The 57,671-nt window shown below is 60.7% G+C and carries 50 protein-coding genes and 4 pseudogenes (2 of these 54 cut by a window edge); 24 read left to right on the forward strand and 30 right to left on the reverse strand.

The annotated features are described in order from the left end of the window. Positions 1 to 1,579, forward strand: partial view of a non-ribosomal peptide synthetase gene (locus M1B34_RS25465; RefSeq protein ID WP_268266569.1) — the end only. It extends 3,059 nt beyond the left edge of the window; 1,579 of the gene's 4,638 nt are visible here — the last part of the coding sequence; the start codon falls outside the window, past its left edge; its stop codon occupies positions 1,577 to 1,579. A gap of 30 nt (positions 1,580 to 1,609) precedes the next feature. On the opposite strand, the gene M1B34_RS25470 is transcribed toward M1B34_RS25465, so the two are convergent. The 6 genes from M1B34_RS25470 to M1B34_RS25495 form a co-directional block, all read right to left on the reverse strand. Next, entirely contained in the window at positions 1,610 to 1,921 is a 312-nt protein-coding gene (locus tag M1B34_RS25470; protein ID WP_268266570.1) for a DUF3325 family protein, read from the reverse strand. Then, positions 1,914 to 3,449 carry a PepSY-associated TM helix domain-containing protein gene (locus M1B34_RS25475; RefSeq protein WP_268266571.1) on the reverse strand — a complete coding sequence of 512 codons (1,536 nt, stop codon included), beginning with the start codon at positions 3,447 to 3,449 and terminating at the stop codon, positions 1,914 to 1,916. The genes M1B34_RS25470 and M1B34_RS25475 overlap by 8 nt, the downstream gene beginning before the upstream one ends. Next, positions 3,449 to 3,691 carry a hypothetical protein gene (locus M1B34_RS25480; protein WP_268266572.1) on the reverse strand — a complete coding sequence of 81 codons (243 nt, stop codon included), beginning with the start codon at positions 3,689 to 3,691 and terminating at the stop codon, positions 3,449 to 3,451. The genes M1B34_RS25475 and M1B34_RS25480 overlap by 1 nt, the downstream gene beginning before the upstream one ends. A 154-nt stretch (positions 3,692 to 3,845) precedes the next feature. After that, entirely contained in the window at positions 3,846 to 6,005 is a 2,160-nt protein-coding gene (locus tag M1B34_RS25485; protein WP_268266573.1) for a TonB-dependent siderophore receptor, read from the reverse strand. 174 nt (positions 6,006 to 6,179) lie between these two features. Then, entirely contained in the window at positions 6,180 to 7,844 is a 1,665-nt protein-coding gene (locus tag M1B34_RS25490; protein ID WP_268266574.1) for a cyclic peptide export ABC transporter, read from the reverse strand. Between the two features lie 40 nt (positions 7,845 to 7,884). Beyond that, positions 7,885 to 11,160 (reverse strand): non-ribosomal peptide synthetase, encoded by a 3,276-nt coding sequence (locus M1B34_RS25495; RefSeq protein ID WP_268266575.1) that lies wholly within the window; start codon positions 11,158 to 11,160, stop codon positions 7,885 to 7,887. A gap of 345 nt (positions 11,161 to 11,505) precedes the next feature. Between M1B34_RS25495 and M1B34_RS25500 the strand changes: the two genes are divergently transcribed. Next, positions 11,506 to 12,708, forward strand: coding sequence for a GGDEF domain-containing protein (locus M1B34_RS25500; protein WP_268266576.1), 1,203 nt, complete (start codon positions 11,506 to 11,508; stop codon positions 12,706 to 12,708). 53 nt (positions 12,709 to 12,761) lie between these two features. Here M1B34_RS25500 and M1B34_RS25505 read toward each other — a convergent pair. Together M1B34_RS25505 and M1B34_RS25510 are read right to left on the reverse strand one after the other, a co-directional pair. Beyond that, a pseudogene (locus M1B34_RS25505) lies at positions 12,762 to 13,126 on the reverse strand (avidin-fold protein). Positions 13,127 to 13,223: 97 nt separating this feature from the next. Continuing rightward, complete coding sequence (locus M1B34_RS25510; RefSeq protein WP_123334086.1) at positions 13,224 to 14,132, reverse strand: LysR family transcriptional regulator; 909 nt, start codon at positions 14,130 to 14,132, stop codon at positions 13,224 to 13,226. A 105-nt stretch (positions 14,133 to 14,237) separates the two neighbouring features. Between M1B34_RS25510 and epsC the strand changes: the two genes are divergently transcribed. The 8 genes and pseudogenes from epsC (at position 14,238) to M1B34_RS25550 (ending at position 22,606) form a co-directional block, all read left to right on the forward strand. Beyond that, positions 14,238 to 15,002, forward strand: coding sequence for a serine O-acetyltransferase EpsC (epsC, locus tag M1B34_RS25515; RefSeq protein ID WP_268266577.1), 765 nt, complete (start codon positions 14,238 to 14,240; stop codon positions 15,000 to 15,002). 15 nt (positions 15,003 to 15,017) lie between these two features. After that, a complete protein-coding gene (locus tag M1B34_RS25520; RefSeq protein ID WP_268266578.1) occupies positions 15,018 to 15,908 on the forward strand; it encodes a VOC family protein in 891 nt (296 codons plus the stop codon). A gap of 14 nt (positions 15,909 to 15,922) precedes the next feature. Next, positions 15,923 to 16,813: an NAD(P)-dependent oxidoreductase gene (locus M1B34_RS25525; RefSeq protein ID WP_268262345.1), complete on the forward strand. Its 891-nt coding sequence runs from the start codon at positions 15,923 to 15,925 to the stop codon at positions 16,811 to 16,813. A gap of 3 nt (positions 16,814 to 16,816) precedes the next feature. Next, positions 16,817 to 18,333, forward strand: a pseudogene (locus M1B34_RS25530) (aldehyde dehydrogenase family protein). A gap of 5 nt (positions 18,334 to 18,338) precedes the next feature. Beyond that, positions 18,339 to 19,496, forward strand: a complete 1,158-nt coding sequence (locus tag M1B34_RS25535) for a M20 aminoacylase family protein (RefSeq protein ID WP_268266579.1) — start codon at positions 18,339 to 18,341, stop codon at positions 19,494 to 19,496. A gap of 232 nt (positions 19,497 to 19,728) precedes the next feature. Beyond that, positions 19,729 to 20,769 carry an amino acid ABC transporter substrate-binding protein gene (locus tag M1B34_RS25540; protein WP_268262343.1) on the forward strand — a complete coding sequence of 347 codons (1,041 nt, stop codon included), beginning with the start codon at positions 19,729 to 19,731 and terminating at the stop codon, positions 20,767 to 20,769. 494 nt (positions 20,770 to 21,263) lie between these two features. Then, entirely contained in the window at positions 21,264 to 21,956 is a 693-nt protein-coding gene (locus M1B34_RS25545; protein WP_123334101.1) for a 3-oxoacid CoA-transferase subunit A, read from the forward strand. Between the two features lie 8 nt (positions 21,957 to 21,964). After that, entirely contained in the window at positions 21,965 to 22,606 is a 642-nt protein-coding gene (locus M1B34_RS25550; RefSeq protein ID WP_268266580.1) for a 3-oxoacid CoA-transferase subunit B, read from the forward strand. A 140-nt stretch (positions 22,607 to 22,746) separates the two neighbouring features. On the opposite strand, the gene M1B34_RS25555 is transcribed toward M1B34_RS25550, so the two are convergent. The 7 genes from M1B34_RS25555 to M1B34_RS25585 form a co-directional block, all read right to left on the reverse strand. Further along, positions 22,747 to 24,558, reverse strand: coding sequence for an ABC transporter ATP-binding protein (locus M1B34_RS25555; RefSeq protein WP_268266609.1), 1,812 nt, complete (start codon positions 24,556 to 24,558; stop codon positions 22,747 to 22,749). Positions 24,559 to 24,753: 195 nt separating this feature from the next. Then, on the reverse strand, positions 24,754 to 25,299 hold the full coding sequence (locus tag M1B34_RS25560; RefSeq protein WP_268266581.1) for a cytochrome b: 546 nt from the start codon (positions 25,297 to 25,299) through the stop codon (positions 24,754 to 24,756). 97 nt (positions 25,300 to 25,396) lie between these two features. Then, a complete protein-coding gene (locus M1B34_RS25565) occupies positions 25,397 to 25,594 on the reverse strand; it encodes a hypothetical protein (protein WP_268266582.1) in 198 nt (65 codons plus the stop codon). Between the two features lie 140 nt (positions 25,595 to 25,734). Then, on the reverse strand, positions 25,735 to 26,511 hold the full coding sequence (locus M1B34_RS25570; RefSeq protein ID WP_268266583.1) for a sugar phosphate isomerase/epimerase family protein: 777 nt from the start codon (positions 26,509 to 26,511) through the stop codon (positions 25,735 to 25,737). Then, positions 26,508 to 27,743, reverse strand: a complete 1,236-nt coding sequence (locus M1B34_RS25575; RefSeq protein ID WP_268266584.1) for a nucleoside permease — start codon at positions 27,741 to 27,743, stop codon at positions 26,508 to 26,510. Before M1B34_RS25575 ends, M1B34_RS25570 begins: the two co-directional genes overlap by 4 nt. A gap of 42 nt (positions 27,744 to 27,785) precedes the next feature. Continuing rightward, positions 27,786 to 28,889, reverse strand: coding sequence for a sugar phosphate isomerase/epimerase family protein (locus tag M1B34_RS25580; protein ID WP_268266585.1), 1,104 nt, complete (start codon positions 28,887 to 28,889; stop codon positions 27,786 to 27,788). Next, complete coding sequence (locus M1B34_RS25585; RefSeq protein WP_268266586.1) at positions 28,886 to 30,052, reverse strand: Gfo/Idh/MocA family protein; 1,167 nt, start codon at positions 30,050 to 30,052, stop codon at positions 28,886 to 28,888. Before M1B34_RS25585 ends, M1B34_RS25580 begins: the two co-directional genes overlap by 4 nt. Before the next feature lie 187 nt (positions 30,053 to 30,239). Here M1B34_RS25585 and M1B34_RS25590 point away from each other — a divergent pair, with 187 nt between their 5' ends. After that, on the forward strand, positions 30,240 to 31,238 hold the full coding sequence (locus M1B34_RS25590) for a LacI family DNA-binding transcriptional regulator (RefSeq protein WP_268266587.1): 999 nt from the start codon (positions 30,240 to 30,242) through the stop codon (positions 31,236 to 31,238). A 30-nt stretch (positions 31,239 to 31,268) separates the two neighbouring features. Here M1B34_RS25590 and M1B34_RS25595 read toward each other — a convergent pair whose 3' ends face one another. The 3 genes from M1B34_RS25595 to M1B34_RS25605 form a co-directional block, all read right to left on the reverse strand. Next, positions 31,269 to 31,895, reverse strand: coding sequence for a glutathione S-transferase family protein (locus M1B34_RS25595; protein WP_268262332.1), 627 nt, complete (start codon positions 31,893 to 31,895; stop codon positions 31,269 to 31,271). Between the two features lie 71 nt (positions 31,896 to 31,966). After that, a complete protein-coding gene (locus tag M1B34_RS25600; protein ID WP_268262331.1) occupies positions 31,967 to 32,644 on the reverse strand; it encodes a type 1 glutamine amidotransferase domain-containing protein in 678 nt (225 codons plus the stop codon). Between the two features lie 93 nt (positions 32,645 to 32,737). Next, a complete protein-coding gene (locus M1B34_RS25605; protein ID WP_268266588.1) occupies positions 32,738 to 34,156 on the reverse strand; it encodes a coniferyl aldehyde dehydrogenase in 1,419 nt (472 codons plus the stop codon). Between the two features lie 170 nt (positions 34,157 to 34,326). Here M1B34_RS25605 and M1B34_RS25610 point away from each other — a divergent pair, with 170 nt between their 5' ends. After that, entirely contained in the window at positions 34,327 to 35,241 is a 915-nt protein-coding gene (locus M1B34_RS25610) for a LysR family transcriptional regulator (RefSeq protein WP_268262329.1), read from the forward strand. A 118-nt stretch (positions 35,242 to 35,359) separates the two neighbouring features. On the opposite strand, the gene M1B34_RS25615 is transcribed toward M1B34_RS25610, so the two are convergent. The 6 genes and pseudogenes from M1B34_RS25615 to salA all read right to left on the reverse strand — a co-directional run bounded on the left by M1B34_RS25615 (position 35,360) and on the right by salA (position 42,099). After that, positions 35,360 to 35,914 carry a cytochrome b gene (locus tag M1B34_RS25615; protein ID WP_123334144.1) on the reverse strand — a complete coding sequence of 185 codons (555 nt, stop codon included), beginning with the start codon at positions 35,912 to 35,914 and terminating at the stop codon, positions 35,360 to 35,362. 165 nt (positions 35,915 to 36,079) lie between these two features. Further along, the gene (locus tag M1B34_RS25620) at positions 36,080 to 36,925 is read right to left on the reverse strand and encodes a SphA family protein (protein WP_268262399.1); all 846 of its coding nucleotides are present in this window, start codon (positions 36,923 to 36,925) and stop codon (positions 36,080 to 36,082) included. Positions 36,926 to 37,125: 200 nt separating this feature from the next. Further along, entirely contained in the window at positions 37,126 to 38,577 is a 1,452-nt protein-coding gene (locus M1B34_RS25625) for an aldehyde dehydrogenase (protein WP_268266589.1), read from the reverse strand. Positions 38,578 to 38,605: 28 nt separating this feature from the next. Next, a pseudogene (locus tag M1B34_RS25630) lies at positions 38,606 to 39,755 on the reverse strand (NAD(P)-dependent alcohol dehydrogenase). 42 nt (positions 39,756 to 39,797) lie between these two features. Then, on the reverse strand, positions 39,798 to 40,736 hold the full coding sequence (catA, locus tag M1B34_RS25635) for a catechol 1,2-dioxygenase (protein ID WP_268266590.1): 939 nt from the start codon (positions 40,734 to 40,736) through the stop codon (positions 39,798 to 39,800). Positions 40,737 to 40,815: 79 nt separating this feature from the next. Continuing rightward, complete coding sequence (gene salA, locus M1B34_RS25640; protein ID WP_268266591.1) at positions 40,816 to 42,099, reverse strand: salicylate 1-monooxygenase; 1,284 nt, start codon at positions 42,097 to 42,099, stop codon at positions 40,816 to 40,818. Positions 42,100 to 42,246: 147 nt separating this feature from the next. Between salA and M1B34_RS25645 the strand changes: the two genes are divergently transcribed. Further along, positions 42,247 to 43,146, forward strand: coding sequence for a LysR family transcriptional regulator (locus M1B34_RS25645; protein ID WP_268266592.1), 900 nt, complete (start codon positions 42,247 to 42,249; stop codon positions 43,144 to 43,146). Between the two features lie 42 nt (positions 43,147 to 43,188). Here M1B34_RS25645 and M1B34_RS25650 read toward each other — a convergent pair whose 3' ends face one another. Beyond that, on the reverse strand, positions 43,189 to 44,091 hold the full coding sequence (locus M1B34_RS25650) for a LysR family transcriptional regulator (protein ID WP_268266593.1): 903 nt from the start codon (positions 44,089 to 44,091) through the stop codon (positions 43,189 to 43,191). Positions 44,092 to 44,255: 164 nt separating this feature from the next. Here M1B34_RS25650 and M1B34_RS25655 point away from each other — a divergent pair, with 164 nt between their 5' ends. The 4 genes from M1B34_RS25655 to M1B34_RS25670 all read left to right on the forward strand — a co-directional run bounded on the left by M1B34_RS25655 (position 44,256) and on the right by M1B34_RS25670 (position 47,042). After that, on the forward strand, positions 44,256 to 44,453 hold the full coding sequence (locus M1B34_RS25655) for a tautomerase family protein (protein ID WP_185039267.1): 198 nt from the start codon (positions 44,256 to 44,258) through the stop codon (positions 44,451 to 44,453). An 83-nt stretch (positions 44,454 to 44,536) separates the two neighbouring features. After that, the gene (locus M1B34_RS25660) at positions 44,537 to 44,890 is read left to right on the forward strand and encodes a putative quinol monooxygenase (protein ID WP_123334162.1); all 354 of its coding nucleotides are present in this window, start codon (positions 44,537 to 44,539) and stop codon (positions 44,888 to 44,890) included. A 71-nt stretch (positions 44,891 to 44,961) separates the two neighbouring features. After that, positions 44,962 to 45,576: a nitroreductase family protein gene (locus M1B34_RS25665; protein ID WP_123334163.1), complete on the forward strand. Its 615-nt coding sequence runs from the start codon at positions 44,962 to 44,964 to the stop codon at positions 45,574 to 45,576. Between the two features lie 95 nt (positions 45,577 to 45,671). Then, positions 45,672 to 47,042: an MFS transporter gene (locus M1B34_RS25670; protein WP_268266594.1), complete on the forward strand. Its 1,371-nt coding sequence runs from the start codon at positions 45,672 to 45,674 to the stop codon at positions 47,040 to 47,042. A 259-nt stretch (positions 47,043 to 47,301) separates the two neighbouring features. Here the strand turns inward: M1B34_RS25670 and M1B34_RS25675 are convergent, their stop codons facing one another. Together M1B34_RS25675 and M1B34_RS25680 are read right to left on the reverse strand one after the other, a co-directional pair. Next, positions 47,302 to 48,096, reverse strand: a complete 795-nt coding sequence (locus M1B34_RS25675; RefSeq protein WP_268266595.1) for an SDR family NAD(P)-dependent oxidoreductase — start codon at positions 48,094 to 48,096, stop codon at positions 47,302 to 47,304. Between the two features lie 139 nt (positions 48,097 to 48,235). Further along, complete coding sequence (locus tag M1B34_RS25680) at positions 48,236 to 49,144, reverse strand: LysR family transcriptional regulator (protein WP_268266596.1); 909 nt, start codon at positions 49,142 to 49,144, stop codon at positions 48,236 to 48,238. A gap of 252 nt (positions 49,145 to 49,396) precedes the next feature. Here M1B34_RS25680 and M1B34_RS25685 point away from each other — a divergent pair, with 252 nt between their 5' ends. After that, on the forward strand, positions 49,397 to 50,350 hold the full coding sequence (locus M1B34_RS25685; RefSeq protein WP_123334171.1) for an alpha/beta fold hydrolase: 954 nt from the start codon (positions 49,397 to 49,399) through the stop codon (positions 50,348 to 50,350). A 146-nt stretch (positions 50,351 to 50,496) separates the two neighbouring features. Here the strand turns inward: M1B34_RS25685 and M1B34_RS25690 are convergent, their stop codons facing one another. Next, the gene (locus tag M1B34_RS25690; RefSeq protein ID WP_268266597.1) at positions 50,497 to 51,396 is read right to left on the reverse strand and encodes a LysR family transcriptional regulator; all 900 of its coding nucleotides are present in this window, start codon (positions 51,394 to 51,396) and stop codon (positions 50,497 to 50,499) included. Positions 51,397 to 51,505: 109 nt separating this feature from the next. Here M1B34_RS25690 and M1B34_RS25695 point away from each other — a divergent pair. From M1B34_RS25695 to gfa, 6 genes and pseudogenes are all read left to right on the forward strand, one after another. Next, positions 51,506 to 52,133 (forward strand): annotated as a pseudogene (locus M1B34_RS25695) (NADPH-dependent F420 reductase). A 20-nt stretch (positions 52,134 to 52,153) separates the two neighbouring features. Next, positions 52,154 to 52,996 (forward strand): DODA-type extradiol aromatic ring-opening family dioxygenase, encoded by an 843-nt coding sequence (locus M1B34_RS25705; RefSeq protein WP_123334177.1) that lies wholly within the window; start codon positions 52,154 to 52,156, stop codon positions 52,994 to 52,996. After that, positions 52,989 to 53,660: an alpha/beta hydrolase gene (locus M1B34_RS25710; RefSeq protein ID WP_123334179.1), complete on the forward strand. Its 672-nt coding sequence runs from the start codon at positions 52,989 to 52,991 to the stop codon at positions 53,658 to 53,660. Before M1B34_RS25705 ends, M1B34_RS25710 begins: the two co-directional genes overlap by 8 nt. Positions 53,661 to 53,676: 16 nt before the next feature. Beyond that, a complete protein-coding gene (locus M1B34_RS25715) occupies positions 53,677 to 54,078 on the forward strand; it encodes a DoxX family protein (RefSeq protein ID WP_123334181.1) in 402 nt (133 codons plus the stop codon). Between the two features lie 564 nt (positions 54,079 to 54,642). Further along, positions 54,643 to 55,752, forward strand: a complete 1,110-nt coding sequence (locus M1B34_RS25720) for an S-(hydroxymethyl)glutathione dehydrogenase/class III alcohol dehydrogenase (RefSeq protein ID WP_268266600.1) — start codon at positions 54,643 to 54,645, stop codon at positions 55,750 to 55,752. 66 nt (positions 55,753 to 55,818) lie between these two features. Continuing rightward, positions 55,819 to 56,397 carry an S-(hydroxymethyl)glutathione synthase gene (gene gfa / locus M1B34_RS25725; RefSeq protein ID WP_123334185.1) on the forward strand — a complete coding sequence of 193 codons (579 nt, stop codon included), beginning with the start codon at positions 55,819 to 55,821 and terminating at the stop codon, positions 56,395 to 56,397. Between the two features lie 147 nt (positions 56,398 to 56,544). Here gfa and M1B34_RS25730 read toward each other — a convergent pair whose 3' ends face one another. Both M1B34_RS25730 and M1B34_RS25735 read right to left on the reverse strand, forming a co-directional pair. Next, on the reverse strand, positions 56,545 to 57,180 hold the full coding sequence (locus M1B34_RS25730) for a hypothetical protein (protein WP_425273543.1): 636 nt from the start codon (positions 57,178 to 57,180) through the stop codon (positions 56,545 to 56,547). Further along, positions 57,180 to 57,671: the 3' portion of a hypothetical protein gene (locus tag M1B34_RS25735; RefSeq protein WP_123334189.1), read on the reverse strand. The gene runs 207 nt beyond the window's last position; the window shows 492 of its 699 coding nt (coding positions 208-699); its start codon lies off the right edge, out of view — the gene reads right to left on this strand; its stop codon occupies positions 57,180 to 57,182. Before M1B34_RS25735 ends, M1B34_RS25730 begins: the two co-directional genes overlap by 1 nt.

Consider the following 57,671-nt stretch of genomic DNA (forward strand, 5'->3'; position numbering starts at 1 on the left):
GTCCTATGCTCAGGAACGACTCTGGCTGTTCGATCGACTGCACCCGGGCAGCACCACGTACAACGTGCCCGAATCGGTGCGCCTGCACGGCGACCTGGACCTGTCGGCGCTGGAGCGCAGCTTCACCGCGCTGCTGCAGCGTCATGAGGGGCTGCGCACCACCTTCACCCTGGAACATGCACAGCCCGTGCAGCGCATCAGCCCGGCGCAGCACTTCACCCTGTCGCTGATTGACCTGAGCCTGCTTAGCGACGGCGAGCGTCAGCAACGCCTGCTCAGCGAGCTGCAGGCCCAGGCAGCGCACCGTTTCGACCTGGAGCATGGGCCATTGATCCGCGCCGGCGTGGTTCGCCTCTCGGCCCAGGAGCACGTGCTGTGGCTGACCTTGCACCACATCGTCTTCGACGGTTGGTCGATGCGCGTGTTCACCCGTGAACTGACCCAGCTCTATTCGGCATTCAGCAAGGGCCAGCCCTCTCCGCTGAGCGAGCCACAACTGCATTACCCGGATTTTGCGCAATGGCAACGTCGCGAACTCAACCACAGCGTCCTCAAGCCGCAACTGGACTTCTGGCTGCAGCACCTGGGCGCCGATCGAACCCTGTTGCAGTTGCCCTGCATGTTGCCGCGCCCGGCGCTGCCCAGCCATCGGGGCGGCGAGCACAGCTTTGAGCTGGGTCAGGACATGACGCACGCCCTGCACACCTACAGCCGGGAACAGGGTGCGACCCTGTTCATGACCCTGCTGGCGGCGTTCAACGTATTGCTGGCCGGTCATAGCGCCCAGCAGGCCGTACGCATTGGTATTCCTATCGCCAACCGGCATCACCAGGAACTGGAGGGGCTGATTGGCTTCTTCGTCAACACCCTGGCCTTGCGCACAGACATGACAGGGAACCCAGGGTTCAAGCAGGTGCTGGAGCAGGTCCGCACTCACTTGCTGAACGCCCATGCCAATCAAGACCTGCCGTTCGAACAGCTGTTGCAGGCGCTACCCAACTCACAACAACACAGCGCACCGCTGGTCCAGGTGATGTTCGACCTGCATCGGGAACGCAGCCTGACCTCTTCCGAGTTCGGTGAGCTGACGATTGCACCGATGAACGAAGACACAGGCAAACGCAGCACGCTGTTTGATCTGATGCTAGACGTCAGTGAGCGTGAACAAGGGCTGATCGCCACCTTCACCTACAGCACCGACGTGTTCGAACACGCCAGTATCGTGGCCTTGGGCGAGGACTTGCGTGCCCTGCTCGACACGGTCTTGAACCAGACAGCACCGTCTTTCGACACCCTGGTGCAACAGCTCACGCCAATGAGCCGGCCGCGCCTCGACACGCGCCCGGACAGCCGAGCACAGGTGATGCAGGCCCTGCAAGAAGTACTGGGGCAGACGGTGCTCGACGATCAGGCCAACTTCTTCGAAGCCGGTGGCAGCTCACTCAAGGCAGTCCTACTGTGCGCACACCTCCAGGCGTTGTGGGGCACAAAAATCCCCGCTCACCTGGTGTTCCTCAACCCGTTGCTGGCCGACCTGACAAGCGTCTTGAGTCGCTACAGCAACGCCACGCAGGCGTAAGGCAAAGGCCCCGGGGCACTACCCGGGGCCTTAACGCCTGAACATCAAACCTAACCTGTGCAGCCAGGTCGCACGCCAGCACAGCAGCAACGCCACGCTAGCGCCGCAGGGCACTAGCGCCAGGCACCAGAACACGGTGCCCATCGCCAAACCCTGGCCGGCCTGGCTCACCAATAGCGCCAATATCAACACCAGCACTGCGCTTCCGCGTAACCCCCGCACACCAGGGAACGCCACCGAGCCCATCACCCGGCGCCAATGGCTGGCCTGGCTCAACGCCAAAGTGCTCAGCCCCATCCCCAGCAAGCCAAGCACCAGTAGATTCAGCAGCGCATCAGCCATCGTTGAGCGCCCTCTGCACCCTGTGCACCCGCAAACGCCAGCCCCACAAGCCGGCAAGCAGCGCGCACAGCATCAACACCAGATCGACCCCCGCCACCGCCCACAGACCCTGGTTCATCGCCTGCCAAGGATGTTCGCCCGTACTCCAGGCATTGGAGAGCACCGCCAGCAGGGCCAAGGCGCTGATCAGCAACAAGTGCGTTGCCCAGGGCGCCCGCGATTGCCCCGAGCGCCAGATAGCCAATAGGGCATGTACGGCCGCCAGTAACCAGGCCCCGTAAAATGCCCTGACCTCCCACTGGGCTCGGTCAATCAAGTCGACCGGCAACCATCGATTGACCACCAGCATGGCCAGGGTGGCCAATGGCATTCCAGTGATCAGCACGCTGCTGAATAGCGTCATCGACGCCACACCCCATTCCCCCGCAGCGTGCTGCAGGCGGCGCTTCTCCAGCCAGTACAACAGGCCACTGCCGAGCATCACGCAACCGCTCAAGCCAGCAAAGAAGTACAAGGCGCGCAACCACGGCTGCTGAAAATGCGTCACGTGCAACCCCGCCAGAAACTTGAAAGTCGCGGCAGCGGCAGGCAATCGGGATTCATGCAACATCCGGGCGCTGGCGCCATCGAAGTACAGGGTTTGCCCATCCTGGCTTATGCGATCAGCCAAAGAGCGACTGATCTCAACGTAAGCGTTGGCATCCCCAGGGTGCCAGACCCGGACAAACGCCGGCTCGCCACTGCCCCAGTGCAATCGGGCTTGCGCCATCATCTGGTCCAGCGAGGCCAATGACCCAGGGGTGCCCGACGCCGGGCGACGGAAGGCCGCATCCGCCTCCTGGCCGAACTGACCGGCCCGGTCCTGATACACCGCCAGGATGCCGGCAGGCAGGTACAGCGGAAACAGGATCAGCAGCCCGGACAACAAAATGACCACGTGAAAAGGCAGGGCAAACACGCCGGTCAGGTTGTGCATGTCCAGCAGGCGCCTGGGCGACTTATCGGCCCGCAGCGTGAAAAGGTCCTGAAACAGACGCGCATGGATGCACACGCCGGCAATCAACGCGATGACTCCCAGCATGGCGGCAAAACCAAGCAGGCGCGCACCGATGTTCCAGAAATTGATATTGAGGGTGTAATGCAATCGGTAGAAAAAATCGCCACCGCGGCTTCCGGCTTCGGGTAACACGCGGTCTTCTCCTGGTGCCAGAAAACCACTGAAACCCTGACGATCCTGGGTCCAGGCTTGGAATCGCAGCACGGGACGGCGCTCATCGGGCAGTTCCACGTACCACTGCATCAGCGGTTTGCCCTCGGTCAAGCGGGCAACATGAGGAACCACTCGCTGATCCAGTGACAGGGGTGTATCAACCGGTACCAGGCGAATGTGCGGCAGCATCCAACTGTCCAGCTCACGGTCATAAACCGCCAGGCTACCCATGAAAAATGCAATCAGCAGCAGCCCGGAAAAACCGATGCCGATAGATCGGTGCATCCACAGAAGCGCTTGCCGAACACTGGTGAACATCAGGCGTCTCCCGCCAGGAAACGAGTGCTTGCCCACATCAGCAGCGATGCGCTAGCCACCAGCAAGCCGTTGCGCGTTGTACGGGCAGCGCTGAACAGCCACAACACCAGCCATGGAAAAAGCACAAAACTGGCGATCGAACTGGTCAGCACCGCTTCACTGGGCTGCACGCGCCAGTGCACCAGGCACAACGCCAGAAAGCCGTTAAGCCCCCAACAAGCCAGGTAACTGAGCACTAGCACCAGCACCAGCCACGCGCTGCGTCGCGGGCCCAGGTTTCTCCCTGTCTGTTTTGACGCCGCTTGTCTCACCTCGCCTCCCTGATCGCTGGCCTTGTGGCCGACTCAAAAAAAACCGGCATACCAAAGTATGCGGGTGAGTGACAGGCTATCGCAATTAGAACTTGGCACGCAGTGTCATGGACACAGCACGGGGGTCACCGAAGATATTCCCATCCTGGAAGGTGTTGATGCGCTGGAAGTACTTCTTGTCGGCCAAGTTGGTACCGATCAGGTCAGCAGAGAGGTTTTGCGTGATCTGATAGCCAATGCCCGCATCGTACAAGGCATACCCGCCCTGACGAAGTTTGGTGCCGTTCATGCCGATGCCGGGAACATCCAGTTTGTTGTAGGTCTCGCTGACGATGCTGACGCCACCCTGGACGCTCCACTTCTCCAGCTCGCCGGGCAGTTTGTACAGGCTCCACACCCGCAACATGTTTTTCGGCAGGTAGGTCTGCAACTGCTCGTTGGCGCTGTCATAGCGTTTGTAGGTATGGGTGAAGTTCGCGGTGAGGAACCAATCGGGCGTCATCTGCCCACTCAGCTCAGCTTCGAACCCGCGGGTGCGAGCCTTGCCGCTGGCAACCACGGCACGAGAGCTCGGATCGTTCATATCCGGAATCGCGCGGTTCTCTTCTTCGATCTGGAACGCGGCCAGCGAGGCGTTCAACGCACCGTCGAGGAATTCGCCCTTGATCCCCAGCTCGTGCTGCTTGCCTTCCAGGGGTTTGATGATGTTGTTGTTGATGTCCAGGTTGCTGACGGCCTGCGGCTGGAAGACCCCGGAATAGTTGGCGTACAGCGAGTAGTTATCGTTGAGGTCGTAGATCAGCCCGTAAAACGGAGTGAATTTCTGCGACACGCTATCGCCATTCTTTTCCGACGGCGAGCCGGCCTCAGGCTGATGCTGGCTGCGGTGCATCTCAAGCCAGGTCACTCGCCCGCCAAGGACCAGCGTCAGCGGGTCGGCAAGGCTCAAGCGCACGTTGCTGTAAACCGCTTTTGCGCGGGTGTTGGCAACGCTGGTCGGCAACTTGTCCGAATCCGGGAAGGCCGGGTAGGCAAAGTCAGGCTGCGGGTCGTTGAGGTCGACATCCCCCAGGAAACTGGAGAAATAACCGCCGTTCGACGCGAACTCGGAACGTGAATAGTTGGCGCCCACCAACACCTTGTGTTCACGCCCAAGGAAGTTGAACGGGCCGTCGACGTACAGGTCGGCCTCGTCCTGTTTCTCCCGGTAATCAAACATGATCGAGTTCATCGACACCAGGTTATCTGCAGGGTCGATGCCCCCGCCGTTGCGCGCGTATGCCTGGGTCAAGTCGTAGTTGTTGTCAGCGTGTCTTAGGGACAACTTGGTTTTCCAGCCATCCCCCAACTGGTGCTCGATCTCGGTGAAAACAGCGGTGCTCCAGAAATAATCACGGTTCCAGTCTTCACCGTAAAAATTCTTGCGCGATGCATTCGGCAGCGACATCGCGGCCTCACCGGCTGCGTTGGTGTAGCGATAAGCCGGCAGGGAGCGCTGAGCGCCACGGATGTCGGTGTTCTGGTTGCTCGCACCAATCGTCCACACCGTATCGGGGGTCAGGTCGATATCGACGACGCCATAGACCTGATTCGATTCGCGCTTGCCGCCACCGTCGTAGTAGAAGCCCTTGTCGTGCTCACTGAGCACCAGGCGACCCCGCACGTTGCCGCTCTCGGTCAACGGGCCGGTGACATCGATCATGCCGCGGTAGTCGTCCCAGGAGCCGGCGCTGATTTCCGCGGACACTGCCGCCTCGGCCAACGGCCGCTTGCGCACCAGGTTGATACTGCCACCAGGACCACCGGCGCCGGTCAGGCTCCCAGACGGGCCCTTGAGCACTTCGACACGGTCGTACATGGTCAGGTCCGGAGAAAGAAAAATCCGGTTATCCATGGTGGTCGGCGTGCCGTCCAACTGCAGCGACGTGATTTCAAAACCACGGGAAAAGAAACTCAAGCGGCTGGCGTCAATCCGTTGCACCGTGACCCCACCGACCTTGCCCAGGGCATCTTCGAGGGTGTACAGGTTCTGCTTTTGAATGCGTTCCTGGCCAATGACATTGATCGTCTGTGGCACTTCGCGAAGGCGCAACGGTACTTTGGTCCCCACCGATACCGTAGGCGCTTCGGTCTGCATGCCCACAATCGACTGCTCGGGCAGTTCGAGCGTCTTGGGAGCTTCAGTGGTTTGCGTCGTCGACTGTTCCACGCTGTCCTGCGCCCATGCCACCGGCGTGAGCAACATCCCTCCGCTCACAATAGGTACCAGCAGCAAATTCCCCATTTTGGCCGTTTGCCGACCTTTTCCAGCTTGATGCATACCGCTCGCTCCTGTGGATGGTCCCCTGCGGGCCATCGTTTTTTTAATTGTTGTGCTACAAAAATCGCTTGGTTTGTAACCGGGCTGAGTCGCTCGGCTTCAGACTGGCGCGGACAGCTTCTGGACAGTGAATTGACCGGCATCCGCCCCTGCCTGATCAAACGGATAAAGCTGACCGCCATCGCACTTGAGCACGCGATCGGCAATCGAGAAGTAATGATCGTCGTGGCTGATGGCGATGATTGTTTTGCCCTGTGCCTTCAACTCGGGCAACAGCTCGCGGTAGAAAAATGCGCGGAAACCTGGGTCCTGGTCTGCCGCCCACTCATCGAGCAGCAGGATCGGACGCTCTTCCACCAACGCCACCAACAAGGCCAGGCGCTTGCGTTGTCCTTGCGACAAACGAGTGGTGGAAAGACCGCCTTGCTCGTCAATGGTGACCTTGCGCTCCATGCGCAGTCGCTCAAGCCAGGCCTGGGCCAGGTCCATGTCAAAATCGCCTTGCGGGCCTACCAGCCGCTCGAACAGATAGAAACTGGAGAACACCGTGGAAAAATGCGCCCGGTACCATTCGCGTAGCTCGGGGGTGATTTCCACACCTTGCAGACGCAGCGTTCCGCCGCTGGGCTCGTAGAGCCCGGTCAACAATTTAGCCAAGGTCGATTTGCCGCTGCCATTGCCTCCGACGATGAAGAGAATTTCGCCCTTGGCGACACTCAAGTTCACCGGCCCCAGGCGAAAGCCGTACTCATCGGCCAGGTTGGGGTAGTCGTAGCTCAGCGATTGCAGTTCGAGCATCGGCTGCTGTGCATCGGGCTGACCGGTGCTCGCCGAGAATTCAGAGCGGTAGTCGGCAAAGGACAGGGTCTGGATCTTTGCCAGTGACACGTTGCCCGCTACCAGGGTCGCCAGGCTGCCAATCAAGTCGTTCAGGGGCATGCGCAGGAACATCAGCACCAGCACAAAAGCAGCAATCACGCCATTGCCCAGCCCCAGCCAGGCCCCGGCAGCAAACAGACCGCCGGCCAGCGCCAGAATCAGGGTCACGGTCCAGTTCAAGCTCAAGGTCCAGTAGCGATCGGCGTGCACCTCGTTACGCCGTGCATATTCAGCGGCGGGTTGCAGGTCCAGAGAGTAGAACCGCTGCTTGCGATGGGCATTGAGCGCCAACTCGAAACGCCCTTCGATGGCGCCCTGGTAAGCCGCGTACAAACGGTCATCGGTTTCACGGACGCGCTTCATCAACTGGCGCATCTTGGAGAACCAGCCATGGGCCAGCCAGGTCCCCAGGCTCAGGCCGACGATACAAATCAACAGCAACTGCCAGGACAACCAGGCCATGTACAGGCAGCCACCCAGCATCAGTACCGTGTTGTAAAACACAAACGGCAGGCGATTGAAGGCCTGTCCGATACTCTCGATGTCTTTGCTCAAGGTCGCATACAAGCTCGCCTCGCCGATTTTTTCCAGTTGCTCGATGGAGGTGTCCAGCAGGCGCTTGACCATTTGCAGGCGCAATTCGTAAACCACGCGATGGCCCAAGGCGGTCAGCAGCGCCTGGGAGCCAAAACCGCAGCCGAACAACACGAGCAGCAAGACAAAAAACTTGGCGGCCAAGCCCGCGTTCATGATGACCGTGGCTGAAATCAGTCGATTGATCTCATTGAGCAGGCCAATACCGGCCGCCGCGCTGATCAGGCTGGTCAACAAGCCCAGACTCAACAATCCGCGGTGGCGTTTGAGCAGTGATAGGAACAGGGTCATGCAAAATCCTCGGGGCGACTGGCGCAACGGTTCGAAGGGTTCACTCGAAAGCCAGTAATAGCTTTTCAATCTCGGCCAGTTCATCAACCTCGGGCGTACTGCAAGCCTGCTCAACCAACGCAGCCATATCACTGAGCATCGGGTTGGCGAACAGCTGTGCCAGGGCGACCTCACAACCGAACTGATGCCGGATGCGTGCCTGGATCCTGACCAACTGCAGCGATTGAGCGCCCAGGCGGAACAAATCCGCACCGGGGGCAATCGGCCAGACGTTAAGCACGTCCCTCCAGATATCGGCGAGGCTGGTTTGCCACGACCCCACCAACTCACCGCCGGCTTCCTCGTCGACCCACTGCGGCTCTGGCAGCGCCTTGCGGTCGACTTTGCCATTGGCATTCAGTGGTAGATTCGCCAGCACCACAAACGCCCCGGGAACCATGTAACCCGGCAGGCGCCCACGCAGGCGCAGTTGAGTATCGGCCCTGTCGATCTCGGCCCGCTCATGGCACAGATATGCCACCAGCACCTCCTGGCCACCAGGTGCACGCCGTAATACGACGACCACCTGGGTGACACCCGGCAACGCCGCCAATGCCGCCTCAATCTCACCCAGCTCGATGCGGAAACCGCGCAGCTTGACTTGGAAATCGCTGCGCCCCAGAAACTCCAGGCAACCATCGCTGCGATAACGGGCGCGATCCCCTGTGCGGTACAGCCGACTGCCCGCCTGGGCACCCGGTGCCCGAGGCTGGACGAATGGATTGGGAATAAAGGACACCGCGGTGAGGTCCGGTCGATCGGCATAACCACGGGCAACGCCACTGCCACCGATGTACAAATCCCCGGCCACTCCCACAGGCTGGGGCTCGAGGAATTCGTCGAGGACATACAGGCGGTTATTGGCCAACGGGCGGCCAATAGGTATGACGGCGCTGTCAACTTGGTCTACGGCGTGCACCGCCGACCACACCGTGGTTTCCGTTGGCCCGTAGACATTCAGCAGCTTGACTTGCCGCGCCAACAAGCGTTCAGCCAACTCTGCGCCCAAAGCTTCTCCGCCGCAGAGCACTCGCAGCCCCTGCCAGGCGGGCGAGTCGTGTTCAATCAGCATTTGCCAGGTAGCCGGGGTGGCCTGCATCACGCTGATGGCCTGGTGTTGCATCAGTTCAATCAATGCACGCGGGTTCAGGCTATCTTCGCTGCTGGCCAAGACTACGGTGGCGCCCTGTACCAACGGAAGGAACAGCTCGAGCCCGGCGATATCGAAGCCCAGCGTCGTAACCGCCAGGAGCCGATCTGCGGGGGTCAGTTGTACATGTTCCTGAATACCGAGGAGAAAATTGACAAAAGCCTGGCGGTCAATATCGACCCCTTTAGGTCGGCCTGTGGAACCGGATGTGTAGAGGGTATAGGCCAATTGACGAGGATGCGTGGTCAGCCCAAGGTCAGTGACGGGGGACCGCGAAAGCTCATCGCCCAGGGCTTCCAGAGTGACCATCGGCGCCACCTGCCCAACCACCTCGCGCAAGGCTTCTCGCGTGAGTATCAGCCGTGGACGCGCTTGCTCGATGATGTCAGCGTTGCGTGCAGCGGGTTGACCTGGGTCGATGGGCAGATAACCTGCGCCACTTTTCTGAATGGCCAGAAGTGCTACCAGCAGGTCGGCTTCACGCCCCAGGCAGACACCCACACGGACATCACCGCCCACACCTTGCGCCTTGAGCCAATGGGCCAGTCGATTGGCGCGAGCGTTGAGTTCTGCGTAGCTCAACGAATGCGAACCGCTGACCAGCGCACAACGTTCGGGCTCGGCAGCGACTTGCTGTTCAAACAGGGCGAGCATGTCCTGGGCCGGCACTAGCGCTCGCTCGGTGCTGTTCCACCGGTCCAACTGCTGCAAACGCTGAGCGGCGTCGAGCATCGGCAGTTGCCATACCGGCAAGTCAGGCTGTGTCATCAAGCCGTCCAGCAGCAGGCGATAACGGCTGGCAAACCCCTCGACTGTCGCTGGTGTGAACAAGTCCTGGCTGTATTCGATTTCGCAAAACACGCCGTCAGGGCGCACGGCAACGTCAAACGTCAGATCAAACTTTGCGCTGTCCTGGCTGGGCAGTACGCGCTCGGTCTCAAGCCCCGGCAAAGTGAAATTGACTGCGGCCCCACTGCTGAGGTTGAACATCGCCTGGAACACCGGTGTGCGGCTGACATCTCGCTCGACCTCGAGATGCTCCAGCAGCAGCTCGAACGGTAGCTCGGCGTGCTGCAGGGCAGCAAGGGACTCGCGACGCAGGCGGTCGCAGAGTTCGCGACCGGTCAATTGCGCATCGAGCTGCACGCGATAGACCAAGGTATTGACGAAGAACCCCAGCAGTTCGTCGAGTTCTTCACGACTGCGCCCGCCATGGGGCACGCCCACAGCAAATTCGCGCTGGCCACTGCAACGTCCCAGCAACAGTTGCCAGGCCGCCAGCAGGATGACGAAGGGGGTTAACGCCGTACTGCGGCAGGTGTCGTGGATCCTGGAAGATTGTTGATCGTCCAGTTGAAAGCGCAGCCGTTGTCCACGCTGGCTTTGCTGCGCAGGACGAGGGAAATCGGTTGGCAGTTCCAGCACCGGCAGCGATGTACCTAGGTAGTCTTTCCAGTAACCGAGGTCGGGCTGAACGGCATCAGAGCCCAGGTGGCGACGCTGCCAGACGGCAAAGTCCACATACTGCACGGGCAGTTCGGGCAGTTGCACGACTTCGCCGCGTACGGCCTGCCCATAGGCCGTCGCCAAGTCCCTCACCAGAATGGGGTTCGACCACGCGTCGCTGATGATGTGATGCATCTTCAATAGAAGGCCATGGCTGAATTCGTCGTAACGAATCAGCTCGACTTTCAGCAGCGGAGCCAGGGAAAGGTCGAAGGCCGACTGATCTTCAAGCGTCAGCAACGTGCCCAAATGCTCGCGCCTGGCAGCACTATCGATGCCCGGTGCCTCACGCTTGTGAAGCACGAACGCCAAGTCATCCAGCACGGTTTGACGAGGCTCACCCTCCTCCTCGATAAAACGGGTGCGCAACACACCGTGACGCTTGATCAATGCCGTAAACGCGAGGTCCAACGCCGCGACATTCAGCTTGCCCGTGAACAGAAAGGCACGGGTCAGGTTATACGCCGTGGCGCTCGGGTTCATGCGCTGCAAAAACCACAGGCGCTGCTGAGCGAAGGAGAGGATTTGGGGCCCGGTATGTGATTGCGCCTGAAGGCGATCCGGCAGTTGAAGCGCGTCTCCTTGCAACAAGGCAAGCAGAGCATCATCGAGGTCATTCATCGGCGTTACGACGTCCCTATACAACCCGATCGGTTAGTTTGGGAAAGAATACTAAGAGCCAATGATAATTAATGTCAATTGAGATCAAGATACGTTTACACAAAATGTAACGACGGCTTTTTCAGGCACTGAACTTGCCGTCGTTTGGCTAGGGGTCAGGGCGGTTCTTGTTGGGTGCAGTTAAACCTGTGGGCAAGGCTCTATCACAGGCACCGAGGGCAAAAGACATCTCGCTTGAGGCCTGCCCCGGGTCGCTGCTGCCTAGGCGAAACAACTCACCAACGATTGACCGGCTCAACTAAACTGGCGACCAGAACTGCTTCTACCCGTGCCTGGTGAAACGCCATGATTGCCCATACCCCCACGCTGTTTGCCTGTGTTGCTTTAGTGGCGACGATCATGGCGTTCTGTCTAATCCTGGTCGGCCAGTTCAATCAGCGTGACGGTTTGCTCACCATTGGTTTTGGTTTGCTGGCCCATGCCTTGGCCTATGTGGGCTACACCTTTTACGGTCATGCGCCGCTGTGGTTTACCTATGGCGCGGCCAACTCCTTGCTGGCGGTGGCGCTGGCCTTTTATGGCGCCAGCCTGTTTCGGATTATCGAGAGGCCCATGTCCTGGTGGCGGGTGTTCGCGCCGGCGGCATTGATGCTGCTGTTGATGGTCAGCCTGATCGATACCCTGGAGCCACGGATGCTCGCCGCCTCTCTGGTCTTGATGCTGCAGTGCGCCTTGATCATCTACTGGACCCATCGCTACATCCCCGCCCAGGGCCGTGCGCGCATGCTGTTGATCATTGGTTCGAGCATCAGCCTGATCGGCTTGGGCATGCGGGTGGTGGCGGTGCTCGGCGGCGGTGCGGCGGAGATGCGCTATGACGTCAGCAACCTCAAGCAAACCATCTCGGTCAGCATTGGCACGTTCACCGCAATGATGATTTCCCTCGGCCTGGTGCTGCTGGCGAAAGAGCGCAGTGAATCGTTGCTTCAACACATGGCGCTGCGCGACGTGCTGACGGGCATCCTCAACCGGCGCGCCATCCTTGAGCAGTTCTCCACCGAGTTGGAGCGTGCGCGCCGAGACCGTTCCTGCCTGGCGGTGGCCATGGTCGACATCGACCACTTCAAACAGATCAATGACGTGCATGGCCATCTGGCCGGCGACGAAGTGATTTGCCACTGCGTCAACCACCTCACCCAGCGCCTGCGGCACTCCGACAGCATTGGTCGCTACGGGGGCGAGGAGTTCCTGCTGTTGCTGCCGGCCACCAACCCCGATGGCGCCATCGCCGTGCTCGATGAACTGCGCGCCTCCCTGGCCGAAGCACCGGCGCACTACGCTCAGTCGAGCATCGTGCTGCACATCAGCATCGGCGTTTGCTGCGGGGTGCCCGAGGAAAGCGACACCACCGCCAGCCTGCTGGCCAGGGCGGATGCCGCGCTGTACGAGGCCAAGGGCCTGGGGCGCAATACCTTGCGCATGGCGCCATCAGGTTCCCAGCAGAGTGACACGCCGTCCAGTGGCCTGTCACAGGCACTCAACGGCTGACCGAGCGGCGTGCAAGGACGCTCGGAGTCGGCGCCATCACCCAGACTTGAGCCTTACTCGGCCAGCTCGACGTAGCTCGACTCCCCGCCCCCCGTCGCGCCCGACAACCAGCCCCAGACGAAGGCAAGGGTGGTGCGCCCTGCGTGATCAACACCGACCGTGCCACGCGACCAGCCGGCCAGAATCTCCCCGTCCGTCGTGACGCAGTGATAAAGCAGCTCAATGCTGTCGGGCCCCGTGGCCCGCCCCACTTGATGCCCCATGCGGATCCGGCCGCCCTGGTAGGTGCTGGAAATGTCATTTCCCTCGACCTGATAATGAAACACCGTGCGGCGCCGGAGACCCCGTGGCTGTTGCCCGCGACGGTAAATCGGCGATTGTTCAAGCGCTCGCTGATTGCAGAAAAGGGAGTGTCCATAAGTGTCGCGTCCTTGAGTCGAGAGGTTTTACCAGCCGCAACCTTGCCATGATTTCAGCCGTCCGTTGGGGTCTTTTGCATCACCACCGCCTGGAGCTCAACGGGGTTTGAAAGCAGGCATCTCTTGCAGCAGCATCGTCAGCAAACGGTTGGAGCCCACGCTCAATTGGCGCCCGAGACGACTGATCAGGTGAACCCGCGGGCTGGCAAAGATTTCATTATGCAAAGGCAGTGTGCACAGGCGGCCGGCCTGCACCTCTTCATCCACCACAAAGGTCGGTAGCAGCGTCACCCCGCCTTGCATGGCATAGCGCTTGAGCATGGCGATGGTATTGCAGGTCAAGGTGGGGCTGAGCATCAGCCCCAACTGATGCTCGGCCTGGGTCAGTATCTGGCGTATACCAAATGAAACCCCCGGTAACGCCAGGCGATGGGCATCCAGGCCCGCCAGCGGAATCGGGCCAACGCTTTGGGTCAGGGGATGCTGAGGGTTCACCACCACACAGACCGGCTGGGGTTGCGAGGCATGGGAGCGGATTTTCGGGTCGGCGGCCGGGTTGAACACCAGGCCTAAATGCGCCTCATCTTCCACGACCTGGCGTATCACCTCGTTGGTTCCGCACACATTCACCTGAATCTCGATCTTGGGGTACAGCGTGGAAAAGTTGCTGAGCGGGCCCGCCAGCCCATCGATGAACCCCTCCCCCACGGCCAGGACGACAGAGCCGCTCTGCAGCCCTCTCAATGCCTGCAGCGAATCCAGCAGCAGCTCCTGGTGAGTCAGGCGTTGCCGGTAGTAACCGAGCACCCGATCACCGGCCTCCGTAGGCCTTACCCCACGTCGGTGGCGCTCCAGCAGTGGGCTGCCCAGTTCCTGTTCCAACTGCCCTATCTGGCGGCTGACAGCCGATGGCGCGACGTTGAGGACATCAGCGGCCGCTCGCACGCTGCCCAGCCTGACCGCTTCGAAAAAATAAAGAATCCGCCGATCTTGTACTTGGCTCATGGGCTTCCTGTGTTGCGTTAAAAGCAACAAAAGATTGAATTTGCGATTATTGCTGGCTCGCCTGCAGCGTGTCCATACTCGGTCCATCAGTAACAGGAGATGGAAATGAGCCCTCTTTGGCAGCGCCTTCGCGATCAAGCCCAGCAGTTGAGCGAACGCAATCCCGTACTGCACGACTACGCAACCAGCCACCTGCTGGCCTATGCCTCCTTCGAGGCGGCACTCGCCGCAAACCTGGCCCGCCAGCTGCAGGCGCAAGCGAGCAACGTCGCCCTGGAGCCCTGGTTCAAGTCGATCATCGACGCCAACCCGTCCATTGCCGAGGCCGCAGCCGCGGACATCCAGCACCTGGAAATCGTCAACCCGGCCTGCCCTGACCACCTCACGGCCTTTCTGACGTTCCGCGGCATTCAAGCCGTGCAGGCGCACCGCATCGCCCATGCGCTGTGGCGTGAGGGGCACGTGCAAAGCGCAGTGCTGCTGCAGAATTGGGCGGCCAATACCTGGAGCATCGACATCCATCCCGCTGCCCGGCTGGGGCAATCGCTGTTCGTCGACCATGGCATTGGCCTGGTGATTGGTGAAACCGCGGTGGTCGAGGATGAAGTCAGCCTCTGGCACGGCGTCACGCTGGGCAGCACCCTCAGCGAGGCCGGCGACCGACACCCAAAGGTTCGCCGCGGGGCCCTGATTTGCGCAGGCGCCACGGTTCTCGGAAACATCGAAGTGGGTGCCCATGCCATCGTCGCGGCCAACTCCGTGGTGCTCAAACCCGTGGCCGCTGGGACCGTTGTTGCCGGGGCCCCAGCCAAGGTGGTCGGCAACGCCCCGGCCGCGCTTGCCACCTTCACCGCTAAATCCAAAGGTTAACCAGGAGCTACCACCATGACCGCCGTCGCTCAATTTCCGCAGGGTATCGATCACCCCCTGGTCACCGTGCGCCACCACGCCGAGGCTTTGGAGCTGTACCGCAAGATGGGGTTTTCGCCTTCGCCGGTGAGCTATCACCCCTGGGGCAGCGTCACCTCCTTGATGATGTTCCCCAGCAACTTCATCGAGCTGATCGGGGTCGACGACCCTTCCAAGTTCGGTACCCATTCGGTGAACGGCTTCTGTTTCGGGCGCCAGCTCGGGCAGTTCCTTGATCGCGGCGAAGAAGGTGTGTCGTTGGTGGCGCTGCACAGCCAGGATGCCGACGCCGATCATGCGCGGATGGTCGAGGCCGGGCTGGAAAGCCAGGGGCGCATTGATTTTCGCCGCCCGATGACCCTGCCTGATGGGCGCCCCGATGAAGCCGTGGTGTCCCTGGCGTTGTTCATCGACCCGGAGTTACCCGACGCCTCCAACTTTATCTGCCACCAACATCGCCCCGAACTGATCTGGGTTCGCGGCTGGCAGGACCACCCCAACGGGGCAGACGGGATTCTCGCCATCACGTACCTGGCAGACCCCAAGCGCCTTGAACCACGCTGGCGAGCCCTTTACGGCGATGCCGTGAGCTACAACGGGGCGGTCCTGGAAGCCGATACCCGATGCGGCGTCTTGCGCGCCATCGACGCCGCCACCGCGGCCCTGGAGTTCCCGGGTATCGCCCTTCCCAAGCGTGCCGAGGAACGCCCCCATGGGATTTCCATCCGCCTGCACACCCGAAGCCTGAGCACCCTGCGCTCGATCCTCGAACACAATCAGGTTCCTCATCACGAGGTCCCGGGCCGGGTCTTGGTCGAGCCGCAAGCGGCCGGCAACGTCATCCTCGAATTCGTGCAGAACATCTAACTGAGACTGTTGAAATGACCATGAAAGTAGGCGTTATTGGCTTGGGCAATATGGGCGGCGGCATGGCCGCGACCCTCGCCAGCAAAGGCTTTGATGTCAGCGGATTCGACCTGTCCGACGCGGCGCTGGCCCAGGCCAAATGCAAAGGTGTCCAACCCGTCGGCGACCGCCATCAACTGATTCAACAGTCGGATATGTTGATTCTGTCGCTGCCAAAAGCCGAGCACGTGGAAGCCGTCTGCCTGGGCCCAGGCGGCGTCATCGAGTTTGGCCGTGAAGGCTTGATCGTGGTTGACACCACCACCTCCACCCCGGAAGCCAGCCGCAAGGTCGCTGCCGCCCTGGCAAGGATGGGCATCGCCTTTATCGACGCGCCGGTCTCCGGGGGCCCCAAAGGGGCCGCGACCGGCACCATGTCCATGGTCATCGGTGCCGAGGATGGGGACCTGCAACGCGCCATGCCGGTGCTGGAAGGCATGAGCGGCACCCGCGTCCACGTCGGCAAATGTGGCGCCGGCAACGTGGCCAAGATCGCCAACAACATGCTGGCTGCCTGTCACCTGATCAGCACCGCCGAAGCCGTGTCGATGGCCGCGAAAGCAGGCGTGGACCCGGAAAAGCTCCTGCAAGGACTCAACGCCGGCTCGGGCCGCAGCGGCGCCACCCAGATCATGTTCCCCACCTGGGTCCTGAACAAAGCCTATGACTCCGGCTTCACCATGGGGTTGATGCGCAAAGACGTCGGCCTTGCCAGCGACCTGGCCGACAGCCTGGACCTGGATCTGCCCCTGTCACGGATCGTCGCCCAGCTATGGCAAGCCAGCCGCGAATCGCTGCCCGATAACGAAGACTTTTGCGCGATTGTCCAGCGCACCGACGCCCAGCTTTTCGGCCGTGGAGAATAATCAATGAGCACGCAAAACATCCTCGACCTAATGCGCCCCTTCTGGGGTGACCGGAGCGTGATCGGCAGCTTTGTCGGTGGCGAGTTCATCGACGGCCACGGCTCGCCGGTGGACGTTCGCAACGCCCATGACGACAGTCTGCTGCTGAGTTTTCCCGACGCTGATGACGCGCTGATTGCCCACACCGACGCCGTAGCCAAGGCGCACAGGCGCACTGGTGGGCGCTCACGGCACAGGCACGGGGTCGTGCGATGTACCAGGTCGGTGCACTGATTCGCGAACACAGCGACAGCCTGGCCCAGGTTGAATCCCTCACCGCTAACAAACCGATCCGTGACGCCCGGGTCGAGGTGACCAAGGTCGCCGAAATGTTCGAGTACTACGCGGGCTGGGCAGACAAACTGCACGGCGAAGTGATCCCAGTGCCGACCTCACACCTGAACTACGTCACGTACGAGCCCCTGGGCACGGTCCTGCAAATCACCCCGTGGAATGCACCGATCTTTACCTGCGGCTGGCAGATCGCACCGGCGATCGCGGCGGGTAACGCGGTCATTCTCAAGCCCTCCGAGCTGACGGCCTTGTCGTCATTGATGATCGCGGTGTTGATCGAGCGCGCCGGCGTGCCCAAAGGGCTGGTCAACATCATCGCCGGCTTCGGTCACACCATCGGCCAAGGCTTCATCGCCAAGGCAGACATCCGCAAAGTGGTGTTTGTCGGCTCGCCAGCGACAGGACGGCACATCGCCGTCGCCGCCGCGCAACGTTGCATCCCTGCCGTGCTGGAGTTGGGCGGCAAATCGGCAAACATCGTGTTCGAGGACGCTGACCTGGACGTTGCCTTGCGCGGGGCGCAGGCCGCGATCTTCTCCGGGGCCGGCCAGAGTTGTGTATCGGGCTCGCGATTGCTGGTTCAGGCGTCGATTTTTGACACGTTCACCCAGGCCCTGGCGCAAGCGGCCACCCGCTTCAAGGTCGGCGACCCGAGCGACCCTGAGACTCAAATCGGCCCGATCAACAACGCCAAACAGTACAACCACGTAAAAACCATGGTCGAGGGTGCATTGAAAGACGGTGCCAGGCTGGTCGGCGCGAATGCCGACCCCATCCCGGACCGGCCCGGGTATTACATCAACCCAACGGTGTTGGCCGGCACCAACGACCTGTACTGCGCGCAAGAGGAAATCTTCGGGCCGGTGGTTGTGGCCATCCCGTTCACGGACGAAGCCGACGCGATCCGCATTGCCAATGACAGTCGCTTCGGCTTGGCCGGGGGGGTCTGGACCCGCGACGTCGGTCGAGCCCACCGAGTGGCCAGGCAGGTTCGCGCAGGGACCTTCTGGATCAACGGCTACAAGACGATTCACGTCAGTTCGCCCTTCGGTGGCTACGGCGAAAGTGGCTACGGTCGCTCTTCCGGGCTGGATGCGTTGCGCGAATACAGCGAAGTGAAAAGCGTGTGGGTCGAAACCGCCGCCACGCCCGCGGTCAATTTCGGCTACGGCGCGAGCCTGGAGTGAACGCCATGTCGATTTCCAAAGCCTTGATCGACGATGCCATCGGCTGGCGTCGGGACTTTCATGCCTCACCCGAACTCGGCTATGACGAGTTGCAGACCTCCGACCGGGTGGCGCAGCTCCTGGAAAGCTTTGGGATCGAGGTGAATCGCGGGCTCGGCGGCACCGGTGTGGTGGGCACCCTGAGCCATGGACAGGGCCCGGCGATCGGCATTCGAGCCGACATGGACGCCCTGCCCATCCAAGAGTTGGGGCAGTGCTCCCACCAGTCGACGCATCAAGGCTGCATGCACGCCTGCGGTCATGACGGGCACACGGCAATCCTGCTCGCCACGGCTCGCCATTTGAGTGAAACGCGAAACTTCAGCGGCACCGTCCACTTCGTCTTCCAACCGGCCGAGGAAGGTCTCGCGGGGGCGAAAAAAATGATCGAGGATGGCCTGTTCGAGCAGTTCCCCATGGACGCCATCTACGGGCTGCACAACTGGCCAGGCGCCCCGGCCGGTCAGGTGGTGATCAACCCAGGCCCGATGATGGCGTCCCTCGATACATTCGTAATCACCCTGACGGGCAAAGGCTGCCACGCGGCGATGCCCGACAAAGGCGCGGACCCCATCATCGCCGCGGCGGAGCTGATTCTTGCCCTGCAGACCATTCCCTCTCGACGTCTCTCACCCCTCGACAGTGCGGTGATCAGCGTGACCCAGATCAACGCAGGCGAAGCAATCAACGTGATTCCCGAAACGGCGGTGCTCAAGGGAACCGTGCGTTGCTTGCAATCGCACGTCCGCGATCACGTCCAACAGTTGATCGGTCAGTTCGTCGAGCAGTTGCCTGGCGCTTTCGGCATCCGAGGGGAATTGCTCTACCAGGTCGGCTACCCGGTGACGGAAAACCATGCAGAGGCTGCGGCAAAGGTCCGCCGGGCAGCGGTAACGGCGGTGGGAGAGTCGCGCGTGCAGTGGGGTTGCAGCCCTTCCATGGCCTCGGAAGACTTCTCGTTCATGCTCAAAGCCTGCCCAGGTGCCTACCTGTGGATGGGCGCGGATGGAGAGGAACCCTCTGCGGCCTTGCACAACCCCTATTACGACTTCAATGACCAGATCATTGAACCGGCAGTCGCCGTTTGGACCCGCTTGGTCGAGCAATCTCTGCCAGCCGTTTAAGCCACAAAGAGCTGCATATTCCCGGTCAACCCGGCCTCCGGGGGCGACATAACAATAAGAGACAACCTATGCCAAATAATAAAAAGAACCACCGTCCTGGCTGGGTCCCCTGACGACCCACTCTTGTTTCTGCCCTCCAGATTTGCAGTTCAACACAGCGCCGACAATGGGTGCTCAGGCCCCCCTGCGCGTTGATTTGGCACTTAACCGCCACCCACACGAGAGCATCGCCATGAAACAAGAAAGAACGCTGTTGAAAGGGGCTTCGACCTTAGCGTGCCTGACCCTCGGCACACTGTTTACCCTGAGCGCCAACGCCGGCGCCACCCTTGAGAACGTCAAAAGCAAAGGGTTTGTGCAGTGCGGCATCAGCGACGGCCTTCCGGGGTTTTCCTATGCCGACGCCAAAGGTGACTTTCATGGGTTCGACGTCGACGTCTGTCGGGCCGTGGCCGCTGCCGTGTTCGGCGACGCGAAGAAGGTCAAGTACACCCAGTTGACCGCCAAGGAGCGCTTTACTGCCCTGCAATCGGGCGAAGTCGACATGCTGTCCCGAAGCACCACCTGGACCTCGTCCCGCGACGGCGCCATGGGTATCCAGTTCACCAGTGTCGCCTACTACGATGGCCAGGGATTCCTGGTCAATAAAAAGCTCGGGGTGAAAAGCGCCAAGGAGCTGGACGGCGCCACCTTCTGCATCCAGGCCGGCACCGTGACCGAGTTGAACCTGTCGGACTACTTCCGCAGCAACGGCATGAAGTACACCCCCATCACCTTTGACACCTCTGACGAGAGCTTCAAGGCTCTGGAATCAGGACGTTGTGATGTGCTGACCACCGACCAGTCGCAGTTGTACGGCCAGCGCCTGAAACTGGCAACGCCCGATGACTTCGTTGTGCTACCCGAGGTGATTTCGAAGGAGCCATTGACCCCCGCAGTACGCCGTGGCGATGAAGACTGGTTCACCGTGGTGCGCTGGTCCCTCGCCGCCATGCTCAACGCCGAAGAACTGGGCATCACCTCGAAAAACGTCAACGAGCAGCTCAAGTCGTCGAAGAATCCTGACATTGCGCGACTACTCGGAACCGAAGGTGCCCTCGGCAAGGACCTGAATCTGCCCAATGACTGGGCGGCGAAAATCATTGCCCAGGTCGGTAACTACGGTGAGTCCTTCGACCGCAACCTGGGCAGCGGCAGTGACATGAAGATCAAGCGCGGCCTCAACGCGCTGTGGAGCCAGGGCGGCCTGCAATACGCCCCGCCCGTTCGCTGACAAGGCGTTGCCCGGCAGCTTGCTGCCGGGCACTGACCCTTTTGGCTGTTTCTCTAAGGCGCGTCACGCCGAGTCACATGCTGCCACTGCGCAAACCTCGTATTGCTAAGCCCTGCAAAAAAGCCCCACCCGAGAAAATCCCTCCCCCCTTTTGCCGATCTGAAGCCCCCATTCTTCAATGGCAGGCCCGGGAGCCCCTGTCGCGCTCTGCAAATGGCACGGCCCGGTAACGCGCCGAAAGTGCCTGGAACTCCCTGGTTCGAAGCGCAAATCCTTCGCTGCACGCGGCAGTACTGCTGCAGGCCACCTATCAGCCTGCGTTCGTTAATCGCACGACATCGTATTCAGGACCGCCCTGTCAGGCTCAATGTTTGGCAACCTATGCGCAGCTGCCGACACGCGCTTTATGGGCTGTCGGTCCGTTGCCGGAACCTTCCCTGCGCAGCGGGTATTCAGATTGATCGACCCAATCAACAAAAATAGAGGAGCACGCCTTGATCAATAAAACTTTCGAATCCATTGCTGCCGCACTCGATGGCATTGCCGACGGCTCGGTCATCATGGTCGGAGGCTTCGGCACTGCCGGCATGCCGTCGGCGCTGGTGGATGGCGTCATTGAATCGGGCGCTCGCGACCTGACCATCATCAGCAACAATGCCGGCAACGGTGAAATCGGCCTGGCTGCGCTGCTCAAGGCCGGGCGGGTTGCCAAAGTGATTTGCTCGTTCCCGCGGCAATCCGATTCCTATGTATTCGACGAGCTGTACCTGGCGGGCAAGGTGCAACTGGAAGTGGTGCCCCAAGGCAACCTTGCCGAACGCATCCGCGCCGCGGGCTCGGGCATTGGCGCCTTCTTCTCCCCGACCGGCTACGGCACCTTGTTGGCCGAAGGCAAGGAAACCCGAGTGATCGAAGGGCGCAACTATGTGCTGGAAATGCCGCTGCACGCCGACGTTGCGCTGATCAAGGCCGAACAGGGTGATCGCTGGGGCAACCTGACCTACCGCAAGGCCGCCCGCAACTTTGGGCCGATCATGGCCATGGCCGCGAAGACCACCATCGCGCAGGTCAACCGGATCGTCGAGTTGGGTGATCTGGACCCTGAGCACATCATCACGCCGGGGATTTTCGTCCAGCGCGTGGTTGCTGTGCCTTCTGCCAGTTCCCTGATCGCCAACGTCAATTGAGGCCTGCCATGACCGTCATGAAAAAACTATCGCGCAACGAAATGGCCCAGCGCGTGGCCGACGATATTCTTGAAGGTTCTTATGTGAACCTGGGCATTGGCGTGCCCACCCTGGTGGCGAACTACCTGGGTGACAAGGAAATATTCCTGCACAGCGAAAATGGCGTGCTGGGCATGGGCCCGAGCCCGGCGCCCGGTGAAGAAGACGATGACCTGATCAACGCCGGCAAACAGCACGTGACGCTGCTGGCCGGTGGCGCGTATTTCCATCACGCCGACTCGTTCTCGATGATGCGCGGTGGCCACATCGATATCGCCGTACTGGGGGCCTTCCAGGTCTCGGTCAACGGCGACCTGGCCAACTGGCACACTGGCGCTGAGGGCTCGATTCCGGCAGTGGGCGGTGCGATGGACCTGGCCACCGGCGCGCGCCAGGTGTTCGTGATGATGGATCACCTGACCAAGACCGGCGAAAGCAAACTGGTGCCTAAGTGCACCTACCCGCTTACCGGTATTGGCTGCGTGAGCCGGATTTACACCGACCTGGCGATTCTGGACGTCACTCCAAAAGGCTTGCAGGTGCGCGAGATCCTCGCGGATATCAGCTTTGAGGACTTGCAGACATTGAGTGGCGTGCCGTTGTTGAAGTAACGCGATTCAAGCGGCTTGCTGCGGGGGCTATGGGTCGCGCGGCAAGCTGCAAGCTGCAAGCTGCAAGCTGCAAGCGAAATTGAAGCCCTGCCTCTACCCCCGCATCCCGTTATTCCCGTCCATTGAATCGTCTGTGCAGGTCACTCGCGGTAGCCCCGCGCCTGTACATCGAACAAGTCGGCATAACGTCCGCCCGCCGCCATCAATTGGCCGTGGTTGCCCTCCTCCAGAATCCGCCCCCGGTCCAGCACGATGATGTGGTCGGCGCTGCGCACACTGGAGAAACGGTGGGAAATCAACAGCGTCATGCGGCCCTTGGCATGTTCACGAAAGTGCTCGAACACGGCCGCCTCGGCCCCGGCATCCAGGGCAGCAGTGGGTTCGTCGAGGATCAGCAAATCGGCGTCCTGGCGCATATAGGCCCGCGACAAGGCAACTTTCTGCCATTGGCCGCCGGACAGTTCCTGACCACCCAGCCAGCGCCCCAACGGCGTGGCGTAGCCCTTGCTCAAGCGCTCGATGAACTCAGCGGCAACACCCTGAGTGGCAGCACGGCGCCAGCGCGCCTGATCGTCAAACGCCTCGACGTCACCGACGCCCAGGTTTTCGCCCACGCTCATCTGATAGCGGATGTAATCCTGAAAAATCACCCCGATGCGCTGGTGCAGGGTCTGTTCGTCCCACGCTTGCAGGTCGCTGCCGTCTAGCAGGATGCGACCCTCGTCCGGGGTGTACAAGCGGGTCAGCAGTTTGATCAGGCTGGTCTTGCCCGAACCGTTCTCCCCCACCAATGCAAGGCTGTGCCCCGGCGCCAGGTGCAGGTTGATGTTACTCAGCGCCGGCGATTCGGCACCAGGATAGGTGAACCCCACCTGCTCGCAACGCAACCCGTCACCCGGGCGTGCCCCTTGAGTCAGTGTTCCGCGCCGCGCTGTCACCGGGACTTCCAGGTATTCATAAAGGTCCGAAAGGAACAAACCGTCGTCGTACAGGCCGGCGATGGCGCTGAGGCTGGCGGTGATTGCGCTCTGGCCCTGCTTGAACAGCACGATGTACATGGTCATCTGGCCCAGGGTCGTCTGCCCGCGCACTGTGTCCAGCACCACCCAGGCATAGGCCAGGTAAAACGCCGCGGTGCCCAGCAGCCCCAACGCAAAACCCCAAGTGTCACGGCGCACCGTCAACTGGCAGTCTTCCGTGTAAAGACGTCGAGCGTTGTCCCGGTAGCGCTTGAGCAGCAACGGGGCCAGCCCGAACAGCTTGACCTCCTTGGCATGCGCCTCGTGGGACAGCAGGGATTCCAGGTAATTCTGCTGGCGGGTCTCCGGGGCACGCCGGTGAAACAGGCGAAAGGCATTGCCCGAAAAATGCGTCTCGGCGAAGAACACCGGCAAGGCGCCGACCACCAGGATCAACAGAGCCCACGGAGAAAAGTGCACCAGCAGCACCGCAAAGCTGATCAGCGAAATCAGGTTCTGCACCAGGCCCAAGCCCTTTGTCACCAGGCTCAAGGGCCGGGTAGAAGCCCCCTGACGCACCCGCACAAGCTTGTCGTGGAATTGCGCATCCTCAAATTGCAGCAGCGAGAGGGTCTGGGCCTTTTCCAGGATCATCAGGTTGACCTTCACCCCCAACTGCACCCGCAGCAACGACTGCTGCATCGACAATGCCCGCTGGGCGGCCGCCAGTAACGCCAGCACGCCGGCTTCGGCCAGCACGTACTGCATGACCGGCCACACCGGCGCCTGACTGCCGGCGGCATGAATCTGCATGGCATGGACCACACCATCCACGATGCGCTGGCCGATCCAGGCGGCCAACGCCGGCAGCAGGCCAGCGATCAGCGTCGCCAGCACCAGCCCCAGGAACAGGGGCCGCGAGGTCTCCCACACCAACCCCAGCGCCCTGCCGGCCTGCACGGAAAAAGCACGCAATCGTTTGAACAGCACCATGAAGGCCATGGACTCCTTGCTGGGTGAGATCAGGCTGGACAGCACCCTCCCGAGCCGCTCGCGCAAGACTCCGGCGTGCTTGAAACGGCCACCGGCGCCGAGGTTATCGCGAAACAACCGCTAGCGCGCGGTGAAGTGCTCCCCACGCCCACTTCAAAACCCAACAGGGCAAACCGACGATGGGTGACGGGCGCCCTAAAAGCGTCTTGGCAGCATCCGCGTCAGGGTGTTGTCGTGCACCCAGTAATGATGGAACAGACCCGCACAAGCATGCAGGCCGATCAGCGCGTACCCGGCATTGCCGATCAACTCGTGCCATTCCTTGAGTTGCTTAGCCAACTCGGTATCCACCGCCAGCGGCGACGGCAGCATAAACCCGAAGTACGGCACCGGCTTGCCTGCCGCGCTGAGCATCAGCCAGGCCAGCGCCGGCGTCACAATCATCAACAGATACAGGGCCAGATGGGTCACGCGCGCCAGTACGTTCTGCCAAGCCGGCGGGGTCGGGACAATCGCCGGACGCGGCTTCAAGCGTCCCAGCAAACGCACCCAGACCAAGGCAAAGATGCCCAGGCCGAACAAGGCATGCACGCCGAGCAACGGCACCTTCAAGGCGTGGCCCTTGGGGAGCATCCCCTTGAGTTCGATGCAGGCATAGACGCCGACAAACAACACCAGCATCAACCAGTGCAAGGTCATCGACAGTTTTGTATACCGCTGTGCTGCTGATGCATTCGTCATCACAGGCTCCATCAGGATGAGGGGCGATTGCCGAAACTCGGGCGACCGTGGTTCGGCTTGTCACCGACTCCAAGGGCACCACCCTGCCTGGCCAGTCTTAAGACAGTCTGAAGATGACGCGGGCCAGGGCCTGGCTCGCGACTGGGGAGGCGCTCATGGCACGCGCCAACTGCGGATCATCAAGCCCGGCCGCCACCGCAACATTGCGGGCGCCTTCCTGCACCTTGGCGCTTTGGTAACGCCCGTGCAGGTCTGCTTGATGCAAAACGCCCCGGCTAACCGGGGCGTTTTGCATCAAGGCTCACTCGAGTTTTCTGTCTCGCCCTTCACGCTGCAACTCTCGTTGCAGGTTGAGTTTGGAGGCGCGGATGATCGCTGCCGGATCCTTGGGCAAGTCATGCTCGACGATGTACAGAGGTCTGGCCTCCTCTTGCGCTACCGCGACGATTTCACCCCAAGCCAGCAGGCCCTCGCCCAGGGGCGCGAAGTTGCGTTCATCGTCGCGTACCCCGATACCGGCGTTGTCTTTGGCGTGCAGGGCAAACAGCCGATCCGGGTACGCTTGATCAGCCGGACCGGGTCTTGCCCACCGCGCGACACCCAGGCCGCGTCTATCTCCAGCGCCAGATTATTGGGCCGGGTGGCATCCACCAACCATTCGAGCCCCGTCTTGCCCTGGTATTTTTTCATCTCGAAATCATGGTTGTGATACGCCAGCCGCATACCCTCCTTGCGCAGCCGGGCCCCCAAGGCATTCAGTTCTTCGCCCAGCTTTTGCCAGCCCCTGGCATTGGTGGGCCGATCCGCGGGCTGCAGGTAAGGCACCACCAGCACCTTGTTGCCCACGGCACGGTTGAAGGCGATGGTTTCAGGCAACTGGCGACGCAAGGCCTCCAGTTGTACGTGGGCAGAGGTCACGGTCAGGTTGTATTTTTTCAGCAGCCGGTTGAGTTCATCCCGGCTGACACCCTGGTCACCGACCAACTCGACCGCGGAAAACCCGGCGCTCTGTGTCAGGAAAAACTGCTGCTCCAGGGTGCCGACATTGCGCAGGGTGTACATCTGCAAGGCGATCTGTCGATCGGCCGCGGGGGCCGCCAGCAGCGCTGTGGCATTCAGTACGCAGCCGGCAACGAGGGTGGCCAATGCCATTTTTTTGAGTACGCGCATCGCAATTTCCTTATTTATTGTTATGAATTCGTGGCTGCTCAAGCCTTGGCGGGCGCCAGTTCCACGGCTCGCGCATCGCGGAAGGCAAACAGGAACACCAGCACCACGCCCAAGGAAAAACACGCCGGGAACAACCAGATGCTCTGCCACTGATGGCCCGCAGGAGTGGCGTAGTAGTCAGAGACATGGCCCGCGACCCAGAAGCCGATCAGCATGCCAAAACCGTAGGTGGCCAGGGTGATCAGGCCTTGGGCCGAGCTTCTGAAGCGCTCGGGGGTTTTCGCGTCGGTGTAGATCTGCCCGGAGACAAAGAAAAAGTCGTAGCAGATGCCGTGCAAGGCAATGCCGGTGAACAGCATAAAGGCCAGGTCGGCGTTATTGCCGTAAGCGAACAGCACGTAGCGCAAGGCCCAGGCCAGCATGCCCATGAGTAGCGCGATCTTGATGCCGAAGCGGTGAATGAACAGGGGCAGCAGGAGCATGAACAGGACTTCGGAGACCTGCCCGATGGCCATCTTCGCCGTGGGATTGGTCACGCCGATTTCCGCGAGGAACGGATTGGCATTCTGGTAATAGAACGCCAGCGGGATGCAGATCAGGATCGAGGCAATGAAGAACACCAGGTAGCTGCGGTCTTTCAGCAGGCCCAGGGCATCCAGACCGAGTATCTGCTTGAGGCCGCTGCGGCGGGTCTCGGTCTTCAGCGGTGCGGTACTCGGCAGGGTAAAGCTATACAGGCCCAGCACCAGGGACGCCAGCGCCGCCATCAGGAAGGTGTTGCGCAAGCCGCCGCTGGCAATCGCGTCTTTCGAGTCCCAGGCGAAGACAAAACTGATCACCACACCGGCGACGATCCAGCCCACGGTGCCCCACACCCGAATGCGCGAGAACTCCAGTGCCGGGTCGCGCATCTGCCGAAAGGCCACGGAGTTGACCAATGCCAGGGTCGGCATGTAGATCATCATGTAGGCCAGCACGTAGGGATAGAACGCGCCGAAGTCAGGCGCCCGGTACAGCTGGTAGAGCAACACTGCCCCCACTAGGTGCAGCACCGCCAGGATGCGCTCGGCATTGAAGAAGCGGTCAGCGATCAGCCCGATCACGAACGGGGCGATGATCGCACCCCAGGACTGGGTCGAGAACGCCATGCCAATCTGGCCGCCGCTGGCACCCAACTGGCTGGACAGGAAAGTGCCCAGGGTGACGAACCAGCCACCCCAGATAAAGAACTGCAGAAACATCATGGCGCTCAAGCGCGCAGTCATCCACGTCATAACAGTCACCGTCTTATTGTTATTGAAAGAAACTGGTGAAACTCAGGCGTCAGGCAAGCCCAACAAACGCCTGTTGGAAGCCGCATCGCTGGCCACGCTGACAAAATCGTCAAAGGCCTTTTGGCTCCGAGTAATCATGTGGTCGCGGATGAACCCCGCGCCTTCGGCAGCGCCTTGGGCGGAGTCTTTCAGGCAGCACTCCCACTCCAGCACGGCCCAGCCGGTGAAGCCGTATTGGGTCAGCTTGCTGAAGATCGATTTGAAATCGATCTGGCCGTCACCCAGCGAGCGGAAGCGCCCAGGGCGCTCGACCCAACCCTGGTAACCGCCATAGACACCGGAGCGCGCATCGGGACGGAACTCCGCATCCTTGACGTGGAACATGCGGATGCGCGAGTGATAACGGTCGATAAAGCCCAGGTAGTCCATTTGCTGCAGCAGCAGATGGCTGGGGTCATAAAGGATGGCCGCACGGGGGTGGTGATCGACGGCGTCGAGGAAACGCTCGAATGAGGCACCGTCATGCAGGTCTTCCCCGGGGTGGATTTCGTAGCACAGGTCGACACCGGCCTGATCAAAACAGTCGAGGATCGGCAGCCAGCGTTTGGCCAGTTCGGCAAAACCTTGCTCCACCAAACCGGCGGGGCGCTGCGGCCAGGGATACATGTAGGGCCACAGCAAAGCCCCGGAAAAGGTCGCGTGGGCGGTCAGGCCCAGACGCTGGCTGGCCCGCGCCGCCAGCTTCAATTGCTCGATCGCCCACTCGGTGCGTGCCTGGGGATGGCCACGCAAATGAGCGGGCGCAAAGTCATCGAACAGCGCATCGAAAGCCGGGTGCACGGCCACCAACTGCCCTTGCAGGTGGGTGGACAGTTCGCTGATCTCAACCCCGGCGCTGGCGCACACGGCCTTCAGTTCATCGCAATAGCTCTGGCTTTCGGCGGCGCGTTCAAGGTCGATGTAGCGCGTGCCCAGGGTCGGCAATTGAATGGCTGTGTAGCCCTGGGACGCTGCCCATTGAGCGATATTGGCCAGAGTGTCGAACGGCGCTTCATCGGCGATGAACTGCGCCAGGAATATCCCGGGGCCACGCAGGCCTTGAGGGGCCAGGTCGTTTGGGGTCTCGGCAGGCGTCTGCGGTTTCATCGGCTGCACTCCAGGGGGGTCCACTTGGCATCGCTGCTGTGACTGGCGATGGCCGCTTCGATAAAGGCCATGCCACGCAGACCCACCTCGATCCCCGGCACACCCGGCACGGTGTGGCCTTTGACCTCACCGCGAATGGCCTGGGCAAAATCGCCATACAGATTGGCCATGGCTTCCAGGTAGCCTTCGGGATGGCCGGCGGGCAAGCGCATACGCTGGGTCGCGTCCTCGCACAACCACGGCTGCCCGGTGCCGGAACGCAAGACACGCATGGGTTGGTCCAATGAGCGATGAATCAGGCTGGCGGGTTGTTCCTGGCGCCACTCGAGGCCGCCCTTGTCGCCGTAGACCCGAATGCTCAGCGGGTTCTCTTCCCCTGCGCAGACCTGGCTGGCGATCAGCACGCCACTGGCGCCCTGCTCCATCTTCAGCAGCATGGCGGCGTCGTCATCCAGCTGCCGGCCTTCGATGTGCACGCCCAGGCTGGCGCACAGGTGGGTGACGGCTTGATCGGCCACGAACTCCGCCAGGGAAAAGGCATGGGTGCCGATATCGCCGATGCAGCCGCCCAACCCGGACAACGCCGGCTGCCCCCGCCACTCGGCCTGCTTGTTGCCCTGCCCGGCCACATCCTGGCTGAGCCAGCCTTGGGGATATTCCACCAGCACCTTGCGCACCGCGCCGATCACGCCACTGCGTACCATCTCTCGCGCTTGCCAGACCATGGGGTAGCCGAGGTAAGTGTGGGCCAGGCCATAGAGCCCGGTGCTGCTGTGCAAGCGGGTTTTCAGGGCCTGCAGCTCAGCCAGGTTCAAGGCCGCGGGCTTCTCGCTGAACACATGAAAACCGGCGGTCAACGCTTCGCTGGCCACCGGTGCGTGAAGATGATTGGGGGTGACAATCACCAGCAGTTCCATGCGCTGCTCGGCCGGCAGCGCGCGCTCGGCCTCCAGCATCGATCGCCACGTGCTGTAGCAGCGTGATGGCGCTAGGCCCAGGTAGCTGCCCGTGCGCAGGTTGTTCTGTGCGTCGCGGCTGAACGCGCCGCAGACCAGCTCGAAGCGCCCATCGAGGCCCGCTGCCTGGCGATGCGCCTGGGCGATAAACGAGCCCTCCCCCCCACCGACAAAGCCCATTCTTATTTTGGGTATCACTGTGTTCATCACTGTTTTTCTCTGTTCGGGCCGGCTGAACGACGGGTTGAAGCCGGAATGTAACCGGTTACATTTGAGCGGAAATCTATGCGCTGTGACGCAGGCTGTCAAATACTCGATCGCCCCTCGCAAGGATTTCAGCGCAGACGGACCTGCTGTAAGCTCGCCCGACCCATAGTTTGAAGATGAGGTGGTTTTGTCCAATATTCGTGAAGTCGCCCGGCTCGCCGGCGTCTCGGTGGCCACTGTATCGCGCACCCTGAAATCACCCGAATGCGTGCGCCAGGCCACTCGGGACAAGGTCAATGCCGCCGTCGAGCAAGCCGGTTATCGCCCCAACCTGATGGCGGTGCAGTTCCGCTCTCGGCGCACCGCCAACCTGGTGATCCTGGTTCCGAAAATTGCCAACACCTTTTTTGCCCGCGTGATCAGCGGTGCCCAACAGGCAGCCCAGGCCGCCGGGTACCGACTGCTGCTGTGCGACACCCAAGGCCGCGAAGACATCGAGCGTGAGTTTGCCGAACTGGTCTATGCCCACCAGGCCGATGGCGTGATCCAGTTGCGCGCCTTCGACCCCTTCCCCGCCGACAGCCTTGAGACCCCGCCCATGGTCAACGCCTGCGAAGTGATCAAGGGTGGGCGTCACCCCACCATCAGCCTCGACAACCATGCCGCCGCCCAGGCAATGACTGAACACCTGATCAGCCTGGGCCATCGACGGATCGGCCTGATCAAGGGCCCTCAAAGCAGTCCCCTGACCCAGGATCGGGTCGCGGGTTACCAGACCGCCCTGGATCAGGCCGGCATCCCCAGCGACCCCACGATTATTTGCCACGGCGACTTCAGTTTGCGCGCCGGCTACGACGGCGCCGCCACCCTGCTGACGATGCCGGACCGCCCGACCGCGCTGTTTTGTGAGAACGATGAGATGGCCATTGGTGCGCTCAAGCGCATCAAGGAAGCGGGCCTGCGCGTGCCCGAGGATATTTCGTTGGTGGGGTTCGATGACATTCCGCTGGCGCAGTACTGCGACCCGCCGCTGACCACCATCGCCCAGCCCGCCGAGGGCTTTGGACACAGGGCCGTGGAGATGCTGATCGACTTGATCGAAAAGAAAACCACGCCCCCACAGCCGGTGATACTGCCGTTTGAACTGACGATCCGTAAAAGCTCGGCGCCCCCTTCAGCTCGATAGTCGGGCGCCCAGCCTCGATACCGGCGTGTGTCAGGCGCCCTGATGCTCCAGCGCCAGCGCGCGCTTCCAGCTGTCCAGGGCCGTCAGGCGTTGCAGGTAGGCCGCCAGATGGGGGTATTGCGCCCCCGCCCCCAGTTGCTCGACCACGGTGATGGCGACAAAGGCCAACATGAAATCGGCCCCGGACAAGGTGTTGCCGACGATAAAGGTTTTGTCCGCCAGCACGCTGTCGAGGAAGCCCAGGACCTTCTCAAATTCGGTCTGGGTGTAGCCGTCGAGAAACTTCAGCTGGGTGCCGGCATTGGCTTCGAACTGGGTGAAGACCTTGAGCAGCACCGGCACCATGGCCGAGCTTTCCGCAAAGTGAATCCATTGCAGGTATTGCAGGTATTCCGGCGAGCTGAACGCCGGCTCCAACTGGGGCGCGAAACGCCGAATCAGGTACTCGACGATGGCGCCCGACTCCACCAGCACCTGCCCTTCGAATTCAATGACCGGGGATTTGCCCAGCGGGTGAATGCTTTTCAGGGAATCTGGAGCGAGATGAGTGGCCGCATCACGCTGATAGCGAACCAACGTGTAAGGCTGGCCGATCTCTTCCAGCAGCCACAGGATACGCAGGGAGCGCGACGCGTTGAGGTGGTGAAGTGTGATCATGGTAGGTCTCGGTAATCAGGGAGAGGCTCGGTATACCTGAACCCCAGGCGGGATTCAGGTACGCCTGGCGGTTACTTCAACTGAGCGACCAGGGCCTTGGCCACGCCTTCGGAACTGGCCGGGTTCTGGCCGGTGATCAGCTTGCCATCTTCGATCACAAAGGGAGCCCAATCCGGCCCTTTTTCGTAATGCCCACCCAGGTTCTGGAACTCATCTTCAATCAGGAACGGTACGACATCGGTCAGCTCGACGGCCGCTTCCTCGCCGTTGGTGAACCCCGTGACGCGACGGCCTTTGATCAGCGGCGCGCCGTCAGCGGCCTTCACGTGTCGCAGCGCCCCCGGAGCGTGGCAGACAAAGCCGATGGGCTTGCCGGCACGTTCGAAGGACTCGATCAGGCTGATGGACGTCTTCGACTCGGCCAGGTCCCACAGAGGGCCGTGCCCACCCGGGTAGAACACCGTGTCGAAGTCTTGCTCGCTGACCGTGTCGAGCTTGACGGTGTTGGCCAAGGCCTTCTGAGCCGCCGGGTCGGCGTTGAATCGGTGAGTCATTTCAGTCTGGAAGTCGGCCAGTTCGCTCTTCGGGTCCAGCGGCGGCTGGCCGCCCGCCGGCGAGGCCAGCACCACCTCGGCGCCGGCGTCCTTGAAGACGTAGTAAGGGGCGGCGAATTCTTCAAGCCAGAAGCCGGTTTTCAAGCCGGTGTCACCCAACTGATCGTGAGACGTGAGAACCATCAGAACTTTCATTGCATATTCCTCATTGCCGGATTTTGGCCTTTGGCGACTCGTTCTGCCGTGGGCATGTTCATGGGTTTCAATAGGTGTTACCGGCTGGTTCGACTAGCCGTTGAAGAACGCCTCCAAGGCCGGAGCCTTATCCCCGTAAGGCGCACGCAAACGCAGGTTGGAAGCACCGTCCTGGCTCTGCACCACCACCGGTTTGGCGTGGGTAAAACGCCGGAAACCGTGGATGCCGTGGTAAGCGCCCATGCCCGAAGCGCCGACCCCGCCGAACGGCAAGCTGTCGATCGAGGCGTGGGTCATGACATCGTTGATCACCAGGCCGCCAGAAGTGGTTTGACGCATGAACTGCTGCTGGCGTTCCAGGTGATCGCCGAAGTAGTACGCCGCCAGAGGACGCGGGTGGGCGTTGATGTAGGCGATCGCCTCGTCGGCCGTACGGTAGGTTTTTACCGGAAGCAGCGGCCCGAAGATCTCTTCCTGCATGATGGCCATGTCATCGGTCACATCGAGCACCAGGTGCGGGACAATCTTGCGGGATTTCCCATCAAACGCCGGTTCGCTGCCCGGCGCCAGATTGATCAGCGTCGCGCCCTTCTGCTCGGCATCCGTCAACAGGCCGACCAGCCGATCAAAATGACGTTCACTGATGATCGAGGTGTATTCCGGGTTGCTGATCAGGGTGGGGAAGCTCTGGGCGATGAAGTCCTTGCTGAACGTCGCCAACGACGCCTGCTGCTCTGGCGTCACCATCAGGTAGTCCGGCGACAGGCAGATCTGCCCGGCATTGAAGGTTTTGATGGTGAGGGTGCGCTCGACCGCGGTGCGCAGGTCAAAATCCTCGGCCACCACCACTGGAGACTTGCCACCCAGTTCGAGCGTGACCGGCACCAGGTTCTCGGCCGCCGCCCGCATAACATGGCGACCCACGCTGGTGCTGCCGGTGAACACCAAGTGATCGAAGGGCAACTCGCTAAATGCAGCCCCCACACCGGCATCCCCCAAGACCACGGTCAGCTCGACGGGGTCGAAGTAGCCGGCGATCAGTTCGGCCAGCAGTTCGGAGGTTTTAGGCGTCAGCTCCGACGGCTTGAGCATGGCGGTATTGCCCGCGGCAAACACACCCGCCAACGGCCCGAAGGCCAAATTGATCGGGAAGTTCCAGGGGCTGATAACCCCGACCACACCCAATGGCTGCTGCTCGATCCAGGCCTGCATGCCAGGGCCGGGGCTTTCGACCGACTCAGGCTGCATCCACTGCTCCACGTGCTCGGCGGAGTCCTCCAGCATTTTTACCGTGGTGGCCATGTCGGCAAGCATCGACTGATAAACACTGCGGTTGCCGAAGTCGGCGCTGATGGCGGCACTGATCTTCGACTGGTTTTCGCGGATCAGCCGTGCGGCGCGCAACAGTCGGTCTTTTCGAACGCTCGCAGCGGCGGGCCCGGCGGCCAGGTGCGCACGCTTCATGGTGCGCAAAATAACCTGCAGATCATCGCGGGTGGGCTGGTAACTCATCTCTGTTCTCCTAAGCAACATGGCCTGGGTGAAGGGGGAGGCAGCGCGGGCGGCGCCTCGTTGGGCCACTCACCGCTGCGTTCAAAACGTGCCGCCATCTTAGGGAGCTGGCACCCGAGCGAATAGACAGGGTATTTTGGGGCTCGCATAAATAATTTTATGGGTCACACATGTCACTTGTACGACTGAGAACCTTTGTAGAGGTCTATCGGCAACGCTCGATCAGCGGCGCCGCCCGCACGCTCAACCTCACGCAACCTGCAGTGTCTCAGCATATTTCCGGTCTTGAGGCCGCCATCGGCAGGAGCTTGTTCAACCGCCAGGCCCGGGGCGTTGAGCCCACGGCTGCGGCTAAAGAACTGGCCGCGGACATAGGCGACAAGCTGGATGAAGCGGAAACCGCACTCGCCTCTGCCAGGGCCCGCTCCGTGGAACTGGCCGGGGCCTTGCAGATCATTGGCCACGGCGACTTTCTGGCTGAAGTGGTGTCCAGGCAACTCAAGCCGCTGCTGGAAGAAGGCATCCGCATACGCATGCAAAGTGGCAACCACGATTTGATTTGCCGGCTGTTGATGGATGGCGATTGCGATCTTGGGGTCTCCGCCGCCGCCCCCGACAACCCTCGCCTTCGCAGCGAACTGCTGTACACCGACGACGTCATTGCGGTGGCCGCGCCGGAAGTGGTGGCACGCTTGATTGCGGCCAAGCATTTTGTCAGCGCGCTCGAGGCCGAACCCATCCTGGCCTACAGCCTTGAACTACCGCTGATCGACGCTTGGCTGGCCATCAACCAGATTGAAATGAAAACCTCGATGCCGGCAATGGTCGGGCAAGACCTGCGAACCTTGCGCACGCTGCTGATCGATGGCTGTGGCTGGAGCACCCTCCCCGCCTACCTGTGCCGGCCCTGCATTGCTCGGGGCGAGCTTCAGGAAATCCCTGCGCCGGTGGGCCACTCAAGCCGAGACTATCACTTGATCTGGACCCCAAGCGCCTTGCGCCAACCACGCGTGGCCCATGCCAGGCAGGCACTGCTGTGGCGACTCAGAGGCAGTCGGCGCGAGGCTGGGGCGCCGGAGTCCTAAGCACAGATTCACGCCGCGAGCGATCTTGTCTGCCCGCCTCCAGCGCAGCCTGAAACGGCAGGGTAAAAACTCTGAGGGCGGTGGCGGTCATGCAGACGACGTGGCGAACGACCGGCACTCAGCGCTTCAGTGCGGGCAGCATGCCCTTGAGGATGTCGTCCTTATCGACAACGTGGTGTTTGAGCGCCACCAGCGCATGGCCGCCCACCAAAGCGCCGCAAAACCATGCAGTCCAGGTATGCACCAGCTTGGCAAGATCATAGAGGTCGGGATTGGGCACCACCAATGGCGGTAAAACAAACAGGCCGGCGACCAGAATGGGTTTATCGGCCACCGAACTCCAGTACCAGCCCGACAGCGGCAACGCCATCAGCGCCAGCGCATACAGCAGCACATGCCCCAGCGCTGCCCCGCGCTTCATCAGTGGGCTCATGCTGGCCGGCAAGGCGGGTGGACGCTTTATCAGCCGCCAGAACACCCGCAGCACAATCAGAAACAGCAAGGTACTGGCTGCCGCCTTGTGCAGAAACGTCAGCTCATGATGTGGGTTCAGTTCCTCACGCCAATGGCTGGCCAGAATGCCCACGCACCAACTGCCTATCCAAATCAAGGCCATGCCCCAATGCAACCACTTGGCAGTGCCGGTATAGCCGTCGGTTTTTGCTACCGTCATCGTTTCATCCCTACGTTCGAAATACCTGATGCGTTCCACGAGATACGCGCGCAGCGGGATGCTATAGGGCTTTTCAGCAAGGATAAACGCCGCAAAAATCGCTGCTGTGTAGAGAAAACTTCTACTGTTTTGCCTACAGCACCGGGCGCTGCGCGCGACTTATCGTTAAAGGGGAATGGTCAGCTTGACCCAGTAGGCCTCCCCTTCGGGACGATTCCGCACCTCGCTCTCTTTCTGCCATTTTGCGGTCACGAACCAGCCGGAATCGCTGGCGTACTTGATCGAAGGGCCGATGGCAACTGCACGCCCCTTGTTGTCCTCCACGCGGTCACCGTCTTGACGATCATCGGTGGTCTGGCGGTAAACGTAGCCGCCGACCCCGACCACCCAACCATTGCCCAAGCCCCAGCCCAGGGAATAATCGGCATGCAGCTCCTGGCCAGAACGGTAGTCGGTGGCGTTATTGCGCAGGTTGAAGTCATACATGATCTTGATATCGGCATTCACCCCCGCCGGATCAACATATGAAAACGCCGCCACCGGTTCAAACGCCCAATAATTGCGGCCGATGTTGGCCAAGTCGCCCCGATCGTATCGTCCGGTGGGGGCGAAGATGTCCAGCGCGTAGATGGCGTGGAATTTGTCGCTGTAGTGATAGCCCAGTGACGGGCCAAAGATAATGTCCCCCAGGCCGGTTTTCTTCTGATGCTGGTCGTTGACCTCCACCCGCAAATCCACCAGCGGCACGTTGAGATGAAACGCCAGCGCGCCGTCGAGGATTTTTTGTTCGGTCACCCAGATCAACCGGGGAGCAATCACATCGGCGCTCAGGTGAAAGTCATCGACCGCCCGTTTGCCCTGATTATCGAGAAGACGGTCGGCGCGATAGCTTTGCGCAAACACTTGCGCATAAAAACCGGGCGGCGGCATGGCGCCGGTCATGAAGTTTTCCGCCCCCATGGGGTACGACGACCCACCGCCCTCGGTGGCGTGGACAGCGGGCAGAAACATCGCCAGCGCGCAGCCGGCGGTCAGACCGGAAATATTTCGCAGGGCATTTACAGCGGCAACGGTTTTTTTTATTATTCATTGTGGCAACCATGGGTGCATTGAGAATTCGCAGGCAGCACCGGGCGCGACACCCGGAGTGCCGTGATACAGCGTTAAATATCGGGAACCGGCTCCGCAGAGCCGGCTTTAGTGCCCTGGTGTCAGAACGGGTAAGGCTGGTCGGAAGGCTCGACCGTGACCCACTTCACTTCGGTGAACTCATCGATCACGGCGCTGCCATCGAACCGGCCATAGCCACTGTTCTTCATGCCGCCGTAAGGCGCCTGAGGCTCGTTTTGCACGGTGGCGCCGTTGATGTGCACACAACCGGCATCCAGGCGGCCGGCCAGGTCCAGGGCCAGGCTGACATTGCGGCTGAAGATCGCCGAGGACAGTCCGAACGCCGTGTCGTTAGCCACGTCCAGCGCTTGCTCCGCGCCTTTGACGCGCACCACCGTGGTCACCGGGCCGAAGGTTTCCTCATCGTAGATTTCCATTGCCGATGACACTCGATCCACCAGGGTCGGCGCCATTTGCGCCTGCTCGGCCAGCCCGCCGGCCACAATCGTCGCGCCCTTGCCAATGGCATCGTCGAGCAACTGGTTGATGCGTTGTACCGAGCCTTGGGAAATCATCGGGCCGACCACACTGCCCGGGTTGCTCACCGGGCTACCCTGCTCCAGGCCGCGGATACGCGCTGCAAACTTCGCAACGAATTCGTCTGCCACGGCGTCATCGACCACAAACCGCTCGGTCGACATGCAGATTTGCCCCTGATACAGAAACGCCCCAAAAATCGCCGCATTGACCGCGCCCTCCAGGTCGGCGTCTTCGAGCACGATAAACGGCGCCTTGCCGCCCAGCTCCAGCAGGCAGCGCTTGAGGTACTTCGCACTGGTCTGAGCAATCATCCGGCCCACTTTGGTCGAGCCGGTGAAGTTCACCCGGCGCACGGTGTCGTGGGCAATCAGCGCTTCCGTCACGGCACCGGCATCTTCGGGAGCAGAGATGATGAAGTTCACCACGCCAGGCGGAAAACCGGCCTCGTAAAAGGCCTGCGCGAGCAGTTCGTGGGTGCGCGGGCTGTTCTCCGAGCCTTTGAAAATCACGGTGTTGCCACACGCCAAGGGGTAGGCAATGGCCCGGGTGCCGAGGATCACCGGGCCATTCCACGGCGCGATGCTCAGGACCGTACCGGCAGGCTGACGCAGGGTGACCGATAAGGTGCCGGGCTTGTCGGTGGCCAGGGTCTCGCCCTTGATCTGAGTGGTGAGCGCCGCGGCTTCACGCAGCAGGTTGGCCGACGCCCCCACATTGAACTGCGACCACAGCTGCGACGCGCCGATTTCTTCGGCCATGACACTGCACAGCAGCTCCATTTTGCCTTCCAGTGCATCGGCGGCGGCCAGTAGCAGGCGGCGGCGTTCGGTCGGGCCGACCTTCGACCAGGTCTTGAACGCTTGCTGCGAAGAGGCCGCGACACGCAGGGCATCTTCAACGCTGCAAGCGGCGCCGGTGGTGACCACCTTGCCGCTGACCGGGTCGATACGCTGGTAGGTTTTACCGTCCGAAGCCGCTTGCGGGATATTGTCGATTACGAGCTGAACATTCATCTTGGGGTCCTTTGATGAGCCTGAAAAATCACGCCAGGTCGGCCGCTGCCGGCATGCGCAGAATCGGTTTGATCGTGAGGCCGCTTTCGCTGTCGGCCATTGCTTCGTTGACTTGGTCAAAGGCGTAGAACCGGCACAGCTTGTCAAACGGGAAGCGGCCTTGCAGGTGCAGGTCGACTAGGGTGGGAATGAAAGCGTTGGCCACCACGTCGCCCTGGACAATGCCCATGATTCGCTTGCCGGGAATCATCACGTCGTTGATGTTGAACGCCACCTCGGTGCCCATCTTGGTTGCCCCGACAATCCCGCAGGTCCCCAGGGTCGTGAGCGCGTCGATGGCCTGGCGCAACACTTCGGCACGCCCGGAGCATTCCAGGCTGTAGTTCACGCCACCGCCGGTGATCTCACGAATGCGCTGCACAGGGTCCTCTTCCCGGCTGTTGATCACGTGGGTAGCGCCCACTTCAAGCGCCAGGCTCAAGCGGCTCGGCGTCACGTCGACGGCGATAATGGTGGTAGCCCCGGCCACTTTGGCCGCCATCACCGCCGCCAGGCCTACCGCGCCGGCACCGAACGCCGCGAAACTGGCGCCCGCCTCCACCTGCAACGCCTTGAGTACCGAACCCGCGCCCGTCTGAATGCCGCATCCCAGCGGGCCGAGCAATTCGAGCGGGGCCTTTTTCGACACTTTCACCACGCTGCGCTCGCTGGCGATGACATAGGTCGAAAAAAGACGACTGGCCGAAGAAGTGGTCATGTATCGGCGCCGCGTTGTCGCAGCTGCAGGTCGAGGTGCTGCCATCGAGGCGCCCACCGCCGAAGTTCAGCGGGTGCATATGGGAGCAATGCGCCGGATGCCCGGTTTCACAAGGTAGGCACAAGCCGCAGGACATGTAGGTCATGACCACGTGATCGCCAGGGGCGATGGTGGTGACCGCAGCGCCCACCGACTCGACAACCCCAGCGCCTTCATGACCCAGGACGATCGGCAGTGGCGTGGGAAACAGCTGGTCACGCACCACCATATCGGTGTGGCAAACCCCCGTCGCGACGATGCGCACACGGACTTCATCGGCGCGCGGAACCGCCAGCTCTGCACGCTCGAGCTGGAGCCTGCCACCGGCTTCACGCAATACGGCGACTTTGACTTCGATAGGGGCAAGGGTGCTTTGGGACATGTGTTTATCCTCTTGAATAGTTTCGGGGGGTGCTGCTTCGACTTACGCGGTTTGCAAGGCACGCGGACGATTGCTGCGCTGTTGCGCTTCAGGGTTGGCTGCCGGACGCAGCTGGAAATCAAAGGTCATTTGCGCAAAACGCCCAGGCACCTGATGGGCCGCGGCCAAGGCCTGGTCATCGATGAACTGCACCTCGCCGATCAATCCCTCGCGAGTGGCGTAGGCGAAGTCATCCCAGAGGTACTGGTCGTTGGACAGGTTGATCTGGGTGGTCAAATGCTCGTACCCCGGGGCGGACACGAAGAAGTGGATATGCGCCGGGCGCTGGCCATGCCGGCCCAGGTGATTCAGGCACTCCTGGGTCGGGCCCTGGGGGTCACAACCGTAGCCCGAGGGGACGATGCTCCTGACCCGGTAACGGCCGTCGGCGTCGGTCACGATGCGCCGGCGCAGATTGAATTCGGATTGGCTTTTATCGAAGTGGGAGTAATTGCCCTTACTGTCCGCTTGCCACAAGTCCACCAGGGCCCCGGCAATCGGCTGGCCTTGCAGGTTGAGGATCTGCCCCTGGACAAAAAATGCAGTGGCGACCTCGTCTTCGGCGCCATCATCCATCCGGGCATAACCCTGGCTGAGGGGGGCACCCGCTACATACAACGGCCCTTCAATCGTCCGCGGCGTGCCCCCGGTACGCCCTGCTTCGGCCTCCTTGGCATCGTTGAGCAGATCGAGAAAGTGCTCCACGCCCAAGCCTGCCGCCAGCAACCCGGCCTCGTTGCTTTTGCCGAGGCGGTTGATGTATTCGACACCGGCCCAGAACTCACCGTCACTGATCTCCAGTTCTTCAATGAGCCTGGCGGTCTCTTGCAGAATACGGAATACGATTTGTTTGTTGCGCGGGTTACCCGCCGTGTTCTTCAGCCCTGCTGCGTCCTGGAAAAACTCAAGCATTGGGGCGGTATGGGAAATGCTGACAGCCATTGAGGTTTCACCTGTTTTTTATTGTGGGTGTAGCGCGCCAGCCGCTGGGAATGGGGACTGGCGCATTGCTGGAATGCAGTCAGACCGTCTCTGACCACCCGAGCCGGGTGCGAGCCTCGGCCAGGTCCGAGTGCAGATCGTGGTCCCACAGCCAGTCGAAACGACTGGCCAGGGTGCTCGACAGAAGGGGCTCATGATCTTCGACCTGGCGATCTCGGAACTCATAGAGCTCGCCGGCTTCCCAGGAGGTTCGCTGAACACGGCAAGCGCGGGGGCGGCGGATAGCGTCGTACACCTCCAACACGTTTTGCGCATCACCCTGAAGCACCCGCGGGTCCCCCAGAAGGCGTGCAAGCAGCCAGGCATCTTCCAGGCCCTGCCCCGCCCCGGCACCTTGGTGAGGGAGCATTGCGTGGGCAGCATCACCGATCAGCCCGACACGGCCGTGGGTATAGCCTGCCAGCTCGTCCAACTCGTGAAGTGCCCAGAGGGTGGGCGCGGGAATGCATTCGAGCAGCACGCGAACCGCATCCCCCCAATGCGCGAAAGCGTCCAGCATCTGGGCCTGGCTGGTGCTCTTGACCCATGGCGTGTCTTGCGGCCATACCGGGTTGGGATCGGTGCGATCAGACACAAAGGCGACCACGTTGATCAATCGGCCCTGCTTGACCGGAAAAGTGAGGATGTGGGCGTCGAGCCCCAGGTACATTTGCGGGACGTTGATCAGGTGTTCATCCACACCTGCAGCGCGATAGGCGGCACGTAATTGCTCACTGTCGATCATGCCTCGATAGGCACAGGTGCCACTGAATCGAGGCGCGACCAAAGGCTGGCCGATGCCCTGAAGCACATAGTCACGAATCGAGGATTTGATGCCGTCGGCGGCGATCAGCAGGTCGCACTGATAATCGGAGCCATCGGTGAACTGAACGCTGACCCTGTCCTGTTCCTCGTGGACGCTGACTGCACGCTTGTCGAAGCAGGCGATACCCTCCGGAAGTTGCGTGGCCAGGGCGTCGAGAAAATCGGCGCGGTGGACGGAAGACTGGCCGACGCCCTGGGCGACACTGGCCCCGAGGTAACCGGCATCGACGCCCCGGCGCCATTCAAACCAGATGTCTTGCCAGGGTTGCGGGGTGCGGTCCGCGATGCGCTCGTAGGGCTTGCCGATCCCCAGCCCCTCGATGGCCCGGACGGCGTTCGCCCCAAAGGACACGCCCGCACCGACCTCGCCAAAGGCTGGCGCGGCTTCAAATAATTTCACGTCCAGATGCTGATGACGGCACAGATCCAGTGCCAGGGCGACGCCAGCGATACCGCCGCCGACAATGCCCACTTGCAAGACAGAATGAGGGCTACTCATGGAGAAAACCTTGTGTGTTGTTTTTGGAATGGCCCGATCATGACTATTCACAAAGCATTGATAAATGCCCTAAACCCCATACAAACTATCACCAGCCTGAATACTCATTCAGCCCTAAGAAACTGCCCCCAGCCGAGTGAAGTCGAGATGAACCTGCGAGAACTGGATCTGAATCTGTTGGTGATCTTCCACCAACTGCTTATGGATCGAAGCGTTTCAACTACGGCCGAAAGCCTGGGGCTGACCCAGCCGGCCGTGAGCAACGCGCTCAAGCGTCTGCGCACCACGTTTAACGACGAGTTGTTTGTGCGCACCAATCATGGGATGCAGCCAACGTCCTATGCCGCTCAACTGGCCGAGCCGATTTCTCAGGCGATCAACCTGCTGCACGGTGCGATCAATCGTCATGACGCGTTCGATCCGGCCACCAGCCAGAAGCGCTTTGTCGTGGCGATGACCGACATCGGGGAGATTTACTTTGTGCCACGGTTGATCGACGCCTTGCTCAAACAGGCACCTGGGATATCGGTCAGCACACGGCGCAGCAATGCCGAGCTGTCCGATAACCTGGCCAATGGCGAGGTGGACTTGGCCGTTGGATTGCTGCCGGATCTGCAAGCGGGGTTCTATCAGAGACGCCTGTTCCACCATCGCTATGTGTGCTTGTGCCGCAAGGATCACCCGCTCACCAAACAGCCCATGACACGGGAGGGCTTTTGCGAGTTCGGCCATGTGAGGATCGTCGCCGCCAGCACAGGCCATGGGGAGATCGATACGCACATGCAGCGGGCCGGTCTGCAACGAGACATTCGGCTGGAGGTCCCACACTTTGTTGCGGTCGGGCATATCCTGCAGAACACCGACCTGATCGCCACAGTGCCCGAGCGTTTCGCCAACAGTTGCGTCGGCCCTTTTGGATTGACCAGCCTGCCGTTGCCGTTACCGCTCCCCGAGATCGCCATCAATCTGTTCTGGCACGGTAAATACAACCGGGACCCGGCCAACAAATGGTTCCGGCAACTGATGTTTGATCTGTTCAGCGATTGAGCGGATCAAGGCTGACGATATCGCGGCGCTGATCCAACCGGGTCACTGCCAATGCTTGCAGAGCTTGACCAGTTCATCGACCACGTAGCGCACCTTCGGCCGCAGATGGGAGACCTTTGGCCAGACCGCGTGCACATCGACAGCCTCCGGCTCATAGGCTTGCAGCACCTCCACCAGCCTGCCCGCTTCAATATCGTCCCGGAACAGGCTGCGCGGCATCTGGCATAAACCGGTGCCGGCGACGGCGGCGAGAATCATCGCTTCCCCGTCACCAATCTGATGGGTCGACGGTGGCGCGTAGCGTACGGTTTGCCCCGCCTGGGCGACTCGCCACGACAAGGGTTGGCCGCGTCGATGGCCGACAATGCAACGGTGATGGCTGAGGTCCTCCAGGGTCTGTGGCACCCCATGGCGCGCCAGGTAATCCGGGGCGGCACAAATGGCCCAACGTTGCCGGGCCAGCCGGCGCGCCACCAGGCCGCTGGTGTCTTGCAATTCGCCAAAGCGCACCAACAAATCGATCCCCTCCTCGATGGGGTCCACCAGGTGGTCGGAAAACGTCAGGTTCAGGTGCAAGGCCGGGTACTTGTTGGCGATCTCAAACAGTAACGGAGCCACGACCCGACGCCCGAAGGCCACTGGGATGTCGACTCGCAGGCGCCCGGAAGGCTCACCGCCGCCAGGGCCCAGCCCGCTCTCGGCGGCACCAATTTCTTCAAGGGCTGTCGAGCACGCCACGAAATAGGCCTCGCCATCGGCCGTCAGGGAAATCCGCCGAGTGGTTCGATGAAACAACTGCGTACCCAGGCGTTCCTCGAGACGCGCAATGGCTTTGCCCACTGCGGATTTTGACAGGCCCAGGCGCTCGGCCGCCTGGGTGAAGCTGGTCGAGCGCGCGGCTACGACGAACGTGATAACGCCCTGGAAAGAATCGATAGGAACCATGCCCACTCGCCAATTGTAGATTTTAAGTCTACCCAGATTATAGTTTCAGGCGGTTTATCGCCAGATCACTCAACAGTAGGATGAATTCCAGAAAGACAACGGTGCAGATCGTGACCGCACATCGTGCACCTCTCTCCAGATCAAAGCCCCAAGAGGACACCCACATGCCCGTAGTACGAGTGAGCTGGTTCGAAGGTAAAGAACACGCACAGAAAGCCGCTGTCGCCGCCGACATCACCGACAGCATCGTCAAGCACACCGGCACCGATGCCAGCTATGTCTACGTCATTTTTGAAGACGTGGCGGCGTCGGACTGGGCTGGCGCAGGAAAACTGTTCGGGGAAGCGCCCGAGAAATCCTGACCCCATCAGCACTGACTGCATCGGCTTGGTCAGCGGTGCATCCTCAACAGGCTTTCAAGAGGCCCCTGACGGAAGAACGACCCATGCATCCCCATATTTCCTGCCTGTTCTCCCTCGCGGTAAAACCCGCCGAGTTCGCCGAGTTCAAGGCGCTGATCGCCACCATCGTGGCCGCGACCCGCGCCGAGCCAGGCACCCTGGTTTACGAATACAGCGTCAACGAAGACCAGAGCACGGTTCACATTCTTGAGCGCTATAACGCCGATGCCGTCGTCAGTCACGTCGACACCACCTTTGCACCGTTCGGCAAGCGCTTCCTCGAGCTGTGCACCGTCACCAGCCTGGTGGTCTACGGCACACCGGACGCAGAAGTCCGTAAACGCCTGGACCCGTTTGGCGCGGTGTACATGACCCCCTTCGACGGTTTCAGCCGCTAAGCCCCATGACGGCGCAGGCTTGACGGCACCATCAGGGCTGCGCCCTTTTCCCTTCCCGCACAGAGATCACCATGTCCGGTATTGCTGAAGTTATTAAGTCCCGAATTTCCGCCAACAGCTACGACACTGAACGCCAACTGAGCGATCAACAAATCGCCGAGCTGATCGATCTGGCAACACACGCCCCCTCTGCCTTCAACCTTCAGAACTGGAAGTTCCTGGCCGTGCGCAGCACCGACGCCAAGGCACGCTTGCTGCCATTGGCTTTCGGCCAACAGAAGATCATGGATGCAGCCGTGACCTTTATTGTCTGTGGCACCCTCAAGCCCCATGAAACACTGCCGGCGACCCTGAAACCGACACTCGATGCCGGCATCATTGACCAGGCGATCTACGACATGTGGGTGGGCGCGGCTCAAGGCATGTACCAGGAAAACCCGCAGTTGCAACGCGACGAAGCGATCCGCTCAGGCTCACTCGCCGCCATGACCTTGATGCTGGCAGCCAAGGGCCAGGGCTTGGTTTCCACCCCCATGATCGGCTTCGATCAGGCGGCCGTGGCCAAAGAGTTTGCGCTCTCGGACGTGGAAATTCCGGTCATGTTGGTCACCGTTGGCTATCCAGGCTCGGCCAACTGGCCGCAAAAGCCCCGTAAAGCCGTCAACGACGTGCTGCTGTTCGTATAACCCCATGGCACGAACGCTGGCGAAGCCTGGCTTCGTCAGTGGCGGCTGCTCGCTTCACAACCATGACCTACCAAGGGCATTGAAAGACCACCGTTATGTCCAACTCATCCTCTTCGTTACGCGCCATCCTGATCGCTGTCTGCCTGGGGTTTCTGGTCGTTCAACTGGATGTCAGCGTAGTGAACGTCGGCCTGGGTGCCCTCAAGAGCGCGTTCGGTAGCGACCTCACAGGCTTGCAATGGGTCATCAACAGCTACGCCCTGCCCTTTTCTGCCTTGCTGATCCTTGGCGGCGCCTGGGGCGACAAGTGGGGGGCAAAATCGGTCTTCGCAGCGGGCTTCGCTGTCTTCACCCTGGCCTCCGTGGGCTGTGGCCTCGCCGACAGCATGACCCAGCTGATCACTCTGCGTGTGGTACAGGGCATCGGCGCGGCGTTGCTTATACCGACCTCACTGACCCTGATCCGCGTGTCATTTCATGACCCCAGCGCCCGTCGTTCAGCCGTGGCGCTTTGGGGCGCCTGCGGCGGTATCGCACTGGCTGCCGGGCCCGTCATCGGCGGCCTGATGATCGAGTATTTCGGCTGGCGCAGCGTATTCCTGCTTAACATTCCGATCGGCCTGCTGGCCATCGGGCTGATCCTGCGTTACGCCCCCGCGCCCCCTCGGGTTGATAAGCAGGTCGATATTCCCGGACAAATCAGTATTGCCATTTGCCTGGCCTCGCTGACCTATGGCTTGACCGAATCCAGTGCCAAGGGTTGGGTCGGTGAAACACTGGCAGCCATGGCAATCGCTGTCATCTGTGCGCTGGCCTTTAGGGTGATTGAGCGTCGGGTAAAACATCCGATGCTGCCCACTCGCCTGGCGACCAACAAAGTGCTGGGGAGCATGGCGCTGGCAGGCGCGGCGATCAACCTGACCTTTTATGGAACGGTCTTCGTGTTCAGCATTTACTTTCAAACATTCCTGCACTACGACGCGTTCGAGACCGGCTTGTCGTTTATCCCGCTGACGGCGGTGCTGACACTCTCAACCATGCTCTCGGCAAGGTTCGCCAAGCGGTTCAGCGCCACGCGTATCATCACGACAGGTTTCACGGTTCAGATCATCGGGTTCATCGCCCTGTCGCAAACCACTCCACACACCTCGCTGTGGCAGCTCAACGGCGCGCTCATGCTCGTGGGTATTGGCAGCGCGATGTCTGTCCCGTCCATTACCAACTCGATGCTCTCGTCCGTCACCCAGCACGATGCAGGTATCGCCTCGGGCTTGATGGCCTCTGCCAGGCAACTGGGCGGCGTGATCGGTGTTGCCGTTTTCGGCACCCTGATCGCCCACTCTGACGAGGCATCGTTCTCCTACGGGATGTCGAAGGCCATGCTGTTCTCGGCGTTGACTTTGCTCATCTGCATCGGCGTGAACCTGTACGTTTCCCGCCAAACCCGGGTGCCGGCGCCACAGTAACAATCAGCTGGCGCTGAAGCGTGAGTATTGGCTATCTATCACCTCATCAGCCGTACGACTCCAACAGATGCAGCGATAACGGCAACCAACGCATTCAACATCATGAGAAAACCCTGAAGATCACGCACTTCCAGTCGTCAAAAAGAAACCCGATGAAGAAAGATTTCTCATCGGGTTCTTCGCGAACGTTTGACGGCTGACTACGCGATAACAACGGCTAGAACATCAGTCATCGCGCACCCCTTTCGGCAGGTGTCACTCAGACGATATCGTCGACCACCCCGCCATCTACCCGGAGCGCCGCCCCGGTGGTGGCGGATGCCTGCGTCGAGCAAACGTAAACGATCATGTTCGCGACTTCTTCGACCGTGGAAGCGCGCTGGATGATCGAACTGGGTCGATGCTGCATGACGAATGCTGAGGCCACCGACTCGAGTGATTCTCCGGTGCGCTCCACTTCTGCGCTCAGCATTTCAGCAACGCCATCGGACAGCGTCGGTCCGGGGAGTACACTATTCACGGTTACGCCACTTCCCGCGACGCGCTTGGCTAAACCACGCGCCAAGGCCAATTGCGCTGTTTTCGACACGCCGTAATGGATCATGTCCGCAGGGATGTTGCGTGCCGATTCAGACGCGACAAACACCACGCGCCCCCAACCACTCTCAACCATTGCTGGCAGCAAGGCTCGGCTTAAACGCACACCTGACATCACGTTGGTTTGCCAGTAGTTGTTCCAGACCTCATCGTCCGCTTCAAAGAAATCCTGGGACCCATAGATGCCCGCATTGTTCACCAGGATGTCGATACCACTGAGGCCAGCCAGCAGCGCCTCGACCCCTTCCGAGGTGCTCAGGTCCGCAGCGACACCCGTAACAACGGCTTCAGGCACCGCAGCCATCAGACGAGCCACCGCATCGTTTACAGAATGTTGACTCCTACCGTTGATGACGACGGCTGCGCCGGCTTGCGCGAGCCCTTTGGCCACCGCAAAACCGATACCACCGGTGGATGCGGTCACTAAGGCACGTTTCGTGTTCAGTTGGATATTCATCGTTACTCCGTCAAGAATGAGCGGGCATGTCTGCCCTTCAGTAGCCCCTACAGCGACGTAGAAAACCAAGGGGACACTCTATTGACTGATCGCACGGTGATAAATATCCATTGCGGATGGTGATTTACAACAGCCTGTTTCAAAAGGCCTCCGGCACCACCGCATCCACGCCAAAGGTCTGCGTCGCAAAGTCGAGAAAGCGACGGACTTTAGGTGTCAACCTGCGATCAGGTGCGAAGAGCACATGCAAGGGCCGACTGGGCGGCGGGTAGTCGGGCAGCAACGCGACCAGTTCACCTTGCTGCAGCGACTTGCGCACAAGCTCCACGGGTTGCAGCAATATGCCCAATCCGGCCAGCGCGGCGCACAGAAGTGGTTCGCCGTGATCAGCCATCAACCGGCTGCCCACCGGAACAATGACCTTGCCTTCAGGCCCGTCAAACGTCCAATGGGTGCGCAGCTCTGTGTGTGAAAACCCCAGGCATTCATGGGCCTGAAGGTCCCACGGTGTTTCAATCGCGGGCTTGCCTTTCAAGTAGGACGGCGCTGCACACAGAATGAGCCTGTAGGGCGCCAACGGCCTTGCAACCAGGCCGCTGTCCGAAAGCTGTCCAACCCTGAACACCACATCAAAGCCTTCGTCTATCAGATCGACGGCACGGTTGGCCAAGGTCAGTTCGACGCTGACCAACGGGTTGGCCTGCATGAACTCAGGCAGCCTGGGCGCAAGCGACTGCATACCGAAACTCACGGGCGCATTGATCCTCAGCTTACCGCTGGGCGAGGCCTGTGTTTCGGCCGCCATATTTTCAGCCGTTTCCACTTCCGCCAGGATGAATTTGCAGCGTTCATAAAATTCGCGCCCGAAGTCCGTGAGACTCTGGCGCCGGGTGGTGCGGTTTAACAAACGCACGCCCAGGTGCTGCTCCAAATGATGAACGTGCTTGCCAATCAATTGCGCCGACATTTGCAGCGCATTGCCCGCGGCACTGAACGACCCCATCTCCACGGCTTTGACAAACGCCGCCATGCTACTCAGACGATCCATTACCAATGATCCGTTTCGAATGTTCACGCATTCTGGGTATTTATCTGACGACTGTCCAAGCTCTATTGTCCGCTCGCAGCACAATCGTGGTGCCAAGTGCGGAAGCCTGAGTGAAGTCATCAACCGCAGGTTAACGACTCGGCATTTCGAGGTAGTGATTGGTGTATTCGGCGCGCTGAGGCCAGGCCTCAATAAGGCTCAAGACTTGACTTGATTGCCTAGCGCCTTTTTTTAACTGCATGGAATTGGACTGTGGAATACCCGCTGAAAAAACAATCGCTCTGCGCCCTGCTCGGCGAAGACGTTTACTTTCCCCATGAAATCATGGGCCAGGCGTTCCGCGTTTCGGACTTCGAAGGCCTGACACTCAGCAGCTTCGTCACCAGCGACCAGGTCAACCTGGGGTACTGGGAAGCCGGTTCGGGCAGGCCCCTGGTCTTCATCCCGGGCTGGTCTGCAAACGGCGCGATGTATTTCCACGTCATGCATATCCTGAGCAAGCATTACCACGTGTACGTGCTGGACGTTCGCAACCAGGGCCTCTCCGAAAGGACCGTGCTCGGCAACCGGATTTCACGCTATGCCATGGATGTGAAAGAGTTTGCAGAGCACCTGGGCCTGACCGAGGCCGACTACTGCGGCTGGTCAATGGGCGCCTCCGTGATGTGGGCCTACATCGACCTGTTCGGCACACAAGGCATTCGGACGCTGAGTATCATCGACCAGGCCCCCTCGATCTATTGCCACGCCGACTGGACAGAACAGCAGCGACTGGAAGCAGGGGCTTTCACCACCTCGCCTGAACGCATGATCGCGTCCTACGTCAACATGACGCCCACCAACCAATTGATTTCGGGAAGCCGAGTGGTCGAGCGGGCCATGGCCCTGGACTCACCCTACTTTCACAACGTCATAAGCCTGGCGCAGGCGGTTGTGAGCGACGACATGGCGTTCACAGGGCTCGTACTTTTCGATCACGCCACCAACGATTGGCGAGACGTCATTCAATTCAAGATTGATGTTCCAACGGCGATTTTCACAGGGGAATACAGCGACTGGCTGGACAGTCAGCGATGGATGAGCTCGGTCATCGATGACGCGGTGCTGCATGTGTACAGCAAAGCCGAACAAGGCGACCACTTTCTGGCATTCAAGAATCCGGAAAAATTCGCTGCCGATCTGCAAGCCTTCCTGGACACCCCTTGACTCAAGCCCCACCCCCTCTCTCTACAAGCAGCGCGCTCGCCCGATAAGTCCGCGACAACGCCTTGTACGCCCAGAATGCGACGCTCCATTTGCCCGGCTGAAGGCTCCCCTTTGTCAGCCGGGATTTTTTTTGCGCCACACCGCCTCTACCGCTCCCACTGGGGGTGGCTAAACCGCTCAGCCAGGAAATTGATCAGCGCCCGAACCTTGCTCGCCAAGTGCTTGCGACTGGGATAAACCACGTAGATGCCCAACTCGACGGATCGGTACTCAGGCAAGACCTCCACCAAGGTGCCGTCCCGCAAGTCCTGCCCCACCATGAAGCTGGGTTGCAGGGCGATGCCGCCACCCGACAGGGCAATACTGCGGCAGGTATCGCCATTGTTGCAGCGCACGGTCGAGCGTGTGCGCACGCTTTCACTGCCGTCAGGGCCCTCGAACTGCCACTCATTGCCGCTGGCGAAGTGGGTGTAGGCAATCACGCCGTGCTCGCTCAAGTCGGTCAGGACGCGCAGCGGAGGATGGCTGGCCAGGTACTCGGGCGAGGCGCACAGGCACATGCGCGTACCCGCCAGGCGGCGTCCCACCAGAGAAGAGTTTTCCATGCGCGCAATGCGCACCGCGGCATCAAAGCCCTCCTCCACCAGATCCACCAGGCGGTCGTTCAAACTGATGTCCAATTCGACGTTGGGGTAGGCCCTCATGAAGTCGGCCCACAACGGCGCCAGATGCAGCACGCCAAAACTCACCGGCGCATTCACCCGCAGTACGCCGCTGGGCTCAGGCGCTGACGATGAAACGGCCTCTTCTGCCTGATCCATCAACGCCAGGACCTCCCGAGCCTGGTGATAAAACTGCCGTCCCTCCTCCGTCAATGACAGGCTGCGCGTGGTGCGATGCAGCAGCCTCACCCCGAGCCGCTCTTCAAGGCTGCTCACATAACGCGAGATCGCTGCCTTGGACATCTCCAGAGGCTCGGCTGCCCCCACGAAGGTGCCCTTGTCGACCACCGTGCAGAAGACCTGCATCTCCAGCGCTCTGTCCATTATTATCTCGATTAGTGGAACTATTAATCATATTTGAGCTTATTTATCTCAAATTCACAACCTATAAACTGAGCCCATCGAAACGCAAACCAACGCAAATGAGGTCGTTATGAAAATCACCGTAATCGGTACCGGTAACATGGGCTCGGCGTTCGCCAAACAGTTGTCCAGTGCCGGGCACAGCGTTCGCATCACTGGCCGTGACATTGAAAAGGCCCACGTGCTGGCCGCCCAGTTTGCAAATGTCAGCGCCTTTCCGGCCGCTGAAGCCCTGGGTGACAGCGATGTCGTGGTCCTGGCCACGGCCTACACAGACGCCGCCGCAGCCCTGCAAAGCCTGGGTGACCTGACCGGCAAAGTGGTCATCGACATTACCAACCCACTGAGCGCCGACTACATGTCGCTGACCATCGGTCACGTGACCAGCGCCAGCGAGGAAATCGCCAAAGCCGTGCCTCAAGCCCACGTGGTCAAGGCATTCAATACCCTGTTCGCTCAAGTGCTCGCCGACGGCGACCTTCTCGGATGACCAGCGTGGCAGCGTGTTCGTCGCCAGTGACAGTGAGCGCGCCAAGCAGACCGCAACAGCCCTGGCACAGAGCCTGGGTTGGAACACGGTGAACGCCGGCGGCCTGATCAACGCCCGTTACCTGGAGCCGCTGGCAGGCCTGAACATCTACCTCGGCTATGGCGCCGGCCTGGGCACGTCCATCGCCCCTGCCTGGCTTAACAAGTAATCACTTCGGAGCGCTTCACCATGAACACTTCGTTTCCCCTGCTGTTTGTGTCTCATGGTGCTCCAATGTTTGCCATCGAGCCCGGTCTGGCTGGTCAACGGCTGGCCGAGCTCGGTCGCGAACTGCCGCGACCCGACGCCATCGTCATCCTCTCGCCGCACTGGATGACCCGTGGTGAAGTCAACGTCACGGCGAGCACCGCCCCTGAAACCATTCACGATTTTGGTGGGTTTCCCGATGCGCTCTACCAGTTGAACTACCCGGCACCGGGTGCTCCAGCACTGGCCGCCCACATTGTGGACCTGCTGCAAAGCGCGGGCTGGAAGTCCCGGCTCGACCCCCATCGCGGCCTGGATCACGGCGCCTGGGTGCCCCTGCTGTACCTGGCGCCCGAGGCAGACATCCCGATCGTTCAGGTCTCGATGCCCGCCAGGCTCGACACACACCAAGCCTGGAAACTGGGACAAGCGCTCAAGCCCCTGCGGGACATGAATGTACTGATCGTCGCGTCTGGCAGCCTGACCCATAACTTGTACGAGTTTCGGGGAGCGACCCGTGAGGGTGCCGGGTACGTGAAGGAGTTCGCGGCCTGGACCGCCCGGACCTTGCAGGCGGGCCATACCGATCAACTGCTGGATTACAAGGCGCACGCCCCCTCAGCCGAGCGAGCCCATCCAACCGATGAGCATTTCCTGCCGCTACTCATCGCCTTGGGCGCGGCCGGTGAAGACTATGAAACCCGAGTGCTGGAAGGCGGCGTGACCTACGGGGTGCTGGCGATGGACAGCTACCTGTTTTCCTCGAACAACCGTGATGGATCGAAATCCATTCAACTCAGTCAAGGCATTACCGACCATGCGTGATACGACTTTTTCTGAAGCGGCCCGCGAGCCGCAATCGGGCCTCTTTTTCCGCAAAGGCTGCAGCACCTCTGCCCCCAAGGGCCGCCTGCTGCTGCTACACGGCGTCGGCTCGAATGAAGCCAACCTCGGGGCCCTGGCCGAATCGCTGCCAGAGGAACTGGAAGTGATCCTGCTGCGTGCTCCGTTGCAGGTCGGCCCACAAGGTTTCGCCTGGTACCAGGTGAACTTCACCAGCAACGGCCCGTCGTTCAACAAGGAACAGGCAGAGTCCAGTCGGCAACTTTTGCAGAACTTCATCAAGGCACTGCCTGAGCTTCCGACTGTCATCGCCGGCTTCAGCCAGGGCGGCATCATGAGCGCGAGCCTGGCCCTCACCGAGCCTGAACTGGTCGCCGGCTTTGCCATTCTTAGCGGCCGCATGCTGCGCGAGATTGCCCCGAAAATCGCCTCAACCGAGCGCCTTGAATCGCTTCAAGCCTTCATCGCCCATGGGCACCAGGACGGCGTCCTGCCTGTGGATTGGGCGAAAGAAGCCGACGCCTGGCTGGACCGAATCGGCGTGGCCCACGAAACCCATTTCTACAACATGGCCCACGAGATTATTGGTGAAGAACTGACCGACCTTTCTCAATGGCTGACCCAAACGCTGTCTCTAACCCCATAAACAAAGGAACCCCACCATGATTGACGCTCGTACCGCTCCCTACGCTGCTTTTGTGATGCGCCTGGCACTGGGCATCATGTTCATTGCCCACGGCCTGACCAAGGTATTCGTATTCACCCCGGCAGGCACGGCAGGCTTTTTTGAATCCATCGGCTTTCCTGGCTTCCTGGCCTACCCGGTCATGGCCTTTGAGGTCATCGGCGGCTTGATGCTGGTGCTGGGCATCTATGCACGTTGGGTCGCCGCGCTGGCCGTGGTTCAGCTGTTCGTCGCCGCGACCGTCCACTTCGGCAATGGCTGGAGCTTCACCAACGCCAATGGCGGCTGGGAATACCCTATCTACCTGTCCGTAACAGCACTGGTCGTAGCCTTGCTGGGTGACGGTGCCTTTGCGGCAAAGTCGTCCAGCAAAGCGTAAGTCACTGCCGCCACAAACACGGCCGACGCCTGGGGAACACCCGTGCATCGGCCGTTGCATTGGTCGACGGGTACAAAACAGGCAACAGCCATTTTCTGAAGCGAAACGAAACAAGGATTCAACACCTCAACACGGCCCTTAAAGACGTCCTGGAAAACCAGACGCTCAAGGGCTGATCGCGGCATCGGCTCACAGCCCTTTTGCCATCGCCGGCCGATTAGAAACAAATCGACCGGAGTCCTCAAACAAAACGGGCGTGTTTGTTTGCCGAGTGTGCGCCTAAGCTTGATGCGCTTTGGGCGGCGCTTGGGCAGGGAACAGAGTGCGAGCCCGTGTTGCAGCCAATCGCGGCCCAAGCGGTGCAGCGAATGGCTTGATGGCGGCGTTCTTGACAGCCATTTCAGGGAAGAACTCTCGAATTCAATAGACACGCTCGAGGCATGGCGCTCATTGATCGATGACGGGGTTTGTGGGTGCGTACAGCCCTTGAGCCTCCCCTTCAAACCATCTCGATTCACGCGTCCGCCTCGGTCAAGCAAGCATCCTCACCTGGAGAAAGACCTTATGAAATCTCGTGCTGCCGTTGCCTTTGAAGCCGGCAAACCACTTCAAATCGTCGAGATCGATGTGGCGCCACCCCGCGCTGGCGAAGTGCTGATCAAAATCACTGACACCGGCGTCTGCCATACCGACGCCTTCACATTGTCCGGTGATGACCCCGAGGGCCTGTTCCCGGTGGTGTTGGGCCACGAAGGTGCCGGCGTGGTGGTTGAAGTCGGTGAAGGCGTGACCAGCCTGAAACCGGGTGACCACGTCATTCCCCTCTACACCGCCGAATGCGGTGAATGCGTGTTTTGCAAATCCGGCAAGACCAACCTATGCGTCGCGGTGCGTGAGACGCAGGGCAAGGGCGTGATGCCGGATGGCACCACTCGTTTCTCCTACAACGGCCAGCCTCTGTACCACTACATGGGCTGCTCCACGTTCAGCGAGTACACGGTTGTCGCTGAAGTCTCGGTCGCGAAAATCAACCCTCAAGCCAACCATGAGCACGTGTGCCTGCTCGGCTGCGGCGTAACCACAGGGATTGGCGCAGTGCATAACACCGCCAAGGTGCAACCCGGGGACACCGTCGCAGTGTTCGGGCTGGGTGGTATCGGCCTGGCGGTGATTCAGGGTGCGCGCCAGGCCAAGGCCGGACGCATCATTGCCGTGGACACCAACCCAGGCAAATTTGAACTGGCCAAGTCGTTTGGCGCCACGGATTGCATCAACCCAAAAGACCACGAAAAGCCGATTCAGCAGGTCATCATCGAGGCCACCGGTTGGGGCGTTGACCATTCGTTCGAGTGCATCGGCAACGTGCACGTCATGCGCGCCGCACTGGAAAGCGCCCACCGTGGCTGGGGCCAGTCGATCGTCATCGGCGTCGCCGGCGCGGGCCAGGAAATCTCCACCCGCCCCTTCCAACTGGTGACCGGCCGCACCTGGAAAGGCTCTGCCTTCGGCGGCGTCAAAGGCCGCACCCAACTGCCAAAAATGGTGGAGGACGCGATGCAGGGCGAGATTGAACTGGCGCCGTTTGTGACACACACCATGCCATTGGAACGCATCAATGAAGCGTTCGACCTGATGCATGAAGGCAAGTCGATCCGTACTGTCATCAAGTACTGAAGTGTGGGCCAGGGGCCCACGGCACCTGGCGTCCCCCCTGGTTCCCTAACGATCTGGAGATTCACAGTGAGCGACATAACACTTCATCCAACACTGGATAACGGTCTATCCCCTGCTGCCTCGAACTTTACCGGCGGAACACTGCAGTGCCTGTGCACAGCCAATAAGGTCGAGGTCAAGGTTGACGCCCAGACGCTGCACAACCACGCCTGTGGCTGTAGCAAATGCTGGAAACCGGCAGGTGCGACATTCGCAGTGATCGCGGTCGTCCCACGGGAAAAAGTCAGCGTCACCGCACACGCGGAAAAACTCGCCATTGTGGACAAGAACGCGGTCATTCAGCGCCATGCTTGCACCGAGTGCCATGCACATTTGTACGGGCGTATCGAAAACAAGGATCACGCGTTCTACGGTCTGGACTTTGTGCACACTGAACTCTCACCCCAGGCCGGATGGTCGGCTCCCGGGTTCGCGGCATTTGTGTCTTCGATTATCGAAACGGGGACGCCGCCCGAAGAGATGCAAAAGATCCGCACACGCTTGCGCTCGATCGGCCTGGAACCTTATGACTGCCTGTCACCGGACTTGATGGATGTGCTGGCGACTCAGGTCGCAACGCTAAACGGCATTGCCCGATCGAAATAACCCTTGAGAACCCGACGTTTCGGCAAACTTGCCGATTACGCCGGGCTCAGCACCGGGCATACACCACCGCCGCAGGTGCTGAGGCGCTGATCTAACTGCCCCGAAAACACTCGGGGTTGACCCAGCGCTGTGCCGGGCACTGCGGCCTCAGGAAGAAAAAACTTCGGGCCGCTGTGCCGTTGCCTTCTTGTGCCTGAAGGTCTGCTGCCAATCAAGCTGCGCCTGGACTTTAGCCACGGCCTCCAGGACTTTCTGCGCCCACAGTTCATCTTGCGGATTCACCACAACCACGCGGAAACCGTGGTCATGACCTTCAATCTGCACGCCTTCGGAATCATCGACATGCAAGTCGATGTCGAAGGCTGGGGGAAATTTCGAGGGGGCGTTCGACAGCCCACGGGCGGTCAAGGCCTGGTTGTGCCGAACACTGTTGACCACACCGTCGACGTGGATGCCGTAGAGCATCAGCCAACGCCGGATGTAGGACGGCGTGCGACCGGACGAGGTGTAGACCCAGATACTGCAGCCCTGGCGACGTAGCTCGCGGGTCAGGGAGCGTGTTCCGATGCGCAATGGCTCTCCCAGCCAACGATGAATCCAGGCCGGCAGCCTGCTGGGCTCCACTGCGCAGTGGTCGAGTTGGCAGGCCAGCGTGTCATCGATATCGAAGGAAATCCGTATGCGCGGGCGCCTGAAGGCGAGCATCGGGAGAGCGCATTGCATGACTTGCCAGATTCGACTACCGGCAACCCGGCATTTTTCAAGCGTTGGAAACCCGCTCATCAATGACCTCCCTTGTAGAGAGGCAAGGGCTGGTCTTGGAGAAAAAACTTCATGGGATCGGGGGCCTGTTCTTCCAGAAAAGCGGCATATTTTTTCTTGATTTTGGGAAATTCGTACAACGCCTTGACGCCATGCTTGGCTGAATTGCGGATGACGGATGATGGGTTGAAGTAGCCCTCGGCGTTCTCCAGCGTCAGTACAAACGGAGGCAAACCGGCGCGCATCAGCAAATAGCTGACGATCAGCGAGCCACTGCGGTTGTTGCCTTCAATGAACAATTGCGGCTTGCTGAGAATCCGTACATAGACGCCCGCCGCACGCTTCCAGACCGACTCGCTGCGGTAGGCGCAGTACCAATTGAACAAGTCCTTGATGCCGCCTTCAACGTTGTTGAAGAAGTGTTCCTCGGTCGCCTTCAGGTGCTGGGCATACTCCAGTCGGCGCGCCGGGTCGCGACCGCAGAGCACGGTGGCATTGATCTCCAGCATCAG

The sequence above is a fragment of the Pseudomonas morbosilactucae genome, from assembly GCF_023241715.1.
Lineage (GTDB): Bacteria > Pseudomonadota > Gammaproteobacteria > Pseudomonadales > Pseudomonadaceae > Aquipseudomonas > Aquipseudomonas morbosilactucae.

Coding starts and splice junctions, on each gene's coding strand:
- M1B34_RS25665 (WP_123334163.1), top strand. CDS start 44,962: ATGTCCGGTATTGCTGAAGTTATTAAGTCCCGAATTTCCGCCAACAGC.
- M1B34_RS25595 (WP_268262332.1), bottom strand. CDS start 31,895: ATGATCACACTTCACCACCTCAACGCGTCGCGCTCCCTGCGTATCCTG.
- M1B34_RS25510 (WP_123334086.1), bottom strand. CDS start 14,132: ATGAGCCAAGTACAAGATCGGCGGATTCTTTATTTTTTCGAAGCGGTC.
- M1B34_RS25555 (WP_268266609.1), bottom strand. CDS start 24,558: ATGGTGCTGTTCAAACGATTGCGTGCTTTTTCCGTGCAGGCCGGCAGG.
- M1B34_RS25600 (WP_268262331.1), bottom strand. CDS start 32,644: ATGAAAGTTCTGATGGTTCTCACGTCTCACGATCAGTTGGGTGACACC.
- M1B34_RS25575 (WP_268266584.1), bottom strand. CDS start 27,743: ATGACGTGGATGACTGCGCGCTTGAGCGCCATGATGTTTCTGCAGTTC.
- M1B34_RS25650 (WP_268266593.1), bottom strand. CDS start 44,091: ATGGTTCCTATCGATTCTTTCCAGGGCGTTATCACGTTCGTCGTAGCC.
- catA (WP_268266590.1), bottom strand. CDS start 40,736: ATGGCTGTCAGCATTTCCCATACCGCCCCAATGCTTGAGTTTTTCCAG.
- M1B34_RS25660 (WP_123334162.1), top strand. CDS start 44,537: ATGCATCCCCATATTTCCTGCCTGTTCTCCCTCGCGGTAAAACCCGCC.
- M1B34_RS25550 (WP_268266580.1), top strand. CDS start 21,965: ATGACCGTCATGAAAAAACTATCGCGCAACGAAATGGCCCAGCGCGTG.
- M1B34_RS25675 (WP_268266595.1), bottom strand. CDS start 48,096: ATGAATATCCAACTGAACACGAAACGTGCCTTAGTGACCGCATCCACC.
- M1B34_RS25710 (WP_123334179.1), top strand. CDS start 52,989: ATGCGTGATACGACTTTTTCTGAAGCGGCCCGCGAGCCGCAATCGGGC.
- M1B34_RS25730 (WP_425273543.1), bottom strand. CDS start 57,180: ATGAGCGGGTTTCCAACGCTTGAAAAATGCCGGGTTGCCGGTAGTCGA.
- M1B34_RS25670 (WP_268266594.1), top strand. CDS start 45,672: ATGTCCAACTCATCCTCTTCGTTACGCGCCATCCTGATCGCTGTCTGC.
- epsC (WP_268266577.1), top strand. CDS start 14,238: ATGAGCCCTCTTTGGCAGCGCCTTCGCGATCAAGCCCAGCAGTTGAGC.
- M1B34_RS25525 (WP_268262345.1), top strand. CDS start 15,923: ATGACCATGAAAGTAGGCGTTATTGGCTTGGGCAATATGGGCGGCGGC.
- M1B34_RS25520 (WP_268266578.1), top strand. CDS start 15,018: ATGACCGCCGTCGCTCAATTTCCGCAGGGTATCGATCACCCCCTGGTC.
- M1B34_RS25500 (WP_268266576.1), top strand. CDS start 11,506: ATGATTGCCCATACCCCCACGCTGTTTGCCTGTGTTGCTTTAGTGGCG.
- M1B34_RS25560 (WP_268266581.1), bottom strand. CDS start 25,299: ATGACGAATGCATCAGCAGCACAGCGGTATACAAAACTGTCGATGACC.
- M1B34_RS25705 (WP_123334177.1), top strand. CDS start 52,154: ATGAACACTTCGTTTCCCCTGCTGTTTGTGTCTCATGGTGCTCCAATG.
- M1B34_RS25580 (WP_268266585.1), bottom strand. CDS start 28,889: ATGAAACCGCAGACGCCTGCCGAGACCCCAAACGACCTGGCCCCTCAA.
- M1B34_RS25605 (WP_268266588.1), bottom strand. CDS start 34,156: ATGAGTTACCAGCCCACCCGCGATGATCTGCAGGTTATTTTGCGCACC.
- M1B34_RS25540 (WP_268262343.1), top strand. CDS start 19,729: ATGAAACAAGAAAGAACGCTGTTGAAAGGGGCTTCGACCTTAGCGTGC.
- M1B34_RS25490 (WP_268266574.1), bottom strand. CDS start 7,844: ATGACCCTGTTCCTATCACTGCTCAAACGCCACCGCGGATTGTTGAGT.
- M1B34_RS25535 (WP_268266579.1), top strand. CDS start 18,339: ATGTCGATTTCCAAAGCCTTGATCGACGATGCCATCGGCTGGCGTCGG.
- M1B34_RS25680 (WP_268266596.1), bottom strand. CDS start 49,144: ATGGATCGTCTGAGTAGCATGGCGGCGTTTGTCAAAGCCGTGGAGATG.
- M1B34_RS25645 (WP_268266592.1), top strand. CDS start 42,247: ATGAACCTGCGAGAACTGGATCTGAATCTGTTGGTGATCTTCCACCAA.
- M1B34_RS25655 (WP_185039267.1), top strand. CDS start 44,256: ATGCCCGTAGTACGAGTGAGCTGGTTCGAAGGTAAAGAACACGCACAG.
- M1B34_RS25720 (WP_268266600.1), top strand. CDS start 54,643: ATGAAATCTCGTGCTGCCGTTGCCTTTGAAGCCGGCAAACCACTTCAA.
- M1B34_RS25625 (WP_268266589.1), bottom strand. CDS start 38,577: ATGAATGTTCAGCTCGTAATCGACAATATCCCGCAAGCGGCTTCGGAC.
- M1B34_RS25585 (WP_268266586.1), bottom strand. CDS start 30,052: ATGAACACAGTGATACCCAAAATAAGAATGGGCTTTGTCGGTGGGGGG.
- M1B34_RS25615 (WP_123334144.1), bottom strand. CDS start 35,914: ATGACGGTAGCAAAAACCGACGGCTATACCGGCACTGCCAAGTGGTTG.
- M1B34_RS25495 (WP_268266575.1), bottom strand. CDS start 11,160: ATGAATGACCTCGATGATGCTCTGCTTGCCTTGTTGCAAGGAGACGCG.
- M1B34_RS25690 (WP_268266597.1), bottom strand. CDS start 51,396: ATGGACAGAGCGCTGGAGATGCAGGTCTTCTGCACGGTGGTCGACAAG.
- M1B34_RS25715 (WP_123334181.1), top strand. CDS start 53,677: ATGATTGACGCTCGTACCGCTCCCTACGCTGCTTTTGTGATGCGCCTG.
- M1B34_RS25565 (WP_268266582.1), bottom strand. CDS start 25,594: ATGCAAAACGCCCCGGTTAGCCGGGGCGTTTTGCATCAAGCAGACCTG.
- M1B34_RS25470 (WP_268266570.1), bottom strand. CDS start 1,921: ATGGCTGATGCGCTGCTGAATCTACTGGTGCTTGGCTTGCTGGGGATG.
- M1B34_RS25610 (WP_268262329.1), top strand. CDS start 34,327: ATGTCACTTGTACGACTGAGAACCTTTGTAGAGGTCTATCGGCAACGC.
- M1B34_RS25620 (WP_268262399.1), bottom strand. CDS start 36,925: ATGTTTCTGCCCGCTGTCCACGCCACCGAGGGCGGTGGGTCGTCGTAC.
- salA (WP_268266591.1), bottom strand. CDS start 42,099: ATGAGTAGCCCTCATTCTGTCTTGCAAGTGGGCATTGTCGGCGGCGGT.
- M1B34_RS25485 (WP_268266573.1), bottom strand. CDS start 6,005: ATGTTGCTCACGCCGGTGGCATGGGCGCAGGACAGCGTGGAACAGTCG.
- M1B34_RS25475 (WP_268266571.1), bottom strand. CDS start 3,449: ATGTTCACCAGTGTTCGGCAAGCGCTTCTGTGGATGCACCGATCTATC.